This is a genomic window from Streptomyces sp. NPDC093546 (assembly GCF_044765045.1).
Taxonomy (GTDB): domain Bacteria; phylum Actinomycetota; class Actinomycetes; order Streptomycetales; family Streptomycetaceae; genus Streptomyces.
On record NZ_JBIWJG010000024.1, the window covers coordinates 1 to 43,896 of the forward strand.

A 43,896-nucleotide genomic window follows, 5' to 3' on the forward strand; every position below is an offset into this window, starting at 1 on the left:
GGCTTTCCTCCGGGCGCTTCCCTTCGGTCTTTCGTGTTTCCAGCTTAGCAGATCCGTTTTCCGTTTCTGCCACCCGCTGGAGCGGGCTGCCGGGCAGTTCTTCGCTTTCGCGTTTCCCTTTCCGGCGGGGTCAAACACTACCAGCCTTTTTCCGGCCCTCTGACCACCGCCCGGAGGCGATCGACGCAGAGGTGTAGACCACTGGTGTAGACCAGTTAGGATCTCGGCTTGATAGGTGCTGCCGACGACCTACGACTCACTGTCGCGTCGGGGTCAAGCAGGTGTACGACCCTACCTGCAGCCGGTAGTTGAGGCAAATCGCTTCCGGTGCTCCCGAGGGCCCTGAATCTGGACCTCTCGGGCGGAACCGGGACTTCTTATGACATACGCTTCTGACAGTACGCCGTCCGGGACAGGCAGTGACGGCGACGCAGAATCTCCGCCCCCTGGGAGGCTCCCCATGACCATCGTGACGTCGCCGCTCGCCGGCCGGGCCATCGGACTCGCCGCAGTGCCGGACCCCGTGTTCTCCGGGGCGATGGTCGGGCCGGGTACCGCCATCGACCCCGTACGTGAGCCCTCCGAGGCGCTCTCCCCCGTCGACGGCGTGGTCGTCTCCCTCCACCCGCACGCGTTCGTCGTCGTGGACTCGGAGGGGCACGGCGTACTGACGCACCTGGGCATCGACACCGTGCAGCTGAACGGCGAGGGCTTCGAGCTGCTCGTGAACAAGGGGGACACCGTGTCGCGCGGGCAGGCCGTCGTGCGGTGGAACCCGGCGGCCGTCGAGGAGGCCGGCAAGTCCGCGATCTGTCCGATCGTGGCCCTGGAGGCCACTGCCGACTCGCTCGGCGGGCTCCGTGAGGACGGCGACGTGAAGGCCGGAGAGTCTCTCTTCACCTGGCAGTGAGCGGGCCGCCGTCCTCCGGGCGGCGACGGGTCGGACATTCAGAACGTGGTGGCGGCGGGCCGCCACTCAATCGGAGACAGGTGTAATGGAGACAACGCTGCGAGGCGTCGGCGTCAGCCACGGTGTGGCGATCGGCGAGGTTCGGCACATGGGCACGGCAGTCCTGGAGCCGCCGGCCAAGCAGATTCCGGCCGATGAGGCGGAGCGCGAGCAGGGGCGTGCTCGCCAGGCCGTGGAGGCGGTCGCGGCGGATCTGATCGCGCGCGGCAATCTGGCCGGCGGCGAGGCACAGCACGTGCTCGAGGCGCAGGCCATGATGGCCCAGGACCCGGAGCTGATGGCCGACGTCGACCGTCGGATCGCTGTGGGCAGCACGGCCGAGCGGGCGGTCTACGACGCGTTCGCCGCGTACCGCGCGCTGCTCGCCGGTGCCGGGGAGTACCTGGCGGGGCGGGTCGCGGACCTCGACGACGTGCGGAACCGGATCGTGGCACGGCTGCTGGGTGTGCCGATGCCGGGTGTTCCGGACAGTGACGAGCCGTACGTGCTGATCGCGCGGGATCTCGCTCCGGCCGACACGGCGCTGCTGGACCCGTCGCTGGTGCTGGGCTTCGTGACCGAGGAGGGCGGGCCGACCAGCCACAGCGCGATTCTGGCGCGGGCGCTCGGTGTGCCGGCCGTGGTGGCGCTGCCGGGTGCCGGGGAGCTGGCGGAGGGCACCGTGATCGCGGTGGACGGCAGCACCGGTGAGGTCTTCGTCGAGCCGTCCGCCGATCGGCGTGCCGAGCTGGAGCGGGCGGCCGCCGAGCGCAAGGCGGCGCTGTCGGCGGCGACCGGTCCGGGCGCGACGTCGGACGGGCACAAGGTGCCGCTGCTGGCGAACGTGGGCGGGCCGGCCGATGTGCCGGCGGCCGTGGAGGCCGGTGCCGAGGGCGTCGGTCTGTTCCGTACCGAGTTCCTGTTCCTGGACGACAGCAAGCAGGCGCCGTCGGAGGCCAAGCAGGTCGAGGCGTACCGGAAGGTGCTCGAGGCGTTTCCCGAGGGCCGGGTCGTCGTGCGGGTGCTGGACGCGGGCGCGGACAAGCCGCTGGACTTCCTGACGCCGGCGGACGAGCCGAACCCGGCGCTCGGCGTGCGGGGTCTGCGCGCGCTCCTGGACCACCCGGAGGTGCTGCGGACGCAGCTGTCCGCGCTGTCCAAGGCGGCCGAGGGGCTTCCGGTGTACCTGGAGGTCATGGCGCCGATGGTGGCGGACCGCACGGACGCGAAGGCGTTCGCGGACGCGTGCCGTGAGGCGGGGCTGCGGGCGAAGTTCGGTGCGATGGTGGAGATTCCGTCCGCCGCGCTGCGGGCGCGTTCGATCCTGCAGGAGGTCGAGTTCCTGTCGCTGGGCACGAACGACCTGGCGCAGTACACGTTCGCCGCCGACCGGCAGGTGGGTGCGGTGTCGCGGCTGCAGGACCCGTGGCAGCCGGCGCTGCTGGACCTGGTCGCGCTGTCGGCGGAGGCCGCCCGGGCCGAGGGCAAGAGCTGCGGTGTCTGCGGCGAGGCCGCCTCGGATCCGCTGCTGGCCTGTGTGCTGACGGGTCTCGGGGTCACCTCCCTGTCGATGGGCGCCGCTTCGATTCCGTACGTGCGGGCGACGCTGGCGAAGCACACGCTGGCGCAGTGCGAGCGGGCGGCCGCGGCGGCGCGGGCGGCGGACACCGCCGAGGAGGCGCGGCTGGCCGCGCAGGCGGTCCTGTCCGGCGAGTAGACGCGGACGCAAGGAGGGTGGAGGGGCTTTCCCGCGGTGGCGGGGAAGCCCCTTCCGCTTGCGCGGTCAGTGGTGCGGGGCCGGGAAGTCGTCACCTCCGGTGATGTCGAATCCGGCGAGGTAGTCGACGTTGGGCTCCGGGGAGAGAGGCTCGCCGGTGTCGGCGTCGGTGCAGTAGGCGTTGAAGACCTCGGCGGCGCTGAGCGGGATGAGGCGGCCGCGGTCGAGGCGCCAGCCGTGGACGCGGTCGGGGGCGGCGGGTGTGGTGGTGCGCAGGACCAGTCCGCCGGGGCTTTCGAGGGCGATGCCCACCGCGAGGACGGTGGCGAACTCGGCGCCTTCGGAGGAGTCGAGCAGGGTGGGGCCGGTGTCCGGGCGCTCGGCGTGGAGCACGGCCAGCAGCTGCTCCTCGCGCGCGGGGATGCTGCAGACGATGTGGTGGACGCCGGGTCCGGCCTCCTGGAGCAGGCGGTACAGGAGATGGGAGGCCCGGTCGAAGGCGTCGCGGCCGATGTCCTGGCCGCAGCGGGCGCACTCTCCGGCGTCGGCGAGGAGCATGGTGGCGTACTCCCAGGTGGCGTGGCGTACGGCTTTGTTGATGAGGGCGGGGACGAGCCGGTCGATGGGTTGTCCGGTGTAGGCCAGGCCGGCGCCGGTCGCGGCGACTTCGGCGGTGAAGCGGCTGCGGCTGGCGGGGCTGTCGGGGTCGAGGCCTGCTTCCGCGCAGTACGCGGCGTAGTCCTCGGGGTCGAAGAGGGTGACGGTGGTGTGGCCGCCCTGGGAGGCGAGACTTCTCAGGAGGTCTTCGACCTGGCGGAGGTAGGTCGCGTGGTCGTCGAAGGTGAAGGTGCGGTAGCGGCGCATGGCCGTGAAGTCCTGTTCGTCCGCGAGCAGGCCGACGGTGCTCGGGACTTCGCGGCGCAGGGCGCGCCGCATCGCGGTGGTGCTCCGGGTGTGTGCCATGAATCCCCCTGGTTCATCGGTGCTCACTCACCGTAACCGAGGGGTCTGACAACGCGGCTGCGGGCAGTCGGTCGCGTACCAGTCGGCGCTGGGCGAGGCAGAGGGCGGCATAGCCGGCGCCCAGGAGGGGCCAGCCCAGTGGGCCGGTGGCGATGACGGTGGTGACGAGGAGTGGTCCCGCGCTGCGCTGGGTGGAGGCGGCGAGGCCGTGGACGCCGAGGTAGGCGCCCTGGGCGTCGGTGGGGGCGAGGGCGACGGAGAGTTCCCACGAGACGACGGCGTGGAGCATCTCCACGAAGGTGAGGACGATCGCGGCCGCGATGAGGGCGGTGACGGCGGTCCAGGTGCCGCCGGTCGCGGAGGCCGCCAGGGCGAGGCAGCCGGTGATGAAGAGGCAGGCGAGCGGGATGAGCAGGCGGCGGGCGGCGGCGGGGGTGGTGCCGAAGCGGGCGAGCGGGACCTGGAAGAGGATCACGAGGACGGAGTTGAGGACCAGCAGCATCGGGGCGAGGCCGACGGGGGCGTCGGTGGCGTGGACGATCCACAGGGGCAAGCCGACCTGGAGGATCGCGTCGTCGAGGAAGAGTGCGGCTTCGGTGGCGGTGTAGAGGAGGAAGGTCCGGTCGCGCCAGGGGGTGGAGGGGTGGGCGGGGGTGGCGGCGGACGTGGTGGAGGCGGCGGCTACGCGGGAGGGGGACGGGGGTTCGGCGCAGCGGAGGGTGAGCGCGGCGATGACGACGTACGAGAGGGCGTTGCCGACGAGCAGGGCCTGGTAGGCGGTGGTGGTGCCGATGGTGAGGGCGGCTGCCGCGGCGAGGCCGCCGAGGGCCCAGCCGATGTTGGCGGCGGTGCGGGTGACGGCCTGGTAGCGGGTGCGTTCGGGGCCTGCGACGCGTGCGGCGTAGAGCTTGCCGAGGACGTTGGAGCCTCGGTCGGGGAGGGCTCCGATGGCGGAGTAGAGCAGCAGGAGTGTGTAGCTGTCCGTGGTGAGGAGGGCCAAGAGGGCGGCGGCGCGCAGGAGTTGGGCGCCGATGAGGACGCGGGTGACGGGGAAGCGGTCGGCGAGGCGTCCGGCGAGGGGGGCGCCGGCGATGCCTATGGCGCCGGAGACGCCGATGAGGATGCCGACTTGGGCGACGGACGCGCCGCTGACCTGCGTGAAGTAGAGGGCGACGGCGGTGGCCCAGAGTCCGGTGCCGGTTTTGTCGATGAGGGTGACGACGAGCATGCGGCGGCCGTCGCGGCCGCCTGGGATGTGGATGCGGTTCCGCCCGCGGGTGGCGGGTGCGGTGCGGTGACGGTGCTGGTTCACCGTGTCCCCCTTGACCCCGATTATGTATTGGTACATAGTTGAGTACGTGGCAGCACAATATGGGATCGGCGGGACGACGGCCAAGGGGATTGCCGCGTCCATCGAGCGGGCCGTGGCGGGCGGGGGCCTCGGGCCGGGTGCCGCGCTGCCACCGGTGCGGCGACTCGCGGACGACCTGGGCGTCAGCCCCGGGACGGTGGCGACGGCGTACAAGGAGCTGCGGCAGCGCGGGATCGTGGTGACCAAGGGGCGGGGCGGGACCGTGGTCGCGCAGGCGCCGTCGGTGGGGTCGCGGCGGCCGCCCAGGGTGCCGGAGGGGGTGCGCGATCTCGCGGGTGGCTATCCGGACCCGGCGTTCCTCCCGGAGCTCCGGCCTCCGTCACCGGTGGGCCCCGTGCCCGGATCGCACCGGGGGTCACCGCGGCTGGCGGCGCTGGAGGAGCTCACGCGCGCGTGGTTCGCGCGGGACGGGGTGCCGGCGGAGCACGTCACCTTCGCGCACGGCGCCCTCGACTGCGTGGCGCGTCTGCTGTCCACGGAGCTGAAGCCGGGCGATTCCGTCGCGGTGGAGGACCCGGGGTTCCATCACCTGCTGGACCTGGTTCCGGCGCTGGGCCTGCGGATCGTTCCGGTCGAGGTGGACGACGCGGGAATCCTGCCCGGGGCGCTGCGGGCCGCCCTGCGCGCGGGCGTACGGGCGCTGGTGTGCAGTCCGCGCGGACAGAGCCCCAGGGGCGGGTACTTCACGCGGGAGCGGCGGGACGCGCTGGTCGAGGTGCTGGCCGGGTTCCCCGAGGTGCTGGTGATCGAGGACGACCACAACGCGGACGTCTCCGGGGCGCCGTCGTGCGCCGCGCTGGCGGCCGCGGGGCTGCCGCGCTGGGCGCAGGTGCGCACGGTCTCCAAGCACCTGGGCATCGACCTTCGGTGGGCCGGGCTCGCGTGTGACGCGACGACGCTGGCCCGGCACGACGGGCGGATGCTGCTGACCTCGGGGTGGGTGAGCCACGTCCTACAGGAGACGGTGGCGCGGCTGCTGGCCGACGAGGAGGTCGCCCGCCTGGTGGGGCGGGCCGAGGAGGCGTACACCGAGCGGCGTGAGGCGCTGCTCGGGGAGCTGGCGCGGCGCGGGATCGCGGCGCACGGGGCGAGCGGCCTGAACGTGTGGGTGCCCGTGCGCGACGAGTCGGCGGTCGTCAACGGACTGCGTTCGTACGGCTGGTGGGTGGCGGCGGGAGCCCGCTTCCGGATCGCGGCGCCCACCGCCGTACGGATCACGACGGCGACACTGGAGCCGGCCGCCGCGGCGCGGCTGGCCTCGGACTTCGCCGGCGTCCTGGGCGAGTCCGAGGCCATGTACGGCGGTTGAGTCAGCCGGTCTTCCCGCCCTGGGCGGCGCGGCTGCGCGCGAGGCCCTCGTAGAAGCGGAGCAGGTCGAGGTTGTCCACGGAGCCGGGGTTGACGGCCTTGGCCAGGTCCGTGCCCTGGAGGAGGCGTTTGACCGGGACCTCGATGCGCTTGCCGGTGAGGGTGTGCGGGACGCCGGGCACCTCGATGATCTCGTCCGGTACGTGGCGCGGGGACAGCTCGGTACGGATGGTCCGCTTGATGCGGTCGATCAGGTCCTCGTCGAGGACGGCCCCTTCGGCGAGGTGGACGAAGAGCGGCATCCAGTAGCCGCCGTCGGGCTCCTCCAGGCCGATGACGAGCGATTCGCGGATCTCGGGGAGGCGTTCCACCGCCTCGTAGATGTCGGCGCTCCCCATACGGACGCCCTGCCGGTTGAGGGTGGAGTCGGAACGGCCGTGGATGACGACCGAGCCGCGGTCGGTGAGGGTGATCCAGTCGCCGTGGCGCCAGACGCCCGGGTACATGTCGAAGTAGCTGTCGCGGTAGCGGCTGCCGTCCGGGTCGTTCCAGAAGTGGATGGGCATGGACGGCATGGGCTGGGTGACGACCAGCTCGCCCACTTCTCCGGTGACGGGCTTGCCCTGCGGGTCCCAGGCCTGGAGGTCGGTGCCCAGGCAGGCGGCCTGGAGCTCGCCCACGTGGACCGGGAGGGTGGGGACGGCGCCGGCGAAGCAGCTGCACACGTCCGTGCCGCCGCTGACGGAGGCGATCCACAGGTCGTCGCGCACCTCGTCGTGGAGCCAGCGGAAGCCGTCCGGCGGGAGCGGGGAGCCGGTGGTGGCGACGCAGGTGACGCGGGACAGGTCGTGGTCGCGGGACGGGTGGACGCCGGCTTTGCGGCAGGCCATGACGTACGCCGCGGACGTGCCGTAGAGGGTGGTCCCGGTGAGTTCGGCGACGCGCCACTGGGCGCCGGTGTCCGGGTAGCCGGGGCTGCCGTCGTACAGGACGACCGTGGTGCCGGTGAGCAGGCCGGAGACGAGGAAGTTCCACATCATCCAGCCGGTGGAGGTGTACCAGAAGAAGCGGTCCTCCGGGCCGAGGTCGCAGTGCAGGCCGAGCTGCTTGATGTGTTCGAGAAGGATGCCGCCCTGGGACTGGACGATCGCCTTGGGCAGGCCCGTGGTGCCGGAGGAGTACAGGACCCACAGGGGGTGGTCGAAGGGCACCTGCTCGAAGACGGGTTCCGCGTCGCCCGCCGTGAGGGCGGACCAGTCCAGGGCGCCTTCGGGGGCGTCCGTGCCGAGGAGCGGGATGTGGACGACCGCGCGCAGGGTGGGCAGTTCGCGGCGCAGCTCGGCGACGGTGTCGCGGCGGTCGTGCTCCTTGCCGCCGTAGCGGTAGCCGTCGATGGTGAACAGCACGACCGGTTCCACCTGCTGGAAGCGGTCCAGCACGCTGCGGGCGCCGAAGTCGGGGGCGCAGGAGGTCCACACGGCACCGACGGCGGCCGTGGCGAGAAGGGCGGTGACGGCCTGCGGGATGTTGGGCAGGTAGCCGCTGACGCGGTCGCCGGGGCGTACGCCGAGGGCGCGCAGCTCGGCGGCGAGGGCGCCCACCTGGCGGCGCAGCTCCGCCCAGCTGATGGGCGTCGCCTCCTGGGTCTCGTCGACGTGGAGCAGGGCGGCCGCCTCGGGGCGGTCGGCGGCGGCGCGCAGGGCGTGCTCGGCGTAGTTCAGGGTGGCGCCGGGGAACCACTGGGCACCGGGCATCGAGCGGTCGCCGAGGACGCGCTCGTACGGCGTCGAGAAGCGGATGTCGAACCACTCGGCCACCGCCTGCCAGAAGGTGTCGAGGTGCTCGATGGACCAGCGGTGCAGCGCGGGGTAGCCGCCGTCGGCCGGGGCGCCGTGCCGTTCGGCGGCCCAGGCCTGGAAGCGGGTGACCGCGGCGGTGGCGATACGGTCCTGGTCGGGCTGCCAGAGCGGCTCGGGCTGCGCGTGCTCTGTGGTCATGGGGCTGCTCCCTGGCTGTACGTCCCTGTACGCGGGTCTGCGTGGGTCGCGCGCACGTGCGGGGTGTGCGCGTGACGCGGCTGACAGGGACGATGCCATGTGATCGTTGTTCGCACCAGGGTTCGCCGCCCATGGTCGCGCGGTTGAATATGTGGTCCCACCACGGGTGAACGGCAGTTGAACGGCCCTCCCTCGCGCCTGGACGGGTGGCAGGGTGAGCCGCATGGACGGTCGTGATCTGGTGCGTTCGGTGAAGGTCTTCTCGACGGTACGGGGCCTGCGTGCCGTGCGCTCGGCGTGGCGGCAGCGCCGTACGGACGCGTGGGGGCTGCCGCCGCGCGGCGCCGAGCGGGCGCGGACACCGGGGGCCGTCCAGGGGGCGGAGCCGCTGCCGGGCGGCGGCGTGGTGCGGTTCGCCCGCTCGGTGCTGCGGGTGTGGGTGACGGCCGGCGGGACGGTCTTCTGGGGCTGGGACGGGGCCGAGCCCCTCCCTTCGTACGCGCTGGCCGGTGACCCACCGGAGCCGGACCAGCGCGCCGTACTGGAGCCGGACACGGACGGCGGCTGGCGGGTGGTGTCCGAGCGGGTGACGGTGGCGGTGTCGCGCGACGGCGCCGTGGAGGTCCGTACGCCGGGGGGTGTCATGTTGCGCCGGGACCTGCCGCCGCGGTGGTGGGAGCCGGTGGACGGGGCCCGGGCAGGAGACTCGGCGGGCCCGGCCGGGGCTCCCGTGCGGTGGGTGCAGCGCTCGCAGGTGCCGGCCGACGCGCGGTTCTTCGGGCTGGGCGGGCGGGCGTCGGGGCCGCGGCTGCGGGACGGCACGTACCGGCTGTGGAACACCGATCCCGGCGGCGGTTTCGGGCCCGGTGACGACCCGCTCTACATCACCATGCCCGTGCAGCTGGTGGTGTCCGACGCGGGGACCCATCTGGCGTTCCACGACAACTCCTGGGACGGGCTGGTGACCCTGCGGGAGGGCGAGGAGGGCGCCGGGTCGGGGCACGACCGGCCGGGGGCGAGCGAGGTGCGGATGAGCGGCGGCCCGCTGCGCTGCTGGGTCGTGGTGGGAACCCCCGCGCGGGTGCTGCACGGCTGGACCGCGCTGACCGGCGCGCCCGCGCTGCCGCCGTCGTGGGCCCTCGGGCCGCAGCACGCGCGGTGGGGCTTCGGCACGGAGCGGGAGGTGCGGCGCGTGGTGGCCGGCTACCGGGAGCGCGACCTTCCGCTGTCGGCGCTGCACATGGACATCGACCACTACCGGGACCACCAGGTGTTCACGGTGGACCGGGAGCGGTTCCCGGACCTGCCCGGCCTCGCGCGGGAGCTGCGGGAGCTGCCGGAGGGGGGCGTGCGGCTGGTGTCGATCGTCGACCCGGGGGTCAGGGCGGAGCGCGGCAACGCCGTGTACGAGAGCGGGCGGGCGGTCGGCGCCTCGGGGGCGTACGTACGGGACGGGAGGGGCGGTGAGGTGCGGGGGCTGGTGTGGCCGGGCGAGTGCGTGTTCCCGGACTTCACCGATCCCGCCGTACGGGAGTGGTGGGGCGGCCTGTACGAGGAGCGGCTCGCGCAGGGCTTCTCCGGGGTGTGGCACGACATGAACGAGCCGGTGTCGTTCGCGGCCTTCGGTGACAGGACGCTGCCCCGTTCGGCACGGCACGCCCTGGAGGGTAGGGGCGGCGACCACCGCGAGGCCCACAACGTGTACGGCCTGACCATGGCCCGGGCCGGCCACGAAGGGCTGCTGCGGCTGCGGCCCGACGAGCGGCCGTTCCTCTTCTCGCGGTCCGGCTGGGCGGGGATGCAGCGGTACGGCGGGACCTGGTCGGGCGATGTGTCGACGGGGTGGCCGGGGCTGCGGGCCTCGCTCTCCCTGGTGCTGGGGCTGGGCCTGTGCGGGGTGCCGTATTCGGGGCCCGACGTGGGCGGGTTCGACGGAATCCCGTCGCCGGAGCTGTTCCTGCGCTGGTTCCAGCTGGGGGCGTGGCTGCCGCTGTTCCGTACGCACTCGGCGATCGACGCGGGTGTGCGCGAGCCGTGGGAGTTCGGGCCGCGGGTGCTGCGGTACGCGCGCGTGGCGCTGGCCGAACGGGAGCGGCTGCGGCCGTACTTCGTGACGCTGGCCCATCTGGCGCGGCTCACGGGGGCGCCCTATGTGCGGCCGCTGTGGTGGGGTTCCCCGGAGGACCGCACGTTGCGCGACTGCGAGGACGCCTTCCTGCTGGGCGACGCGCTGCTCGTGGCGCCGGTGATGGCGCGCGGCATGGACCGGCGGGCCGTACGGCTCCCGCGCGGGCGGTGGTACGACACCGCGACGGGCCGGGCGTACGACGGGCCGGGGCAGGTCCTGCTGGACGCGCCGCTGTCGCGTATCCCGGTGCTGGCGCGGGGTGGGGCGGTGATTCCCGTACGGGGTGAGGACGGCGCCGAGGAACTGGAGTTGTGGGCGCCCGCGGCGGGACGCACGGGCGGTGGTCTGGTGGTGCGGGACGCGGGCGACGGCTGGGAGCGGGCGGAGGTGGAGCGGTACACGACGCGGCTGGTGGACGGCGGGGTCCAGGTGGAGCGGGTGACGGACGACGGCGCGCGGGTGGTGGAGGGGCGACGGGTGAGGGTCCGGGGGCTGGGTGCGGCGGCGGGGTGAGGGCGCCGCCCTCCGGGCGTCGGGTCCCGAGCCCGGTATGACGGCAAACGGGTGAACGACACGCACACGGGCGCCGGGTGGGGCGTTACGTAGGGCGGGCCCGGCCACTCGGCGCCGGGCCGCTCGACGAAAGGGACAGACCATGATCAAGCAGGTGCTGGCCACCGCCGGACTGGCCGCGGCCGTGCTCGGTGCTTCCGCCTCCACCGCCTCGGCGGTCGGCGACCGCGGGGTGGACACCCAGAACGGCAACTACTCCGTCCAGGAGTACGGCAACACGGGCAGCGACCCGGCGCTGACGGCGGACCGGAGCGCGGACGAGGCGGCTCTTCGGTCACTGGACCGCTGGTAGGCATCCGTACGGCCTGGGCGGGTTCACCCGGTGGGTGTCCCGTAACGGCCGGCGAACCAGTTCCGTACGGCCGCGGTGTGCAGCGGGAACGCGAGCTCCGCCGGTGCGTACAGGAGGTGGTGGCCCGACGTCTCGTCGGTGGCGGCGGAGGGCGGCAGTCCGGCGGCGGGGCGTACGGGGAGGAGACCGAAGAGCAGCAGGTGGCCCGCGGGTGAGCTCATCGCGTCGGCCAGGCGGACGTCGGCCGCGGCCGCGCGGATACCGGTCTCCTCCCGCAACTCCCGTACCACCGCGTCCCGCCAGTCCTCCGCGTGGTCGATGAAGCCGCCGGGCAGGGCGATGCCCCCGCGATGGGGCCCGATGGTGCGGGTGATGACGACGAGTCCGGTCCCGCGCGCGTCGGTCGCCGGGAGCAGGGCGACCGCGACCGGCAGGGGGTTGCGGTAGGCGGTGTCGCCGCAGGAGGCGCACGTGCGGGGCCAGCCGGCCCCGGACGGGTAGGGCGCGCCGCAGGCGCCGCAGTGGGAGTCCTTCACAGACGGACTGTAGCGAGGCCGGCTGTAGCGGGGCGGGCTGTTCCGGCCCGGCCCGAGCTGGTAGATCCGTGGGCATGACACGACTCGGTACCGCTCTCCGCGCGCTCGTGGCGGCCGCCACCGCGCTCCTCTCCGTGGCGGCGGCGTCGCCCGCCGCCCAGGCCACGCCCGAGCCCAAGGCACCGCAGGAGTTCGTGGCGCTGCGCTCCGTGGATCCGACCATCATCCAGGAGATGCGCTACACCACGGCGCACAACTTCGTCGGTGAACCGGTGGACGGCTACCGGCAGCCGCTGTGCATCCTGACCAGGCCGGCCGCGCAGGCGCTGCACCGCGCTCAGGTGCGGCTGCTGCGGCAGGGGTACTCCCTGAAGGTGTACGACTGCTACCGGCCCCAGCGCGCCGTGGACCACTTCGTCCGGTGGGCGAAGGATCTCCGGGACGAGCGGATGAAAGCGGAGTTCTATCCGCTGGTGGACAAGTCGCGGCTCTTCGCGGACGGTTACATCGCCGAGAAGTCCGGGCACAGCCGCGGCTCGACGGTCGACCTCACGATCGTGAAGCTGCCCGCCCCGCCGACGCGGCCGTACGTGCCCGGCGAGACGTTGGTGCCGTGCTACGCACCGCAGGAGGAGCGGTTCCCCGACAACTCCCTGGACATGGGGACGGGTTTCGACTGCTTCGACACGCTGTCCCACACGGACGATCCCCGCGTTCAGGGGGTGCAGCGCGCGAACCGGCAGCTGCTGAAGAGCACCCTCGCCGCCCAGGGATTCGTGAACCTTCCCGAGGAGTGGTGGCACTTCACCTACAAGCCGGAGCCGTTCCCGGACACGTACTTCGACTTCCCGGTGGCGCGGCGTTCGGTGGCCGGGCACTGACCCCGCCCGCGTGCCGCCACCTGACGGCCGTGCGGTCGTCAGGTGGCGGCCGGCTCGCGCTGCCGGTCGGCGAGGGTCAACGCGTGTTCGACGACCGCCACCAGCACCTCCTTGACGGACTCCCGCTCGCGCGCGTCGCACATCAGGAGCGGCACCTCGGGGTCGAGGTCGAGCGCCACCCGTACCGTCCGGGCGGGATACGCGGGCGCGCCCTCGAAGCGGTTCACGGCCACCGCGAAGGGGATGCCCCGCCGCTCGAAGTAGTCGATGGCGGCGAAGCAGTCCTCCAGGCGGCGGGTGTCCGCGAGGACCACCGCGCCCAGCGCGCCCTGCGCGAGCTCGTCCCACAGGAACCAGAAGCGGTCCTGTCCGGGCGTACCGAACAGGTACAGCACCAGGTCCTCGCGGAGGGTGATCCGCCCGAAGTCCATGGCGACGGTGGTGGTGGACTTCGACTCGACGCCGCGCAGGTCGTCGACGGGCCGGCCCGCCTCGCTGAGGGTCTCCTCGGTGCGCAGCGGCCGGATCTCGCTGACCGCGCCCACCAGGGTCGTCTTGCCCACTCCGAACCCGCCCGCGACGAGGATCTTGAGTGTCACCGGCTCGACCACCGGCCGCTCGGCGCGGCGGGAGCTAGAGCGCCCGAAGGCCATTGATCACCTCACGCAGGATGTTCACGTCCGGCAGTTCGGCCGGCGGAACGGGACGGGTTACGTGGACGAGTTCGTCCTCGACGAGGTCGCCGACCAGGACGCGGACCACCCCGACGGGGAGGTCGAGTCCGGCGGCGAGCTCGGCGATGGACTGGGGGAAGTCGCTGCACCGCTCGACGATCTCCACGTGCTCCGGGGAGAGCGTCTGGTCGCGGCCGGGGTCCTCGGCCGCGGGTTCGGGGACGACCACCGCGATCAGGTCGAGGCGGTGGCGGGTGGCGCTGCTGGTACGGCCGCGGGTCATCGCGTACGGGCGGACCACGGGGCCCGCGTCGTCGTCGAACCAGTGGTGCGGCTCACGGCGGGTCCGGCCTCTGTGCCGGCTGTGCTGCCCTGCTGCGTCACTCATCGCATCCCCCGTTATCCTCCTGCGGTCAGTCCGGTCCGCGGCGCCGTCCCCAGGTGGGCCCCCACCCGCTTGACCATCAGCGTCATCTCGTACGCGACGAGGCCGACGTCGGAGTCGGCGTCCGCCAGTACGGCGAGGCAGCTGCCGTCGCCCGCCGCCGTGACGAAGAGGAAGGCGTCGTCGAGCTCGACGACGGTCTGCCGGACCCGGCCGGCGTCGAAGTGGCGGCCCACGCCCTTGGCGAGGCTGTGGAATCCGGAGGCGACGGCCGCCATGTGCTCGCTGTCCTCACGGCTCAGGTCCCTGGAGGCGCCGGTGGGCAGTCCGTCGCTGGAGAGCACCAGCGCCTTGCGGATGGAGCCGACGCGGTCGACGAGTTCGTCGAGGAGCCAGTTGAGCTGGCCGGCTGAGCCTGCCGAGCCGGTTGCGCCTGCTGAGGCTGCTGAGCCGGTCGTCGTGGTTGCTGCGGCGTTCGGTGCGGTCATGGACCGTCCCCCTCGGGTGTCGTTCGTGGTGCTGTCTCACCGCGGAGCGCGCGGAGCGCCGGCGGGGCGTCGCCCTCGGCGTTCTCTTGGCGCCCGCGCTGCCAGCCGCGCTGCATGGCGGCCATGCGGGTGCGTACTGCTTCGGCGTCGCGCTCGGCGTCGCGCTCGCTGCCTCGCTCGATGTCGCTTTCGGCGACGCGTCCGGTGCCGCCTTCGGCGCGCTCTGCGGCGGACCGGTCGGCGGTCTCCCGCAGCTGCGGGGCCAGGCTGGCCTGCCGTACGCGGCGGGGCAGGCCGCCGAGCAGCGGGGTGGTCTCCGGGTCGGAGCCGGGTGCCCCGCGGCTGCCCTGCTCCGCGGTGCCCTCGGTGGGCGGGTGGGCGCGGCCGCGCTCGTCGAGGCGCCGGCCCCGGTGCGCGATCAGGGTCGGGACCGTGGGCTTGCGGCGGGGCAGCGAGACGGTAGCGCCGGCCGGTCGCTCGGGGGCGTGGTCGGCGGCCTGGTGGTGCTGCGTCTCTTCGGAGGTCGCGGCGGAGCGGCCGGTGACCGGGCGCAGCGGGGTCCTGGGGCGGAACAGTCCGCCGCGTTCGCTCTCGGTCTCGTCGATGTCGCCGATGCCGCCGAGGGGGCCGGTGAGCGGGCCGGTGAGCGCGTCGTCGAAGGGCAGGGCGCCGACCGGCGGCTCCAGCTCGACGGGGCCGTCGAGCAGGGAGGCGTCGAGCAGGGAGGTGTCGAGCCCCGAGGGCACCTGGGAGAGGGCCGCGCGCCGGGGCGGGACCTCGTCGGTGTGGCCGTCGACTGCCCCGCGGTCCACCGCCTTGCGATCGGCGCCCCTGCGGTCGACGCTCCTGCGGTCGACGGCCTTGCGGTCGCCGCTCTTGCGGTCGAGCCGGAAGCCCGAGCCCTGGGTCTCGGGCGCCTCGGTGAGGAGCGCGGCCGGGATGAAGACGACCGCGGTGGTGCCGCCGTACGGGGAGGGCTGCAGCGACACCCGTACGTTCTGGCGCTGGGCGAGCCGGCTGACCACGAAGAGGCCGAGCCGGTCGGTGTCCGAGAGCTCGAACTCGGGTGTCTCGGCGAGGCGCAGGTTCGCGTCGAGCAGCGCGTCCGGGGTCATGCCGAGCCCGCGGTCGTGGATTTCGAGCGTGAAGCCGTTGGCGACCGGCTCGCCGTGCACCTGGACCGCGGTGTGCGGCGGGGAGAACACCGTGGCGTTCTCCAGGAGTTCGGCGACCAGGTGGGTGAGGTCGGCGACGGCCGGACCACTGACCCCGATGCGCGGCAGCCTGCGCACCTCGATGCGCTCGTAGTCCTCGACTTCGGCGACCGCCGCCCGTACCACGTCCATCAGTTGGACGGGCTTGCGCCACTGGCGGGAGGGGGCGGCTCCGGAGAGGATCACCAGGCCCTCGGCGTGACGGCGCATACGCGTGGTCAGGTGATCCAGCTTGAACAGGTCGGCCAGCTCGTCGGTGTCCTCCGTGCGCCGCTCCATGGTGTCGAGGAGGGTGAGCTGGCGGTGCAGCAGCACCTGGTTGCGGCGGGCGAGGTTGACGAAGACCTCGGAGACCCCGCGGCGCATGTCGGCCTGCTTGACGGCGGCTTCGACGGCGGCGCGCTGAAGGGTGTTGAGGGCCTGGCCGACCTGGCCGACCTCGTCCCTGTCGTACTCCAGCTGCGGCACTTCGGTCTCGACGTCGACCTGTTCGCCCGCGGCCAGGCGGCGCATCACGCTCGGCAGCCGTACGCCGGAGACCTCCTGGGCCTCCTTGCGCAGCCGCCGCAGGTCGCGGACGAGGTCGCGGCCTATGCGGACGGAGACGATGATCGAGACGAGCAGGGCGAGGAAGCCGAGGACGCCGGCGATCCCCGCCTTGAGCAGGACGTTGTACGCGGTCGGCTGCACGCGGTCCTGGTAGCGGTCGCCTGCCTCGGTGTTCGCCGAGGCGAGGTGGTTCAGGACCGGGGTGGCGGCGTCCCGCCAGTGTGACGCCTGGACGGCTCGGGGCGTGTCGGTGGCGCCGGCGGTTATGAGCGCCTCCTCGGCGTCGCGCAGCGGCTCGGTCGCGGGGCTGCGCCAGTACTGCTCGAAGACCTCGCGTTCGGAGCCGGGCAGGACCTCCAGGTTGACCTCGTAGAAGAGGCGGCGCTGGGCGACGAGGTCGGTGAGGGCGCGGATCTCCTCGGCAGTGAAGCGCCTGTTGACGAGGGAGGAGAAGACGAGGGCGTCCTCGCGGGAGAGCATCTCGCGGGCGCGGACGATGCCGACGAGGGCGCGGCCCTGCTTGTCCATCTCCACGTTCTCCAGGGCGTGGAGGTTGAGGAGGAAGGTGTAGCAGGGGTCGACGAGGCGGTTGTAGAACTCGAGCGCCTGCATGCGGCCGACGGCGCGGTTCTCGACGGAGCGGCGCAGTCCGGAGAGGCCGTCGAAGGCCTGGAGGAGCGCGCTCAGCCGACGGGCCGCCTGGGGCTGCAGGGCGTCGATGACGCCGGAGTCGGCGGCGTTGGCCCGGATGCGGGCGATGGTCCGGTCGGTGGCGGCTTGTTCGCGGCGCAGCGTGGGGAGGGCGTCGGACGCGCGTGGATCGGCGAGATAGACGAGGGTCTGGCGACGCTCCTGCTGGATGACGCGGACGGTGTCCTCGAGGGGGTAACCGACCTTTTCGACGATGTAGCCGACGTCGAGGAGCTGATCGGCCTCCCGGCCGGTGAGGAGTGTCGCGAACCCCCACAGTCCGGTGAGGGAGACGAGCGGCACGAGCAGCAACGCCACGATCTTCCTGCGGATCGACTTCCCGCGAAAGCGCATGGCCTCCCCCAGCTCGGACCCGACCGGTGAGGGTGCCGTCCGGCGCGGGTGTACACATCAACACATCAACAAACGGCGCGAGCCTACTACTGCATCGCAGGCATCTCGAAGGTGCGTCCGGGCGATTTTCAGCCGTGGAACGGGGCGTCGATCATGGGTTTCCCGGGTATTCGCGGCCCTGGCACTCCGCTCTGCGGTGGATGGTCCCTGGCGGGGCGACATGTGCCCGGCGGTAACGGTTGGCTGGAACTGTGTGTTCCGCGGGGAATCTTCGCCGCCGGCCGTACGTCTACGAACAGGGGAGGCGCGGAACTGTCGGCGTAAAGCGGCTCATGACGGGCAGCCACCCTGAAAACGGTCGGTTGTGGGGAGTGGCGGTTGCGATGACGACGGAGCGGTGGGACTCGGGGACGACGACGGCTACGGGGCGGCGGGAACTGTGGGTGGAGGAACCGGCGACGCGGCGCAGGCTGCCTGATCCGGTCCGTACGGCGGCGGTTCGTGCCGTGCTCGTCGCCTCGCTGACGCTGATACAGGCGACGGTGGCGTTCCTGTGCACGCTCGCGGGCTCCTGGCTGGCGTTCCCGATGGTGCTGAGCAGCATCGCCAGCACGGTGGTGGCGACGTGGGCGGCGGCGGACGTGTGGGTCACCCGGCAGGTGTGGAACCAGCGCCATGGTGTCGTCTCCGTGCCGAGCAGCACGGCGCGGGAGCTGCGGCGTGAGCGGCGCATGGCCCGACGGGCGGCCCGCGCGCAGGCGCGTGCGGCGCGGGAGGCGGCGCGCATACGGCTAGGTGGCGAGGAGGCCGGTGCGGGCTCCGGTTCCGTCTCCGGTTCCGGTGCGGGCTCCGCTTCCGGCCGGGGGCGGCAGGGCGCGGGAACCCTCTCGCGGGCCTGACGCGCGCCGGACCCGGCCTGTCCGGGCGTCGGTGCCCGGCAGGTGCCGGGCACCGGCCCGGTGGCGCTTCCGCGGCTAGTCCGCGGCGGGCGCCGGTTCGGGCGCCGGATCGGGCACCGGCGTGCGCTTGAACATGCGCGTCGCCGTGATCTCGCCGTGCACCGCCGTCTCGCCCGCCTGGGTCTGCTGCGGCAGCCCGGGGCGCAGGTGCTCCTCGACGCTGATGTACTTCAGCCCCGCGCGCAGGTCCGCGTCGTTGCGCAACCGGATGACCAGCGGGAACTCGGCGAGCGCGGTCGTGTCGAACAGACCCGTCGTGTACAGCAGCTGGACACCCAGCGCGTCCGACACGGCCCGCTGGAGCTCCAGCAGGTACGTGGCGTTGGCACGGCCGATCGGGTTGTCGAGGAAGAGCGTGCCCGCGTGGCGGTGCTTGTCGCGGCCCCGGTCGTTGCTGCGCAGGGCGGCCATCGTGCAGTAGAGCGCGATGGCGGCGGTGAGCAGCTGGCCGCCGGAGAAGACGTCGCCCATCTGCCCGACCGGTACGCGCTCGGCGCGCAGCACCGCGTCGGGCTTGAGGATCTCCACGGCCACGCCCTTGGGCTGGAGGGCGGCCTGAACTCCGCGCAGCAGTAGGGACATGCCGTCGCGGCGCAGGTCGGAGTTCTTCTTGACGGCGGCGCTGGTCGCCTCGTCGATGACCTCGCCGAGCCGATCGGTCAGCGTCGCCTGGTCGGGCTCCTCGAAACGGATGCGCAGGAACTCCTGACCCGACCACTCGCCGAGGCCCTCGGGGAGCCGGGACAGGCGCTGGGCGGAGCGGAGGGTGGTGAGCGCGGACTCCACCAGTCCGCGCAGCCGGTCGACGATGGAGTCGCGGTTGCGCTCCAGCTGGGCCAGCTCGTCGGTGAGTACGCGCAGCCGGGGCGCGAACGCCTCGGCCCACTTGGCGGCGTGCTCCGGCAGCGCGGCGGCGGGCAGCTCGCGGATCTGCTGGCGGGCCGGGGTGCGGACCTGCTCGTACCGCGTGGAGTTGGCGTGCCGGATGAGGACGTCGCAGGCCTCGCGTACGGCGGCCTCGGCGGCCGACAGGTCCTGGGCGCAGCCGCGCAGGGAGCGGCGGGCCTCGGCGGCGGACTGCCGCGCCTCCTCCAGGCTGCCGGGGTACGGCTCCGGGGCCTGGGGCTCCTCCTCGGCGGCGTGGTCGCGCAGCAGGTCACGCAGGAGCGCCGCCGTCTCGTCGAAGCCGCCGGCGGCGTCCTCGGCGGCGTGGTGCGCCTGGACGAGCCGGGCGTGCGAGGCGCGGGCGGCGTCGAGCTCGTCCGTGCGGGCGGCCAGGTCGGCGGTGGCGGAGCGCAGGAGGGACTGGGCGTGGTCGGCGTCGGTGGGGAGGAGCTCCTCGGGGAGCTCGGTGTGCGACTCGCCGTCCGCGGGGGCGAGGCGTTCGGCCTCGCCGCGCAGGCGCCCGAGCTTCTCGCTGGCCTCCGAGGCGCGGGTCTCCAGCATCTGGACGAGTGACTCGGCGCGGGCGGCGGCGGCCTGGCGGGAGGGGCCGTCGGCGCCGTCGGTGCTCTGGAGGAGCTGTTCGGCGCGGGTGCGGACCTTGTTGGTGAGACGGTCGAGCTCGGCGAGGGCGGCGGACTTGTCGCTCTCGGCGCGGGCCTGTTCGGCACGCAGGTCGGCGCCGACGCCGACCTTCTCGTACAGCTGGGAGGCGGCGCGGTAGGCCTCGCGCAGGGCGGCCAGGGGTACGCGCGGGGCGTCGCCGTCCTCCTCCGGCAGGTTCTCGGGGGCGCCGGCGATCTCGGAGCGCTCGGCGCGCAGGGCGCGGGCGGTGCGGTGGGCGTCGTCGGCGGCGCGCTGGGCGGCGCGGCGGTCCTCGTCGGCGGCGCGCGCCCGCTCCAGGCAGGTCTGGGCGCGGGCTTCGTGCTCGGCGGCCTCGTCGGCCAGTTCGCGCAGGCGGGTCTGCCATCCGGTCCGTTCGCGCAGCCGGAACGCGAGGCCGGCGAGGGCGTCGGCGACGCGCCGGGCGCGCTGCGCGGCGTCCTGCCGCTCGTCGCGTACGCGGGCGGCGTCGGCGGCCGCCTCCTCCGCCTCGGCCCGTACGGTACGGGCTTCGGCGAGCGCGGCCTCGGCCGCTTCGGCGGCCACGCGCGCGGCGGCGGCGGCTTCCGCGAGTTCGGTGAGCATGCCGGGCGGGCAGTCGGCGCGCCAGGAGCCGATGCGGGCGGCGAGCGAGCGGTCGCCGGTGAGGCGGGCGGCGAGGGCGCGGATCTCCTCGTCGCGGGCGGCGGCGCGGGCGCGCAGGGCCTGGCGCTCCTCGTCGGCGGCGTGCTCGTCGTGCATGGCCGGGTTCGGCGGCACGAGGAACACGTCCGTGTCCGTGTCCGCGGGCCCCGGCACGGGCGCGAGGAGCGCGGCCGCGGTGCCGACGGCGACGGCGGAGCGCGGCAGCAGGGCGGCGCCGGCGAGGGCCTCGCGGGCCCTGGCGTACGAGACGGGGTCGGTGATCACGACACCGTCGACCAGCTCGGGCCGGGCGGCGAGGACGGCGGCGTGGTCGGCGGGGTCCACGGCCTGGGCGAGGTAGCGCCAGCCGGGGAGCGCGGGGATGCCCTGCTCGCCGAGGAACTCGACGGTGGCGAGGACGTCCGGCCCGGGCGGCAGCAGGCCGCCGTCGCCGAGGGCGCCGAGGATGCGGGAGTCGTCGGCGGCGGCGGTGCGCAGCTCGAAGAGTTTGCGCTCGGCGGCGGCGATGCCCTGGTCGAGGAGGTCGCGCAGCTCGTCGGCGTACCGGTCGAGCTCTTCGGCGGTGAGAGGGCCCTGGTCGGCGGGGCGGCTTCCGGTTCCGGTTCCGGGGCCGCCGGCGTTGGCGGGAGCGTCCTCGTCGGACGAGTCACCGTCGCCGCGGCGGGGCGCCGGGACGACCGAGGCGGCGGACGGGGCCGCCCCGGGCAGGCTCAGCAGTTCGGCGAGGCGCTCCTCGGCGGCGATGGAGGCGGCGGCGCGGCGCTCGGCCTGGTAGGCGTTCTCGGCGGCCTGCGCGGCGTCGGCGGCGCGGGCGGCGGCCAGTTCGGCGCGGGACTCGGTGGCGGCGGCCTCGCGGGCCCGTTCGGCCGCGGCGCGGGCGGCCTCGCGGGCCGCGTCCCAGGCGGCGACGGTGGTCTTCTCGGCGTCGCTGGCGGCGAGCGCGGCCCGGGCCGGGTCGGCGTCGGGAGCGGTGTCGTCGAGCCATCCGGCGCGTACGGCTTCGGCGGTCTCCTGCTCGACCTCGGCGAGGCGCTGGCGGAGGTGGCCGGCCTCGCTGCGGGCGCGCTGGGCCTCGGTGGCGGCGGCGGTGGCGTCGCGGTGGGCGGTCTCGGCCGCCTCCTGGAGGGCGGCGGACCGCTCCTCCTCCTCGTTCGCCTGCCGCTCGCCGTCCTCGGCGGCGGCGTGCAGCGCCCGTACGAGGTCGGCGGCGGCCTTGGCGCGGGCGGCGAGCGCGGGCGCGGCGTCCCGCTCGGCCTCGCGGATGGCGGCGGACACGCGCGCGGAGCGGTCGGCGGCGGCGCGGTGGCGCAGGACCACTTCGGTGGCCTGCCAGGCGGAGTGCAGGGTGCGGGCGTCGATGAGCTCGCGGCGCTGGGCTGCGGCGCCCTTCTCGGCGGCGGTGAGCGCCAGGGAGGCGTGGCGGTAGGCCAGTTCGGCGGCGATGAGGGAGGCACGGGCGCGCGCCTGCTCGGCCTCGGTGACGGTGTCGGCGGCCGTGGTGACCTGCTCGGCGAGGGTGGCGGCGCGGCCACGCTCCTCGGCGGCGCGGGCCGACAGGCGGCGGGCGAGCGTACGGGTGCGGCGCTCGGCTCCGGCGTGGACGTCGCGCGCGCGGGCGCGGGTGTCGGCGGCTTCGACGATGCGGCCCAGGAGGTCGACGGAGCCGGCGGTGAAGTCGCGTTCCGCGGTGAGTTCGGCGCGGCGGCCGAGCTTGTTGCCGAAGCCGCTGACGAGGTCGGCGAGGCCGTCGGTGTCGCGGGTGTCGGTGACCGCGCGCAGTAGCAGGTCGGTGAAGTCGGAGTCCTTCTTGACCGCGAAGAGGCCGGCGGCCTCGCCCTCGTCGGCGTTCATCTCGCGCTGGTAGCGGAAGAGTTCGGGGTCGAGGCCCAGGTCGCCGAGGTGTTCGTTCCAGCGGTCGTGGATCTCCTCCCAGTACACCTCCAGGTGGGGGTACGCCTTGCCGGCCTCGGTGAGGGCGTCGCGGAAGCCCTTCATGGTGCGGCGGCGGCCCTGGGCGCCGGAGACGCCTTCGGCGGGCGGGCGTACGGAGGTGGCTTCGGCGACGGGGAGGGAGTCGAGGCTGAGGCCGGGCCCGGGGCGGAAGGAGTACCAGGCCTCGGCGAACTTGCGCGGGTCGTTGGAGACCTGCCGTCCGCGCCACTCGCTGACCTTGCCGACGACCACCAGTTCGCCGGTGAGGGTGTGCTGCCACTCCAGGGCGACGTGGCCGCAGTCGTCGGCGAGCAGGAACTTGCGCAGCACGCCGGAGCTGGCGCCGCCGAGGGTGTTGCGGTGGCCCGGGAGCATCACCGAGAAGATCAGCTTGAGGAGGACGGACTTGCCGCCGCCGTTCTCCAGGAAGAGCACGCCCGCGGGGGCGGGGCGGCGCGGCGGGCCGACCGGCTCCTCCTCGAAGAACTCCGCCTGGGTGGGGGCGGGGTGGGGCACGGGCGCGCCGACTCCGCGCAGGTCCAGCACGGTGTCGGCGTAGCGCGCACCGGCGGGCCCGATGGAGTAGAGGCGGACCCGGGACAGCTCGTACATGGCGGCGGACTTTCGCTTCTGGTCTGGGTTACGCGTGGAAGGGCAGGCCGGCGTCGGCGACGAGGTCGAGATCGTCTCCGTCGGGCGGCGGCAGGAGGGTGGCGGAGCCGTCGCTCACCGGTACGACGCCGAGCTCCAGCAGCTCGGCCATGGCGGCGCTGCCCGCCATGTCCCGGACCTGGAGCTGGTAGCGCGCGGTGGTGCGGTACGAGCCGCCGCCCTCGTCGCCGGTGCGCTGGAGGAAGCCGGACTCGGTGAGGAAGGCGACCGCCTTGCCGATGATGCCGGTGGTGGATCCGGCGAGGCGGCGGGCGTCCTTGGTGGCTCCGGTGGCGCTGCGCCGGGCGTAGATGCGCCAGGCGGCCTCCAGGCCGGGGGCGTCGGTGGCCGGGTCGGTGTTCTCGCCCTGCTGCTCGGCGCGCTCCTCCAGGCGGCGGCACGCCTGGCGGACGAAGGCGTCCACGCCGTTGACGGTGATGCGGCCGATGTAGGTGTCGTCGGCGAGGTCCTCGGGGCGGGGGAAGGCCAGGGCGGCGACGGCGAGGTGGGCGAGGCCGTGGAGGAACCGGTCGGCGGAGTCGGTGGAGGCACGGCGGGCGTAGTCGCCCATGCGGACGGCGAAGACGGAGTCCTCGCCGGCGGTGACGGCCATGCCGGCGCGCGGGGAGACCTCCAGGACGATGAGCCCGAGGCCGGTGGCGACGGCGTCGGCGAGGCGGGCGAAGGCGGGCTCCTCGCGGTACCGGCGCAGCAGGTCGGCGTACTCGGCGTCGCGGGCGGGGAGCAGCTTGGGCTGGAGACCGAAGGAGACGAGCCGGGCGGCGTCGGCCGCGTCGGCGGGCGTGACGGTGCCGGAGGCGGCGGGCTCGGACGCCTGCGGGGCGTCGGGCTCGCTCCACGCGTCGGCGTGCTCTGCGTGGTGGTCGCTCACGGCTGGGGCTCCTTGCTGGGGGCGGGGTGGTGCGGGGTACGGGGGTGGGGCCGCCGCCGCTGCGGCGCGGGGCGGCGCGTCATGTCGCGTCCGTGCGGTCCGCGGCCATGCCCGCCGCGTCCAGCAGGGCCGTACCGACGATCAGGTCGGCGCCGCCGAACTCGGGGTCGTCCAGCTCGGTGCCGTCGTCGACGGCGAACAGCAGCCGCTCCTCGCCCTGCCGGTAAGCCGTACCGACCGGGGGGCTGGCGGCGTGGATCGCCAGGAGGGCGACCAGGTACGGCAGTTCGGGGTCGCGGCGGCGGGCGTCGGCGAGCAGTCCGGAGAGCCGGCGCGGGGCGTCGTGCTCCAGGTCGAGCAGCTCCATGGCGGCGGTGAGCTGCTCCTCGCTGAAGCGGCTGTCGTCCGGCGTGGCGATCAGGTCCGGCTCGGGCATCTCGGCGCCGAGGTGCTCGCGCTCCAGCGGCGGCGTGAGCAGCAGGTCGACCAGGTCACCGAGGCGGACGGAGGCGGGGGTGCGCAGGCCGGTGCCGTGCGCGAAGTAGGCGTCGGTGACGCGGATGGACTGCTCGAGGGGCAGCGGCAGCAGCGGGGCGACGAGCTGGCCGTAGAGGTCGAGGCCCGCGCGGGCGGTGGGGGTGGCGAAGGCCTGCCGGTCCTGTTCGGCGCGGAACAGCGGACCGGCCTCCAGCAGCCGGGACTGGAGCTGGGTGTGGCGGCGGATGCAGTCCTTGACGATGTCGACGAGTTCGGCGGCGCGCCGCTTGTGCTCCTGGTCCTCCGCCTCGTCGCGCGCCTTGCGGATGTTGGTGAGGATGGCGTTCTCGTGGCGGTACCGGTCGGCGACGTGGGCGAGCGCCTCCTCGATCATGTCCGGCACGGTCTCGAGCCAGTCGACGGCGCGGACGTTGCGCCGGGTGGCCTCCAGCGTCTTGCGGAGCGTCTCGGCGTACTGCACGGTGCGGTAGCGCGCCTGCTCGGCGGCGAGCTGGGCGTCGGCGAGGCGGCCGCGGCTGATGAGGACCTCCAGCTTCACCTCGGCGGCGATCTGGGCGCTGGTGACGTCCGTGTCGAGCGCGCCGACGAGGACGTTGACCGCCTCGTCGGTGGTGCGGAGGTAGACGGTGCCGCCGTAGCCGGGGACTTCCTCGATGAGCTTGAAGTCGTAGTCCCGGCGCACGTAGACGCCGTCGGGGCCGAACATGCCGTACACGGCGCGGAAGCCGCGGTCGACGCTGCCGACGTTGATCAGGTTCTCCAGGACCCAGCGGGCGACCCGTTCGTGCTCGGCGGCGGGCCGCTGCGGAGCCTGGGCGGCGACCCGGGGCAGCAGCCGGGCGACGATCTGCTCGTGGTCGGCGCCGGTGTCGAAGTCCATGTTGAGCGTGACGAGGTCGATCGCGGCCAGCGCGATCTCCGCCATGCCGTAGACCGAGTACTCCCCCGCCAGGTTCGCCTTGCGGGCGTCCAGGTCGTGCAGCGGCGCGGTGCACGCGAGCGCACGCAGCCGCCGCGCCAGCCCTTCGTCGGCGGCCGGGCCCTGAGCAGGCCTCGGCCCCGCGCTGAGCTGGGGCGGAGCGAAATCCGTCGAGACAGGCGAAGTCACGTTGCACAGATTAGGTCCTCGCACTGACAACGGTCGAAACGGCGCAGACGGCCCCGCTCCGGCCGCCCCGGGCACCTCCCCCGGGGCCGGTGCGCGTCAGGCGCCGGGGGCGGCGTCCGCGTCGACCAGGTGTGCGTAGACGTCGACCAGCCGGTCGCGGGAGTCGTCGAGGTAGTCCGCGAGGAGCCGCTCCGCCTTCACCCGCTCACCGGCGCGCAGAGCGTCCAGAATCTCCCGGTTTCGCATGAGATAAGGCTCGTGGAGGGCGCGAGGGTCGTCCACCATGTGGAAGGCGAGGCGGAGTTCGGCGAAGACCGAGCGCATCAGCTCGTCGGTGCGCGCGCTGCCCGCGAGGGCGACGAGCTCGCGGTGAAAGTGGATGTTGGCCGTGGAGACGCCCTTCCAGTCGCCGTCGCGGGCGTCCCGCTCCCCACCGACGACCGCCAGGGTCAGACCGTGGACCTCGAACGGCGGCTTGCCGAGGCCGTGGACGACGGCGCATTCGACGAGCCGCCGCGTGCGGTAGATGTCCACGACGTCGTCGACCGTGAGGACCCGTACGAAGACACCACGGTTGAGCTCGTGGACGAGCAGACGTTCATGGGTGAGCAGCCGGAAGGCCTCGCGCAGGGTGTTGCGCGACACCCCGAGCGCGCCGGCGATGCTGTCCTCCGAGAGCCGCGCGCCGGGCCGGAAGAAGCCCTCGGCGATGCGGGTGCGCAGGATGTCCGCGACCCGCTCGGCCGTGCTCGTACGTCCCAGCAGCGCACGGTCGTCCGCCAGTCCGCCGGCCGCCTCGGAGCCCGTCGCACCCACCACGCACCTCTTCTCGCCGTCCCGCCGTCCCGCACCGTCACCGCCCTCGGCCCGCTCATCGTAGAAGGAAAACCTCAGGTCGGAACTGAGGACAACCCCCTTGTCGGATCGTTCAACAATCCCCTACCTTGTGGGAACCGCACGGCTCCGCTCCTCCCCTCTCTGCGAGGTGCCGATGAGTACGACCCAGACCCCTCACGCCACCCAGGGCGAACAGCCCGAGGACACCGGCGCGTTCGCCTGGCTGCGCGCCCTCGGGCCGCGCGGCCGCCGCGCCTTCGGCGGCGCGTTCGGCGGATACGCGCTGGACTCCTACGACTTCTTCACGCTGCCGCTGAGCATGGTGGCGATATCGGCCTACTTCAGCCTCACCAGCGGTCAGACCGGACTGCTCACCACCGTCACCCTCGTCGTCTCGGCGCTCGGCGGCGTGCTCGCCGGCATCCTCGCCGACCGGATCGGCCGGGTGAAGGCGCTGATGATCACGGTCGTCACGTACGCGCTCTTCACCGTCCTGTGCGGCTTCGCGCCCAACTACGAGACGCTGCTCGTCTTCCGCGCCCTCCAGGGCGTCGGTTTCGGCGGCGAGTGGGCGGTGGGCGCCATCCTGGTCGCCGAATACGCCTCCGCGAAGCACCGCGGCCGCACGCTGGGCGGCATCCAGAGCGCGTGGGCGGCCGGCTGGGCGCTCGCGGTCATCGTCTACACGCTGGTCTTCCACTTCCTCGACCCGGACACCGCGTGGCGCGTGATGTTCTGGACCGGTGCGCTGCCGGCCCTTCTGGTGATCTGGATCCGCAGGAACGTCGAGGACGCGCCGCACGTCGCCCAGGTCCGCGCGGCGAGCCGCGAGCGCGGTTCCTTCACCGCGATCTTCCGCGCGGGGCTGCTGCGGACGACGCTGTTCGCGATGCTGCTGTCCACCGGTGTCCAGGGCGGCTACTACACCCTCGCCACCTGGGTCCCGACGTACCTGAAGGACGACCGGGGACTGACGGTCATCGGCACCGGCGGCTATCTGACCTTCCTGATATCCGGCGCCTTCCTCGGGTACCTGACGGGTGGTTACCTCACCGACCGGCTCGGCCGGAAGCGCAACATCGTGATCTTCGCCTTCCTGTCCGCGCTGTGCATCCTCGCCTACACCAACATCCCGTCCGGCGCCGACGGGCTGCTGCTCGTGCTCGGCTTCCCGCTCGGCTTCTGCATGTCGGCCATCTTCAGCGGCTTCGGCTCGTTCCTGGCGGAGCTGTATCCGACGGCGGTGCGCGGCACCGGGCAGGGGTTCACCTACAACACCGGCCGCGCGGTCGGCGCCTTCTTCCCGACGCTGGTCGGCTTCCTCGCGGACAGCTGGGGCGTGGGCGGTGCGCTGGTGTTCGGCGCGGTCGGGTACGGCATCGCCGTCCTGGCCCTGCTCGGGCTGCCCGAGACCCGGGGCCGCGAGCTCGCCTGACGCCATCCCAAGGAGACATCACCATGACCCGGTCCTCGATCGACCTCAACGCCGACCTCGGTGAGGGCTTCGGCCGCTGGCGCCTCACGGACGACGAACAGCTCCTTTCCGTCGTCACCAGTGCCAACGTGGCCTGCGGCTTCCACGCCGGGGACCCGGTCACCATGCGGCGCGTGTGCGCGCTGGCGGCCGAGCGGGGGGTACGGATCGGGGCCCAGGTCTCCTACCGCGACCTGGCGGGCTTCGGGCGGCGCTCCATGGACGTGCCCGCCGACGAGCTGGCCGCCGAAGTGGCCTACCAGATCGGCGCCCTGGACGTGTTCGCCAAAGCCGCCGGGACACGCGTGTCGTACGTCAAACCGCACGGCGCGCTCTACAACCGCGTGGTCCACGACGAGGAGCAGGCCCGGGCCGTGGTCGACGGGGTGCTGCTGACCGGGGAGCGGCTGCCCCTGCTCGGGCTGCCGGGCTCCCGGCTGCACGAGACGGCGGGGAAGGCAGGGCTGCCCGTCGTCGCGGAGGCGTTCGCGGACCGCGCGTACACCGCCGCCGGGACGCTCGTACCGCGACGCGAGGAGGGGGCCGTGATCACCGATCCGGCGGCCGTGGTGGAGCGGTCCGTGTCCATGGCCACGCTCGGGAAGGTCGTCTCCCGGTGCGGTCGGCAGGTCGCGGTCCGCGCCCGCTCCCTGTGCCTGCACGGCGACACGCCGGGCGCGGTGCAGCTGGCGCGCGAGGTCCGTTCCCGCCTGGAGGAGTCGGGTGTGCGCGTGGAGGCGTTCGTATGAGGACGCTGGCCGTGGGCGAGCGGGCCCTGCTGGTGGAGCTGGGCAGCGGCGAGGAGGCGCAGGCCTTCCACGCCGAGGTGCTGCGCCGCCGTGCGTCCGGCGCGCTCCCCGCCGTACGGGAGATCGTGCCGGCGGCGCGGACCGTGCTGCTCGACGGCGTGGAGGACCCGGGGCGCCTCGCCGAACAGGTCGCCCGATGGGAGGTGGAGCCGTTGCACACGCGCGCGGACCCACTGCTGGAGATCCCCGTCCGGTACGACGGCCCGGACCTGGCGGTGGTGGCGGCGCTGTGGGGCGTGGAGCCCGAGGAGGTGGCGCGGATCCACTCCGGGGTGGAGTTCCGGGTGGCGTTCTGCGGCTTCGCGCCGGGCTTCGGCTATCTGACCGGCCTTCCCGCGCGGTACGAGGTGCCGCGCCGGTCCACGCCGCGCACCGCCGTCCCGCCCGGCTCGGTGGCGCTGGCGGGCGCGTACACCGGTGTGTACCCGCGCTCCTCGCCGGGCGGCTGGCAGCTGATCGGGACGACGGACCTGGTGCTGTGGGACCCGGCGCGGGAGCCGGCGGCGCTGCTGTCGCCGGGCACCCGGGTGCGGTTCTTTCCCGAGTCCGGCCCCGGCGACCGCCTGGGGGGCAGATGACCGACCGTGCCTTCGCGGTCGTCCGGGCCGGGGCGCTGACCACGGTGCAGGACCAGGGGCGGTTCGGCCACGCCCACCTGGGTGTGCCGCGCTCGGGTGCCCTCGATCCGTACGCGAGCCGGCTCGTCAACCGGCTCGTCGGCAATCCGGTGGACGCCGCGGTGCTGGAGACGACCGTCAACGGCTGCGCGGTACGGCCGCGGTGCGCGGTGACCGTCGCGGTGGGCGGCGCGCCGTGCCCGGTGACCGTGGACGGGCGGCCGGCGGCCTGGGGCGCGGCGGTACGCGTGCCCGCGGGTGCCGTGCTGGAGGTGGGCGCGGCGGTGCGCGGTCTGCGCTCCTACGTGGCGTTCGCCGGGGGCGTGGCCGCCGAGCCGGTGCTGGGCAGCCGCTCCACGGACCTGCTCTCGGGTCTCGGCCCCGCGCCGCTGCGGGACGGGGCCGTGCTGCCGCTGGGCCGGGCGCCGTCCGGGGCGACGGCCCTGTACGACGCCGCGCCCTGGCCCGGCGCGCCACGGGAGCTGGTCCTGCGGGTGCGCCTGGGCCCGCGCCACGGCTGGTTCGCGGACACCGCGCTGCGCACCCTGGCCACGGCCCCCTACCGGGTGTCCCCCGCGAGCAACCGGATAGGGCTGCGCACGGAGGGCCCGCCCCTGGAGCGTGCCGTGCCCGGCGAACTGCCCAGTGAGGGCATGGTCCTGGGCGCGGTCCAGGTCCCGCCGGACGGGCGGCCCGTGGTGTTCCTCGCCGACCACCCCACGACCGGTGGCTATCCGGTGGTGGCGGTGGTACGGGAGCGGGACCTGGCGGCCGCGGCGCAGGCCGTGCCGGGGACGCCGGTCCGGTTCGTGGTTCAGTCCGGGGGTGTCCCGTAGCCGCCGCCCCCGGGTGTCGAGACGACCAGGACGTCGCCGGGGCGGACGTCCACCACGTCGACCCCGCCGAGCCGTTCGACGGTGCCGTCGGCGCGTTCCACGGCGTTCTCGCCGAGGGCGCCCGGCGCGCCGCCCGCCATGCCGTACGGCGGCACCCTGCGGTGTCCGGTCAGCAGCGCCACCGTCATGGGCTCCAGGAACCGGATGCGGCGCACGACGCCGTCGCCGCCGCGCCACCGGCCGCGCCCGCCGCTGCCGGGCCGCACGGCGAAGCCGTCCACCCGGACCGGGTAGCGCCACTCCAGGACCTCGGGGTCGGTGAGCCGGGAGTTGGTCATGTGGGTCTGGACGGCGTCGGCCCCGTCGAAGCCGTCGCCCGCGCCCGAGCCGCTCGCCACCGTCTCGTAGTACTGCACGCGGTCGTTGCCGAAGGTGACGTTGTTCATGGTGCCGGAGCCCTCCGCCTGGACGCCGAGCGCCGCGTACAGCGCCCCGGTGACCGCCTGCGAGGTCTCGACGTTCCCGGCGACCGTGGCCGCCGGGTGGGCGGGCGCCAGCATGGAGCCGTCCGGGACGAGCACGTCCAGGGGTTCGAGGCAGCCGCTGTTGAGCGGGATGTCGTCCTCGACCAGCGTCCGGAAGACGTACAGCACGGCCGCCATGACCACGGACGTGGGCGCGTTGGTGTTGCCGGGCTGCTGCGGGGACGTGCCGGTGAAGTCCAAGGCCGCGCGGCGCCGTTCGCGGTCGACGCGCACGGCGACCTGGATGACGGCCCCGCCGTCCGTCTCGTAGCGGCACGCGCCGTCGCGCAGCCCGGCGACGATGCGGCGTACGGACTCGGCGGCGTTGTCCCGTACGTGCCGCATGTAGGCGTGGACGACGTCGAGGCCGAACCGGTCGACCATGCGCTCCAGTTCCTCGACGCCCTTCTCGTTGGCGGCGATCTGGGCGCGCAGGTCGGCGAGGTTGGTGTCCGGGTCCCGGGAGGGGTACGGCGCCTCCGTCAGCAGGCGCCGGGTCTCGTCCTCCCGGAGGCGTCCGTCCCGTACGAGCAGCCAGTTGTCGAAGAGGACGCCCTCCTCCTGGATGGTGCGGCTGAAGGCGGGCATGGAGCCCGGGGTGATGCCGCCGATCTCGGCGTGGTGGCCCCGGGAGGCCACCAGGAACCGCAGAGCGCCCGCCGGCCCGAAGACGGGCGTCACGACGGTCACGTCCGGCAGGTGCGTACCGCCGTGGTACGGGTCGTTGACGGCGTACACGTCGCCGGGCCGCAGGGTGCCGCGGTTGCGGCGCAGCACCTCCTTGATGGACTCGCCCATCGAGCCGAGGTGGACCGGGATGTGCGGGGCGTTGGCGATGAGGTTGCCCTCGGCGTCGAAGAGGGCGCAGGAGAAGTCGAGCCGCTCCTTGATGTTGACGGAGTGGGCGGTGTTCTCCAGGCGGACGCCCATCTGCTCGGCGATCGCCATGAAGAGGTTGTTGAAGACCTCCAGCAGGACGGGGTCGACGTCCGTGCCGACGGCCGTCCGGCCCGGCCGGGGGCGGGCGCGGGTCAGCAGCAGATGGCCGGTGCCGGTGGCGGAGCCCTGCCAGCCGTCGTCGACGACGGTCGTGGCGTCGGCCTCGGCGATGATGGCGGGGCCGGGCACGGTGTCGGAGGGCCGCAGGTCCTCGCGCCGGTACAGCGGGGTGTCGCGGGGCTCGCCGTTCACGAACATCCGCACCGTCGCACGCGGTTCCAGTCTGCCCGTACGGTGGGCGGTTTCGGCGGCCACCGGTCCGTGCGGACCGGCCCGTCCGACCGCCTCCACCGAGACGGCCTCCACCACCAGCGGCTTGTCCATGGTGAACCCGTACCGCGCGCGGTGCGCCGCCGTGAACGCCTGCCGTACGGCTTCGACGGAGCCGAGCGGAACGGGCAGGCTCGCGTCGGTCCCGGCGTAACGCACCAGCACGCGCGCGTGGGTGCCGATCGCGCTGTCGGGCAGCCCGTCGGCGCGCAACTCCTCCCTGGTGCGTGCGGCGAGCTCGGCGCAGAGGTCGCGCACGTGTGCGTGAGCGGCCGCGTCCAGTTCGGCCTCGACGGACCGCTCCCGCATGGCGGTGGCGTCGGCGAGGCCGATGCCGTAGGCCGAGAGGACCCCGGCCAGGGGTGGGACGAGGACGGTGTCGACGCCGAGGGCGTCGGCGACCGCGCAGGCGTGCTGTCCGCCGGCTCCGCCGAAGCTGGTCAGGGCGTAGCGGGTGATGTCGTGACCGCGCTGGACGGAGATCTTCTTGACGGCGTTGGCCATGTTGAGGACGGCGATCTCCAGGAAGCCGGCCGCGACTTCCTCGGGCGTACGGGGGACTCCGGTGCGGTGCCGTACGTCCTCGGCCAGTGCGGTGAAGCGTTCGCGCACCGCGTCGGCGTCGAGCGGCTGGTCCCCGTCCGGTCCGAAGACCGCCGGGAAGTGGTCCGGCTGCACCCGCCCCAGCATGACGTTCGCGTCCGTCACGGTCAGCGGGCCGCCGCGCCGATAGCAGGCGGGCCCCGGGACGGCGCCGGCCGAGTCGGGGCCGACCCGGTAGCGGCGGCCGTCGAAGTGGAGGACCGAGCCGCCGCCCGCCGCGATGGTGTGGATGCTCATCATCGGCGCGCGCATCCGCACCCCGGCCACCTGGGTGCCGAGCTCCCGCTCGAACGCGCCGGCGTAGTGCGACACATCGGTGGAGGTGCCACCCATGTCGAAGCCGATGACCCGCCCGTAGCCTGACTGTTCGGAGGTGCGGGCCATGCCGACGACACCGCCCGCCGGGCCGGACAGCACGGCGTCCTTGCCGCGGAAGTGCGCGGCCTCCCGCAGCCCTCCGTTGGACTGCATGAACATCAGCCGTACGCCGGCGAGCTCGGCCGCGACCTCGTCGACGTACCGGCGCAGGATCGGCGAGAGGTAGGCGTCGACGACGGTCGTGTCGCCGCGTGGCACGAGTTTGATCAGCGGACTCACCTCGTGCGAGCAGCTGACCTGCGCGAAGCCCGCCTCGCGCGCCGCCTCGGCCGTCCGCACTTCGTGGCCGGGGTGGCGGTAGCCGTGCATGAGGACCACCGCGGCGCTGCGCAGCCCGTCCGCGCGGGCCCGCTCCAGCCCCGCGCGCACGGGCGCGAGGTCCAGGGGGCGTACGACGGTGCCGTGGGCGTCGATGCGCTCGGGGACCTCGATGACGCGGTCGTACACGGCCTCGGGGAGCAGGATGCGCCGGTCGAAGATGCGCGGCCGGTTCTGGTAGGCGATGCGCAGGGCGTCGCGGAACCCCTCGGTGACGAGGAGGACGGTGGGCTCGCCGCGCCGCTCCAGGAGGGCGTTGGTGGCGACCGTGGTGCCCATCTTGACGGAGTGGACGCGCTCCGCCGGTACGGGTTCGCCGGGGCGGAGCCCGAGCAGGAGCCGGATGCCCGCGACGGCGGCGTCCCGGTAGCGCTCGGGGTCGTGCGAGAGCAGCTTGCGCGTGACCAGGCGCCCGTCGGGGCGCCGGGCCACGATGTCGGTGAAGGTGCCGCCCCGGTCGATCCAGAACTCCCAGCGCCCGCTCATCTCCCCATTCTGGCAAGGGGCCCGTCCGGGGGCAGGGTCTGCGAGGCGCGGCACCGGAGGCGACGGCTCCCGGGGACACGGCGGCGAGCGCCGCCGCCAGGGCGTCCTTGGCCCGGCGTCCCCGGCTGCGGCACCCGCGCCGCCCACCACCTCCGGCAGCGCGGACGACGCGCTGGCGACGACGGGCGTGCCGCAGGCCAGGGCCTCCAGGGCGGACAGGACGAACGTTTCCGCCGGCCCGCGGCGCAGGGCCTCGTCGCGCAGCCCGGGCCGGAACCGCGCGGTGTCCACGCCGCGCGGCCGGAGCCGTACGCGCTCCACGCCGTGGGCCTCCAGGTCGCGGACGGCGGCCGTGGACGGCGCGAGGGTGCGGTACGGCGGCGCCGTGCACCGCGCGCAGCCGCCGCCAGGCGGCGCCTTCGCCCGCGCCCATGTAGGTGCGGGCGTATCCGGCCAGGTCCGTCTGGTGGACGGCGACGGCGGGCAGGCCGAGCCGGGTGGCGGCCGCCATGCCCCGCACGCCGAGCACGAAGGGTCCGGCCAGGTGCACCAGGTCGGCGCGGTGGGCGGCGATGGCCGCGGCCACCCGCCGGCTCGGCAGGGCCACCCGGACCTGTGGGTAGCCGGGCAGCGGCAGGGAGGCACCCGTACCACCGGGCAGGGCGCAGCCGGCCCCGTCGGCCCCGGCGGTACCCGTGGCCACCGCCGGGGCTATGACGAGGGGTTCGTGACCGCGCAGGGCGAGGTGCCGGGCGGTCTGGAGGGCGCGGTGCGCCACCCCGTTGACGTCGGGCGGGAAGGATTCGGTGACGATGACGACACGCATACGGCTGTGGACACGTATACGAGTGTTGTCGTCAGGCCCGGGGTGGTGGGCCCGACTTGGATCTTTCCGCGCGGAGAACGTCCCGTGGGCGTTTCCCCCGGGCGGTCAGCCGGTGGGTGCGTCCGGTCCGATCCTGCTGCGCACGGCCAGTTGCACCTCGTCCTCCTCCGCCGGGTCGGCGGCGAGGTGGCGCAGCCGTTCGGCGACGCGTACGTCCCCGGTCTCGGCGTGCAGGGCGGCGATCTCCCTGGTGGTCTCCTCGCAGTCCCACAGGCACTCGACGGCGAAGCCGGTGGCGAAGGAGGGGTCGGTCGCGGCGAGGGCGCGGGCCGTGCGGCCGCGCAGCTGGGAGGCCGCGGTCTCCCGGTAGATGTGGCGCAGGACGGGTGCGGCGCAGGCGATGCCGAGCCGGCCGGCCCCGTCGACGAGCGGGTAGAGGGCGGGCGCGTCCGGGCCGTGGGTCCGTACGGCCTCGCGCAGGGCGCCGAGCACCAGGGCGGCGTCCTGGGCGCCGCCCCGGGAGGCGAGCACGCCGGCCGCCGAGCTGCCGAGCGCGTCGGGCCGCTGGGCCCAGCCGCGTGCCCGGTCGACGGCCGCCTCGCCGCACATCCGCTCGAAGGCGGCGACGGCGGCTTCTGCGACGGTACGGGAGCCGTCGCCCGCGGCGGCCTCGACCAGGTCCAGGACGGCGGGGTCCCGCGCCTCCGCCAGGTAGTGCAGGGCGGCGCAGCGGGCGCCGTCCGAGCCGCTGCGGGCGGCTTGGAGGATCAGGGCCCGGTCCTCGGGCCCCGCGACGGCCGTGAGGCAGCGGGCGGCGGGCACGTGGAGCACGGAGCCGCGCTCCAGGCCCTCCTGGGCCCAGTCGAAGACCGCCTGGACGCTCCAGCCTGGCCGGGGGCCCGTGGGGCGCATCTGGCGCTGCCAGCGGTCGAAGCAGCCGCGTTCCTGGGCGGCGCGCACCCGGGCGCCGACGGCGTCCCGCCGGTCCTCGGCCCACAGCCGCCACGGGCGGGGCTCGAAGGCGTCGCGTACGGCGGCGGCGAGCTCGGCGTCGCCCTCCGGGGTGGCCGGGAAGCGGGCGAGCACGGGCTCGGCGAGGGCGCGCAGCGCGGAGTCGTCGTCGCGCAGCGCGAGCTCGTCGAGGGCCCAGGTCCAGTTGGCGCCGGTCGCGGCGTACCCGCGCAGCAGCGCGAGGGCGTCCTCACGGCCGTACGAGGCGAGGTGGCCCAGTACGGCGAGGGCGAGTCCGGTGCGGGACTCGTCCGTGTCGAGGTGATCCTCCGGGCTGAAGAGGTGGGCCTCGACGGCGTCGAGTCCACCGTGCAGATCCAGGTAGAGGCGCGCGTAGTAGAGGGAGCGGTTCTCGACCTGCCAGTCCTGGCGCGGGTCGTTCAGCACACAGTGGTTGAGGGCGGCGAGGGCTTCCGCGCGTGGCGCGGCGAGCGCGTGCAGCGTGCCGTCGCCGCGGCCCCTCTGCAACAGGCCGAGCAGCGTACCGCTCGGCGCTATGACCGGATCGAACATGGAAAATGCCTCACATCAAGCTGTCGACGCAACCGGGGGTCCCCGGTGAACGGTGGGTACCTAGGCCGCGCAGCAACATGTGGAGCCGCTCGTCGTCTTCCGCTTGGTGTCGACCATCTTCCTCTGCCTCTCGTCGGTGGCCCCCTGCGGGCCCGACGTCATGATGACCCAGCCATTTCGCCACCGCGACCACATTTACGGCACCCTTCTCGCCTGGAGTTCAGTGCCCGTTCACCGGGACTCGAACAGCTCCAGCAGGTGCGCCTTCCCAAACATGCGGGCGGTATCCACCGCGGACGGAGTTCCCGCTTCCGGATCCGCGCCCGCCGCCAGCAGGGCGCGCACCACGTCGTCCTCGCCCTTGAAGACGGCTCCCGCGATGGGCGTCTGGCCGCGGTCGTTGACGCGGTTGGGGTCGGCACCGCGGGTGAGGAGGGCCTCCACGGCTCCCGCGTGGCCGTGGTAGGCGGCGAGCATCACGAGGGAGTCGCCCTTGTCGTTGGTGAGGTTGGGGGACACGCCCGCGTCGACGTACTCGGCGAGCGTCTCGGCGTCCCCCTGGCGCGCCATGTCGAAGATCCTGGACGCCAGCTCGATCACCTCGGGGTCCGGAGTCTCACTCATCGGACGGACCGCCTTTCACGTCATTGACCCGCACCCGCGCCGGCCGTGCTGACCTGCGCGGACTCGGGTGGAACCAGTACGCACGGCGGGTCGCCGTGCAAGTGAACCGACAGGGTACTGCCCGTGCCTCGGGCCGACCCTGCCAGGCCGTGGGAAAGATCACCGGAAGGCGGTCCCGGCGGGGACGACAGGAGCCCGGTGCACGTCCGGTGTACGCCGCTCAAGTGAAAAGACCGACATTTCACCCATTTGCATCTTTTGTCGCATAGATACTTGTTGTGAGCTTGGAAGTACTCAAGGTGACTGTCCCCTCACCCAGGAGAACCTCATGATCCTGTCCATCTCCGGCGTGGTACTGCTCGGCATCATCGTCTTCCTCTTCTTCAAGAAGGACGGGCTCAAGGCCTCCCACGCCCTCGTCTGCGCCCTCTTCGGCTTCTACCTGGCGGGTACCGCCATCGCCCCGAGCATCACCGCGGGCGGCGCGAGCCTCGCCAGCCTGTTGGGCGGGATCAAGTTCTGACGCCGACGCCCACGACCCCTTCCATCCCTTCAGGCCCCCAGGAGTACGACGTGGCCCGGCGACCACTCCCCCGCATTCCGAGCAGCCGCGTGCTGAGCAGACGCGTGCTGAGCATCGGCAGCGACCGGATCGCACGGAGCCGGGAAATGGCCCGAACGGCCACCGACAGCGCCACGGACGTCCTCCATCCGCTGATCACGATCACCCGTGGTCTGCGGAGGCTGGCCGCGGCGGGGCGCGCCAAGTGGGCGGCGACCCCCAAGGAGCGGCGCGGTCCCGCGCTCTTCCTCGCCGCGGCCTGCGTCCTGGTCGTCGCCCTCGCGCCGTACGGGCCGCTGCTCGCGCTCGTGTCGGTGATGGGTGCGGCGGCGTGGCACGGGCGCGAGCGCCCGGTCGTGAAGACCGGGCCCGACGAGGCGGAGAAGGAGCGGCTGAAGGCGCTCTACGAGGCCCTGGTGCCCCACTTCTCCGTACCCGAGGACCCCGCTCCGCTCTTCGCCCACGGCGGGGAGTGGAGCAAGGCCCTCAGCGACTTCGACTTCGACGCGGACGGGCGGCCGACGCGGCTGCGGATCGCCTACCCGGCGTACTTCCCCGACGGGGACGCCGCCGCACGGGCCCGGATCGAGCACCTGCTGCACGCCAAGTCCGGGCGCGGCCGCGAGTACCTCTTCCAGTGGTACGAGGAGGAGAACCAGCTCCTCATGAGGGTGCTGCCCGCGCTGCCGACCACCATCGCGGCGCAGCGGTTCGTGACCGCGCCCGGTGAGACCGTGCTGGGGTTCACCGACGACGACGCGGTGCAGCGGACCATGCCCGTCCGCGCGGGCGACGAACGGCGCGACGCGCCGCCCGTGGTGTGGCGGACGGGGCCGCGCTCGACGGAGCCGCACCTACTCGCCGTCGGCGCCCCCGGCAGCGGCACCACGTCCCTGCTGCGCTCCCTCGCCCTCCAGGCGCTGGACCACGGTGACGTGGTCGTCGTCGACGGCAGCGGCACCGGCGAGTACGCCTGCCTGACCGGGCGCGCCGGGGTGCTGGGCGTCGAGTGCGGGCTCGCCGGGGCGCTGACCAGCCTCGAGTGGGCGGCGCACGAGACCGAGCGACGGCTGATCGCGGCGAACCGGGCCCGGCAGGCAGGGCGCCCGGCCCCCGAGGACACCAAGCGGCCCCTGTGGATCCTGGTCGACCGGCCGGCCGTCTTCGGCCACCTGGCGGCGGCCGACGGGCGCACCGACCCCCAGGAGCTGCTCCAGGTGCCGCTGCGGCACGGCAGGGCGGTGCAGGTCACCGTCGTCGTGGCGGAGCAGTTCGACGGCGTGGACGCGCTGACCGAGTCCGTACGCACCCACACGCGCGCGCGGATCGTCCTCGGCCCGGCCTCCCGCGAGCAGGTGGAGGCGGTCCTCGGCGCCGCGCCGCACACCACGCCCCCGCCGAGCGTGCCGCCGGGCAGGGGGTACGCGCGGCTGGGCACGGGGCCCGTCCTGCGGCTCCAGGTGCCGGCGACGCCCGACCCGTACGACGACGCGACGAGCGAGGCGCACCGGCAGGCGGTGCTGGAACTGCTCCCGGAGCCGCAGAGCACCGTGGACACGGTGCGGCTGCAGCACCTCGCGGGCAGGCCCCGGGAGACGACGACCGGCTGAGAGGCGGCCAGGCGGAGCCCCCTCCGCGTCAGGCGACGAACGTGCGCGGCGCTTCGCCGGAGGGGCTTCCCTGGGCGCCGGATTCGACCAACCGGGCCGCCGCCGCCAGACGGGCCGCCGCCTCGTCGGCGACCGGGCCGCCCACCGTGAACGGCAGCCGTACGTAGCCCTCGAAGGCGCCGTCCACGCCGAAGCGGGGGCCCGAGGGGACGCGGACGCCCACCCGCTCGCCGACCTCCGCGAGGCGGGAGCCGGAGAGGCCGCCGGTGCGGACCCAGAGGGTGAGGCCGCCGAGGGGGACGTCGAACTCCCAGCTCGGCAGCTCCCTACGGACCGCCGCGACCAGGGCGTCCCGGTTCTCGCGCGCCTGGGCGCGGCGCAGGCCGATCGCCTCCTCCCAGCCGCCGGTGCTCATCAGCCAGGTGACGGCCAGCTGCTCCAGCACCGGCGTACCGAGGTCGGCGTAGGCGCGGGCGGCGACCAGGGAGCGGATCACGTCGGGCGCCGCGCGGACCCAGCCGATGCGCATGCCGGCCCAGAAGGCCTTGCTGGCCGAGCCCACGGTGATCACCGTGCTGCCGCCCGGGTCGAAGGCGCAGACCTGGCGGGGCATCCGGAGCCCCTCCTCCAGGTACAGCTCCGTCATGGTCTCGTCGACCACCAGCACCGTCCCGGCGGAGCGGGCGGCGTCCACCAGCTGGCGGCGCTGGTCCTCGTCGGCGAGGGCGCCGGTGGGGTTGTGGAAGTCGGCGACGACGTACGCGAGGCGGGGCCCGGCGTCGCGGAACACCTGGCGCCAGCGGGGCATCTCCCAGCCGGTCAGGCCTTCGGCCATCGCGACGGGCACCAGCCGGACGCCCGCCTCGCGCATCAGCTGGAGGATGTTGGCGTAGGACGGCGACTCGACGGCGATGCGCTCGCCTCGGCCGGCGAAGAGGTGGCAGATCGCGTCGATGGCGCCCATCGCGCCCGTCGTCACCATGATCTGCTCGGGCATGGTCGGGATGCCGCGGGCGGTGTACCGGTCGGCGAGCATCTGCCGCAGCGCGGGCAGCCCGGCCGGGTAGTCGCCATGCGTGTGGGCGTACGGCGGCAGCTCGACCAGCGCCCCCTGGACGGCGCGGGTCAGCCACGGCTCGGGCGCCGGGAGCGACGCGCAGCCCAGGTCGATCATGGAGCCGAGGGACTCCGGCGGCAGCGGCTCCAGGCCGCGCGCGGGCAGCGGGTTGCCCGCCGGTACGGCGGTCCAGCTGCCCGCGCCGCGCCGGGACTCCAGGAAGCCCTCCGCGCGCAGCGCCTCGTACGCGGCGGCGACGGTGGTGCGGCTCACCGCGAGGGCGAGAGCCAGCTCGCGCTCGGCGGGGAGGCGGGCGGCGACGGGGACGCGGCCCTCCAGGACCAGCAGCCGGATGCCGTCGGCGAGCGCGCGATAGGCGGGCGGCTTGCGGGCGCCGGGGCCGGCCGGACGGGGCTGCTGGGCGCTCAGCTGCCGGGCGAGCTGGGCCGCGCCCACTGCGGAGGTCCACTCGGTCATGGAATTCAGTCCACCTTCCCGGAATTGGCCATGGTTGGAGTCCAATTCCCGCACCCAGAGTGACATGAGCCAGTCCACTACCACCACTCCGGGGGCACACCTTGTCCATCACCTTCACGAGCGGCCTGCGCGGGCGGCGTCTGCCGCGGCGCCTTGTCCAGCTCTACGTCGGCCTGATCCTGTACGGCGTGAGCTCCGCCCTCCTCGTGCGCGCCGGGCTGGGCCTGGAGCCCTGGAACGTGCTCCACGAGGGCCTGGCGGAACGCTCCGGGCTGTCGATCGGCGTGGTCTCGATGATCGTCGGCGTCGTCGTGCTCCTGCTGTGGATCCCCCTCCGGCAGAGGCCGGGGCTCGGCACCGTCTCGAACGTGCTGGTCTTCGGCGTCGCCATCGACGCCTCCCTGGCGGTGCTGCCGACCGCCCACGGCCTGGTGGCCCAGGTCCCGATGATGGTGGCCGGCATCGTCCTCAACGGTGTGGCGACCGGGCTCTACATCGCGGCCCGGCTCGGGCCCGGCCCGCGCGACGGGCTGATGACGGGGCTGCACCGCCGGACGGGCCGGTCGATCCGGCTGGTACGCACGGCCATCGAGGCCGGGGTGGTGCTCGCCGGGTTCCTGCTGGGCGGCTCCGTGGGGGTGGGCACGGTGGCGTACGCCCTGGCGATCGGACCGCTCGCCCAGCTGTTCCTGCGCGTCTTCGCCGTCCCGGCGGCCCCGGGCAGCAGCACGGTGGTAGCCGGCCGGACACCAAAGCGGGCCATACTGCGGCGGTGACTCGCCATCCCTACCTTGATCACCCGTCGCCCATACCGTTCGCCCATCGCGGCGGGGCCGCGGACGGCCTGGAGAACACCGTGGCCGCCTTCCGGCGTGCCGCCGTGGCCGGTTACCGCTACTTCGAAACCGATGTGCACACCACCGCCGACGGCCGGCTCGTCGCCTTCCACGACCCGACGCTGGACCGCGTGACGGACACCCGGGGCCGGATCGCACAACTGCCCTGGAGCGTGGTGCGCGAGGCCCGCGTGGCGGGCAAGGAGCCGCTGCCGCTCTTCGAGGAGCTGCTGGAGGAGTTCCCCGAGGCCCGCTGGAACGTGGACGTCAAGGCGGAGGCCGCCCTGCTGCCGCTGCTGGAGCTGATCCGGAAGGCGGACGCCTGGGACCGGGTCTGCGTCGGCTCCTTCGACGAGGGCCGGGTGGCCAGGGCCGTACGCCTGGCGGGGCCGCGGCTGGCCACCTCGTACGGGGTGCGCGGGGTGCTGGGGCTGCGGCTGCGTTCGTACGGGATCCCGGCCGCGCTGCGCAGGGGCGCGGTGGCGGCGCAGGTGCCGGAGAGCCAGGGCGGGGTGCGGGTGGTGGACCGGCGGTTCATCAGGGCCGCGCACGAACGGGGCCTTCAGGTGCACGTCTGGACGGTGAACGATCCGGAACGGATGGCCGCCCTGCTCGACCTGGGGTGGATGGCATCATGACCGATCATCTGGAGACGCTGCGTACGGTGCTGACCGACCGGGGAGTGTGGGTCTGAGGCCCGGGCCGTCTCACCACGGGGACGAACGAGGGGGGCGGCCGTGACCGTCGGAACCGCCGACCGGGCAGACCGGATACGCGAGCAACGGGACTGGTACTTCTACGACTTCGCGTGCTCCGTCTATTCGACGAGCGTGCTGACGGTGTTCGTCGGCCCGTATCTGACGTCGGTCGCCAAGGCGGCCGCCGATGCGGACGGATTCGTCCACCCCCTGGGCATCCCGGTCCGCGCGGGCTCGGTCTTCGCCTACGCGGTGTCCGTGTCGGTCGTCCTCGCGGTGCTGGTGATGCCGCTGGCCGGCGCGGTGGCCGACCGCACGGGCCGCAAGAAGCCCCTGCTGGCGACGTCCGCGTACCTGGGTGCGGCGGCGACGACGGGGCTGTTCTTCCTGGACGGGGAGCGCTATCTGCTGGGCGCGTTCCTGCTGATCGTGGCGAACGCCTCGCTCGCCGTCTCGATGGTGCTGTACAACGCCTATCTGCCGCAGATCGCGGAGCCGGATGAGCGGGACGCGGTCTCCTCGCGCGGGTGGGCGTTCGGCTACACGTCGGGGGCGCTCGTCCTGGTCGTCGATCTCGTCCTGTACACGGGGCACGACTCCTTCGGAGTGTCGGAGTCGGAGGCGGTACGGATCTGCCTGGCGTCGGCCGGTCTGTGGTGGGGCGCCTTCACGCTGATACCGCTGCGCAGGCTGCGCGACCGGCAGGTGGCGGCGGCCGGCGGAGAGGGCACGGTCGGCGGCGAGGGCGCGGTCGGGTCGGGGTGGCGCCAGATGATGGGGACGCTGCGCGACATGCGGCGCCATCCGCTCACGCTGTCCTTCCTGCTGGCGTACCTGATTTACAACGACGGCGTGCAGACGGTGATATCGCAGGCCTCCATCTACGGCTCCGAGGAGCTGGGCCTGGACCAGACGACGCTGATCACGGCGGTGCTGCTGGTGCAGGTCCTGGCGGTGGCCGGCGCGCTCGGCATGGGACGCCTGGCGCGCGCGTACGGGGCCAAGCGGACGATCCTCGGGTCGCTCGCCGTGTGGACGCTGATCCTGGCGGCCGCGTACTTCCTGCCCGCCGGCGCGCCCGTCTGGTTCTACGCGCTCGCGGCGGCGATCGGGCTGGTGCTGGGCGGCAGCCAGGCGCTGTCGCGTTCGCTCTTCTCGCACCTGGTGCCGCGCGGCAAGGAGGCCGAGTACTTCTCGGCGTACGAGATGAGCGACCGGGGGCTGAGCTGGCTGGGGCCGCTCGTCTTCGGCCTGGCGTACCAGGTGACCGGCAGCTACCGGGACGCGATCATCTCGCTGGTGGTCTTCTTCGGGCTGGGTTTCGCCCTGCTGGCGCGGGTGCCCGTCCGGCGCGCGGTGGCCGCCGTGGGGAACCCGGTACCCGACCGGATTTAGCCACGGAGCCGAAGTCCGGTAGTGTACGCCTTTGGCCTGCCAGGCGGACCGTTACTGCGCGCCGAAGAAGCAACGACGCTGGGTGACATCTTCTGCCAGATGTGACAAACCGGGCATTGGTGGGTACAAAAAGGGGCGGCACGACGGGCGACGCATGACCCGCAACGGGAATCTTTACCGCCGACCGGACGTTGACCGGATGACGACGACAGCGACACCTGTCCTGTGGGCGACAAGCCCGGGAGGCACGATTCATGAGTGAGCGAGCTCTTCGCGGCACGCGCCTCGTGGTGACCAGCTACGAGACCGACCGCGGCATCGATCTGGCCCCGCGCCAGGCGGTGGAGTACGCATGCGAGAAGGGGCATCGTTTCGAGATGCCCTTCTCGGTCGAGGCGGAGATCCCGCCGGAGTGGGAGTGCAAGGTCTGCGGAAGCCAGGCTCTTCTGGTGGACGGGGACGGCCCCGAGGAGAAGAAGGGCAAGCCGGCGCGTACGCACTGGGACATGCTCATGGAGCGGCGCACTCGCGAGGAGCTGGAGGAAGTGCTGGCCGAAAGGCTGGCGGTCCTGCGCTCCGGCGCCATGAACATCGCCGTGCACCCGCGCGACAGCCGGAAGTCCGCCTGATCGCGTGATCGGGCCGGCAATGCGCCGGCACGGAAACAAGAGCCGCGGGGGGGGGGGGGGCCCCCGGGGGGGCGGCCCCCCCCCCCCCGGGGGGGGGGGGGGGGGGGGCGGGGGGGCCCGCCCCCCGGGGGGGGGGCGGGCGGGGGGGGGGGGGGCGGCGGGAGCGGGGGGGGCGACGGGGGGGGGGTGGGATCAGAAAGGGCCGAA

Annotated in this window: 32 protein-coding genes and 2 pseudogenes; 17 read left to right on the forward strand and 17 right to left on the reverse strand. The window is 73.8% G+C overall.

Going from position 1 to position 43,896, the window contains the following annotated elements:
- Positions 1-460: 460 nt before the first annotated feature.
- Both ACIRNI_RS31215 and ptsP read left to right on the forward strand, forming a co-directional pair.
- On the forward strand, positions 461-910 hold the full coding sequence (locus ACIRNI_RS31215; RefSeq protein ID WP_403556650.1) for a PTS glucose transporter subunit IIA: 450 nt from the start codon (positions 461-463) through the stop codon (positions 908-910).
- 85 nt (positions 911-995) lie between these two features.
- A complete protein-coding gene (gene ptsP / locus ACIRNI_RS31220; protein ID WP_403556652.1) occupies positions 996-2,666 on the forward strand; it encodes a phosphoenolpyruvate--protein phosphotransferase in 1,671 nt (556 codons plus the stop codon).
- Between the two features lie 66 nt (positions 2,667-2,732).
- On the opposite strand, the gene ACIRNI_RS31225 is transcribed toward ptsP, so the two are convergent.
- Together ACIRNI_RS31225 and ACIRNI_RS31230 are read right to left on the reverse strand one after the other, a co-directional pair.
- The gene (locus ACIRNI_RS31225; protein WP_403556654.1) at positions 2,733-3,629 is read right to left on the reverse strand and encodes a hypothetical protein; all 897 of its coding nucleotides are present in this window, start codon (positions 3,627-3,629) and stop codon (positions 2,733-2,735) included.
- A 13-nt stretch (positions 3,630-3,642) separates the two neighbouring features.
- Positions 3,643-4,941 (reverse strand): MFS transporter, encoded by a 1,299-nt coding sequence (locus ACIRNI_RS31230; RefSeq protein WP_403556656.1) that lies wholly within the window; start codon positions 4,939-4,941, stop codon positions 3,643-3,645.
- Positions 4,942-4,987: 46 nt separating this feature from the next.
- On the opposite strand from ACIRNI_RS31230, the gene ACIRNI_RS31235 reads away from it, so the two are divergent.
- Positions 4,988-6,310, forward strand: a complete 1,323-nt coding sequence (locus ACIRNI_RS31235; protein ID WP_403556658.1) for an aminotransferase class I/II-fold pyridoxal phosphate-dependent enzyme — start codon at positions 4,988-4,990, stop codon at positions 6,308-6,310.
- 1 nt (position 6,311) lies between these two features.
- Here the strand turns inward: ACIRNI_RS31235 and ACIRNI_RS31240 are convergent, their stop codons facing one another.
- Positions 6,312-8,306, reverse strand: a complete 1,995-nt coding sequence (locus tag ACIRNI_RS31240; protein WP_403556660.1) for an acetoacetate--CoA ligase — start codon at positions 8,304-8,306, stop codon at positions 6,312-6,314.
- Positions 8,307-8,529: 223 nt separating this feature from the next.
- On the opposite strand from ACIRNI_RS31240, the gene ACIRNI_RS31245 reads away from it, so the two are divergent.
- A complete protein-coding gene (locus ACIRNI_RS31245; RefSeq protein WP_403556662.1) occupies positions 8,530-10,947 on the forward strand; it encodes a glycoside hydrolase family 31 protein in 2,418 nt (805 codons plus the stop codon).
- 142 nt (positions 10,948-11,089) lie between these two features.
- Complete coding sequence (locus ACIRNI_RS31250; RefSeq protein WP_403556664.1) at positions 11,090-11,299, forward strand: hypothetical protein; 210 nt, start codon at positions 11,090-11,092, stop codon at positions 11,297-11,299.
- A gap of 23 nt (positions 11,300-11,322) precedes the next feature.
- Here the strand turns inward: ACIRNI_RS31250 and ACIRNI_RS31255 are convergent, their stop codons facing one another.
- Positions 11,323-11,835 (reverse strand): NUDIX domain-containing protein, encoded by a 513-nt coding sequence (locus ACIRNI_RS31255; protein WP_403556666.1) that lies wholly within the window; start codon positions 11,833-11,835, stop codon positions 11,323-11,325.
- Between the two features lie 74 nt (positions 11,836-11,909).
- Here ACIRNI_RS31255 and ACIRNI_RS31260 point away from each other — a divergent pair, with 74 nt between their 5' ends.
- Positions 11,910-12,716 (forward strand): M15 family metallopeptidase, encoded by an 807-nt coding sequence (locus tag ACIRNI_RS31260; protein ID WP_403556668.1) that lies wholly within the window; start codon positions 11,910-11,912, stop codon positions 12,714-12,716.
- A gap of 38 nt (positions 12,717-12,754) precedes the next feature.
- Here the strand turns inward: ACIRNI_RS31260 and ACIRNI_RS31265 are convergent, their stop codons facing one another.
- The 4 genes from ACIRNI_RS31265 to ACIRNI_RS31280 are packed head-to-tail and all read right to left on the reverse strand — an operon-like array spanning position 12,755 to position 17,070.
- Complete coding sequence (locus tag ACIRNI_RS31265) at positions 12,755-13,369, reverse strand: GTP-binding protein (RefSeq protein ID WP_403556669.1); 615 nt, start codon at positions 13,367-13,369, stop codon at positions 12,755-12,757.
- Positions 13,350-13,778, reverse strand: a complete 429-nt coding sequence (locus tag ACIRNI_RS31270; protein ID WP_355368098.1) for a DUF742 domain-containing protein — start codon at positions 13,776-13,778, stop codon at positions 13,350-13,352. The genes ACIRNI_RS31265 and ACIRNI_RS31270 overlap by 20 nt, the downstream gene beginning before the upstream one ends.
- Positions 13,779-13,789: 11 nt before the next feature.
- Positions 13,790-14,263, reverse strand: coding sequence for a roadblock/LC7 domain-containing protein (locus ACIRNI_RS31275; RefSeq protein ID WP_403556670.1), 474 nt, complete (start codon positions 14,261-14,263; stop codon positions 13,790-13,792).
- The gene (locus tag ACIRNI_RS31280; RefSeq protein WP_403556672.1) at positions 14,260-17,070 is read right to left on the reverse strand and encodes a nitrate- and nitrite sensing domain-containing protein; all 2,811 of its coding nucleotides are present in this window, start codon (positions 17,068-17,070) and stop codon (positions 14,260-14,262) included. Before ACIRNI_RS31280 ends, ACIRNI_RS31275 begins: the two co-directional genes overlap by 4 nt.
- 383 nt (positions 17,071-17,453) lie before the next feature.
- On the opposite strand from ACIRNI_RS31280, the gene ACIRNI_RS31285 reads away from it, so the two are divergent.
- The gene (locus ACIRNI_RS31285) at positions 17,454-17,969 is read left to right on the forward strand and encodes a hypothetical protein (RefSeq protein ID WP_403556674.1); all 516 of its coding nucleotides are present in this window, start codon (positions 17,454-17,456) and stop codon (positions 17,967-17,969) included.
- Positions 17,970-18,044: 75 nt separating this feature from the next.
- Here the strand turns inward: ACIRNI_RS31285 and ACIRNI_RS31290 are convergent, their stop codons facing one another.
- The 4 genes from ACIRNI_RS31290 to ACIRNI_RS31305 all read right to left on the reverse strand — a co-directional run bounded on the left by ACIRNI_RS31290 (position 18,045) and on the right by ACIRNI_RS31305 (position 26,116).
- Complete coding sequence (locus ACIRNI_RS31290) at positions 18,045-22,763, reverse strand: hypothetical protein (RefSeq protein WP_403556676.1); 4,719 nt, start codon at positions 22,761-22,763, stop codon at positions 18,045-18,047.
- Between the two features lie 28 nt (positions 22,764-22,791).
- Positions 22,792-23,694 carry a hypothetical protein gene (locus ACIRNI_RS31295; protein ID WP_355367993.1) on the reverse strand — a complete coding sequence of 301 codons (903 nt, stop codon included), beginning with the start codon at positions 23,692-23,694 and terminating at the stop codon, positions 22,792-22,794.
- A 79-nt stretch (positions 23,695-23,773) separates the two neighbouring features.
- Positions 23,774-25,300 (reverse strand): hypothetical protein, encoded by a 1,527-nt coding sequence (locus tag ACIRNI_RS31300; protein WP_403556678.1) that lies wholly within the window; start codon positions 25,298-25,300, stop codon positions 23,774-23,776.
- 96 nt (positions 25,301-25,396) lie between these two features.
- Positions 25,397-26,116: a GntR family transcriptional regulator gene (locus ACIRNI_RS31305; protein ID WP_403556697.1), complete on the reverse strand. Its 720-nt coding sequence runs from the start codon at positions 26,114-26,116 to the stop codon at positions 25,397-25,399.
- Between the two features lie 175 nt (positions 26,117-26,291).
- Between ACIRNI_RS31305 and ACIRNI_RS31310 the strand changes: the two genes are divergently transcribed.
- Genes ACIRNI_RS31310 through ACIRNI_RS31325 form a run of 4 tightly spaced genes read left to right on the forward strand, consistent with a single transcriptional unit; the run spans position 26,292 to position 29,873 of the window.
- Positions 26,292-27,572, forward strand: coding sequence for an MFS transporter (locus ACIRNI_RS31310; protein ID WP_403556680.1), 1,281 nt, complete (start codon positions 26,292-26,294; stop codon positions 27,570-27,572).
- Between the two features lie 23 nt (positions 27,573-27,595).
- Complete coding sequence (locus tag ACIRNI_RS31315) at positions 27,596-28,360, forward strand: LamB/YcsF family protein (RefSeq protein ID WP_403556682.1); 765 nt, start codon at positions 27,596-27,598, stop codon at positions 28,358-28,360.
- Positions 28,357-28,998: a 5-oxoprolinase subunit PxpB gene (pxpB, locus tag ACIRNI_RS31320; RefSeq protein ID WP_403556683.1), complete on the forward strand. Its 642-nt coding sequence runs from the start codon at positions 28,357-28,359 to the stop codon at positions 28,996-28,998. The genes ACIRNI_RS31315 and pxpB overlap by 4 nt, the downstream gene beginning before the upstream one ends.
- Positions 28,995-29,873, forward strand: a complete 879-nt coding sequence (locus ACIRNI_RS31325; RefSeq protein ID WP_403556685.1) for a biotin-dependent carboxyltransferase family protein — start codon at positions 28,995-28,997, stop codon at positions 29,871-29,873. Before pxpB ends, ACIRNI_RS31325 begins: the two co-directional genes overlap by 4 nt.
- Here ACIRNI_RS31325 and ACIRNI_RS31330 read toward each other — a convergent pair.
- The 4 genes and pseudogenes from ACIRNI_RS31330 to ACIRNI_RS31345 all read right to left on the reverse strand — a co-directional run bounded on the left by ACIRNI_RS31330 (position 29,852) and on the right by ACIRNI_RS31345 (position 36,425).
- Positions 29,852-33,451 carry a hydantoinase B/oxoprolinase family protein gene (locus ACIRNI_RS31330; protein WP_403556699.1) on the reverse strand — a complete coding sequence of 1,200 codons (3,600 nt, stop codon included), beginning with the start codon at positions 33,449-33,451 and terminating at the stop codon, positions 29,852-29,854. The two genes, ACIRNI_RS31325 and ACIRNI_RS31330, sit on opposite strands and share 22 nt — an antisense overlap.
- Before the next feature lie 240 nt (positions 33,452-33,691).
- Positions 33,692-34,277: pseudogene (locus ACIRNI_RS31335) on the reverse strand (glycosyltransferase); the annotation flags it as partial.
- 105 nt (positions 34,278-34,382) lie between these two features.
- Positions 34,383-35,801 (reverse strand): HEAT repeat domain-containing protein, encoded by a 1,419-nt coding sequence (locus ACIRNI_RS31340; RefSeq protein ID WP_403556687.1) that lies wholly within the window; start codon positions 35,799-35,801, stop codon positions 34,383-34,385.
- 231 nt (positions 35,802-36,032) lie between these two features.
- Positions 36,033-36,425 (reverse strand): ankyrin repeat domain-containing protein, encoded by a 393-nt coding sequence (locus tag ACIRNI_RS31345; protein WP_403556689.1) that lies wholly within the window; start codon positions 36,423-36,425, stop codon positions 36,033-36,035.
- A 328-nt stretch (positions 36,426-36,753) separates the two neighbouring features.
- Here ACIRNI_RS31345 and ACIRNI_RS31350 point away from each other — a divergent pair, with 328 nt between their 5' ends.
- Positions 36,754-36,948: a hypothetical protein gene (locus ACIRNI_RS31350; RefSeq protein WP_017949565.1), complete on the forward strand. Its 195-nt coding sequence runs from the start codon at positions 36,754-36,756 to the stop codon at positions 36,946-36,948.
- A 50-nt stretch (positions 36,949-36,998) separates the two neighbouring features.
- Positions 36,999-38,597, forward strand: coding sequence for a hypothetical protein (locus tag ACIRNI_RS31355; protein WP_403556691.1), 1,599 nt, complete (start codon positions 36,999-37,001; stop codon positions 38,595-38,597).
- A gap of 28 nt (positions 38,598-38,625) precedes the next feature.
- Here the strand turns inward: ACIRNI_RS31355 and ACIRNI_RS31360 are convergent, their stop codons facing one another.
- Positions 38,626-40,131: a PLP-dependent aminotransferase family protein gene (locus tag ACIRNI_RS31360; protein WP_403556693.1), complete on the reverse strand. Its 1,506-nt coding sequence runs from the start codon at positions 40,129-40,131 to the stop codon at positions 38,626-38,628.
- 107 nt (positions 40,132-40,238) lie between these two features.
- Here ACIRNI_RS31360 and ACIRNI_RS31365 point away from each other — a divergent pair, with 107 nt between their 5' ends.
- From ACIRNI_RS31365 to ACIRNI_RS31380, 4 genes and pseudogenes are all read left to right on the forward strand, one after another.
- Positions 40,239-40,907 (forward strand): YitT family protein, encoded by a 669-nt coding sequence (locus ACIRNI_RS31365; protein WP_403556701.1) that lies wholly within the window; start codon positions 40,239-40,241, stop codon positions 40,905-40,907.
- A pseudogene (locus ACIRNI_RS31370) lies at positions 40,904-41,661 on the forward strand (glycerophosphodiester phosphodiesterase family protein). The gene ACIRNI_RS31365 and the pseudogene ACIRNI_RS31370 overlap by 4 nt, the downstream one beginning before the upstream one ends.
- 43 nt (positions 41,662-41,704) lie before the next feature.
- Positions 41,705-43,060: an MFS transporter gene (locus ACIRNI_RS31375; RefSeq protein ID WP_403556695.1), complete on the forward strand. Its 1,356-nt coding sequence runs from the start codon at positions 41,705-41,707 to the stop codon at positions 43,058-43,060.
- Positions 43,061-43,314: 254 nt separating this feature from the next.
- Positions 43,315-43,689 (forward strand): RNA polymerase-binding protein RbpA, encoded by a 375-nt coding sequence (locus ACIRNI_RS31380; protein WP_026278069.1) that lies wholly within the window; start codon positions 43,315-43,317, stop codon positions 43,687-43,689.
- Positions 43,690-43,896 lie beyond the last annotated feature (207 nt).

Coding starts and splice junctions, on each gene's coding strand:
- ACIRNI_RS31225 (WP_403556654.1), bottom strand. CDS start 3,629: ATGGCACACACCCGGAGCACCACCGCGATGCGGCGCGCCCTGCGCCGC.
- ACIRNI_RS31340 (WP_403556687.1), bottom strand. CDS start 35,801: ATGTTCGATCCGGTCATAGCGCCGAGCGGTACGCTGCTCGGCCTGTTG.
- ACIRNI_RS31245 (WP_403556662.1), top strand. CDS start 8,530: ATGGACGGTCGTGATCTGGTGCGTTCGGTGAAGGTCTTCTCGACGGTA.
- ACIRNI_RS31380 (WP_026278069.1), top strand. CDS start 43,315: ATGAGTGAGCGAGCTCTTCGCGGCACGCGCCTCGTGGTGACCAGCTAC.
- ACIRNI_RS31265 (WP_403556669.1), bottom strand. CDS start 13,369: ATGGCCTTCGGGCGCTCTAGCTCCCGCCGCGCCGAGCGGCCGGTGGTC.
- ACIRNI_RS31325 (WP_403556685.1), top strand. CDS start 28,995: ATGACCGACCGTGCCTTCGCGGTCGTCCGGGCCGGGGCGCTGACCACG.
- ptsP (WP_403556652.1), top strand. CDS start 996: ATGGAGACAACGCTGCGAGGCGTCGGCGTCAGCCACGGTGTGGCGATC.
- ACIRNI_RS31310 (WP_403556680.1), top strand. CDS start 26,292: ATGAGTACGACCCAGACCCCTCACGCCACCCAGGGCGAACAGCCCGAG.
- ACIRNI_RS31215 (WP_403556650.1), top strand. CDS start 461: ATGACCATCGTGACGTCGCCGCTCGCCGGCCGGGCCATCGGACTCGCC.
- ACIRNI_RS31360 (WP_403556693.1), bottom strand. CDS start 40,131: ATGACCGAGTGGACCTCCGCAGTGGGCGCGGCCCAGCTCGCCCGGCAG.
- ACIRNI_RS31250 (WP_403556664.1), top strand. CDS start 11,090: ATGATCAAGCAGGTGCTGGCCACCGCCGGACTGGCCGCGGCCGTGCTC.
- ACIRNI_RS31240 (WP_403556660.1), bottom strand. CDS start 8,306: ATGACCACAGAGCACGCGCAGCCCGAGCCGCTCTGGCAGCCCGACCAG.
- ACIRNI_RS31350 (WP_017949565.1), top strand. CDS start 36,754: ATGATCCTGTCCATCTCCGGCGTGGTACTGCTCGGCATCATCGTCTTC.
- pxpB (WP_403556683.1), top strand. CDS start 28,357: ATGAGGACGCTGGCCGTGGGCGAGCGGGCCCTGCTGGTGGAGCTGGGC.
- ACIRNI_RS31270 (WP_355368098.1), bottom strand. CDS start 13,778: ATGAGTGACGCAGCAGGGCAGCACAGCCGGCACAGAGGCCGGACCCGC.
- ACIRNI_RS31280 (WP_403556672.1), bottom strand. CDS start 17,070: ATGCGCTTTCGCGGGAAGTCGATCCGCAGGAAGATCGTGGCGTTGCTG.
- ACIRNI_RS31315 (WP_403556682.1), top strand. CDS start 27,596: ATGACCCGGTCCTCGATCGACCTCAACGCCGACCTCGGTGAGGGCTTC.
- ACIRNI_RS31290 (WP_403556676.1), bottom strand. CDS start 22,763: ATGTACGAGCTGTCCCGGGTCCGCCTCTACTCCATCGGGCCCGCCGGT.
- ACIRNI_RS31330 (WP_403556699.1), bottom strand. CDS start 33,451: ATGAGCGGGCGCTGGGAGTTCTGGATCGACCGGGGCGGCACCTTCACC.
- ACIRNI_RS31345 (WP_403556689.1), bottom strand. CDS start 36,425: ATGAGTGAGACTCCGGACCCCGAGGTGATCGAGCTGGCGTCCAGGATC.
- ACIRNI_RS31285 (WP_403556674.1), top strand. CDS start 17,454: ATGACGACGGAGCGGTGGGACTCGGGGACGACGACGGCTACGGGGCGG.
- ACIRNI_RS31260 (WP_403556668.1), top strand. CDS start 11,910: ATGACACGACTCGGTACCGCTCTCCGCGCGCTCGTGGCGGCCGCCACC.
- ACIRNI_RS31275 (WP_403556670.1), bottom strand. CDS start 14,263: ATGACCGCACCGAACGCCGCAGCAACCACGACGACCGGCTCAGCAGCC.